Source organism: Streptomyces coeruleofuscus (assembly GCF_039532725.1).
Taxonomy (GTDB): Bacteria; Actinomycetota; Actinomycetes; order Streptomycetales; family Streptomycetaceae; genus Streptomyces; species Streptomyces coeruleofuscus.
The window spans coordinates 856,337-910,661 of sequence record NZ_BAAASE010000003.1 but is presented as its reverse complement, the minus strand read 5'-3'; the positions used below and the strand labels follow the sequence as shown (position 1 = coordinate 910,661).

The window sequence follows — 54,325 nt, the reverse complement described above, 5'->3', positions numbered from 1 at the left end:
AACCGGATCTACGGTCTGACCAAGGGCCAGTACTCCCCGACCTCCGAGGTCGGCAAGATCACCAAGTCGACGCCGATGGGCTCGCTGGACGCGCCCTTCAACCCCGTGTCGCTGGCGATCGGCGCGGGCGCCTCGTTCGTCGCCCGGACCGTCGACTCCGACCGGGCACACCTCACCGGCGTACTGCGTCAGGCCGCCGCCCATCCGGGCACCGCGCTGGTGGAGATCTACCAGAACTGCAACATCTTCAACGACGGCGCCTTCGCCGCTCTGAAGGACAAGCAGCAGGCCCAGGAGGCCGTGATCCGGCTGGAGCACGGCAAGCCGATCCGCCTGGGCGCGGACGGTGCCCAGGGCGTCGTACGGGATCCGCGGACCGGAGACCTGGACGTCGTCGCCGTCACCGAGGAGAACCAGTCGCGGATCCTGGTGCACGACGCGCACTCCGCGTCCCCGACGACCGCCTTCGCGCTGTCCCGTCTCGCCGACCCGGACACCCTGCACCACACCCCGATCGGTGTCTTCCGCGACATCGAACGGCCGGTCTACGACGTCCTCATGGCCGACCAGCTGGAGACCGCGATCGAGCGGTACGGCAAGGGCGACATGAGCGCACTGCTGACCGGCACCGACACCTGGACCGTGGAGCGTTCCTCATGACCTACGTCATCGCCCAGCCCTGCGTGGACCTCAAGGACAAGGCCTGCGTCGACGAGTGCCCCGTCGACTGCATCTACGAGGGCCCACGCAAGATGTACATCAACCCCGACGAGTGCGTGGACTGCGGCGCCTGCGAGCCGGTCTGCCCGGTCGAGGCGATCTTCTACGAGGACGCGCTGCCGGCGGAGTGGGCGGGGTACGGGAACGCCGACCGGGAGGTCTTCGCACTGGCCGGTGTGTCGGGGGGCGGGAGCGCGGCAGGGGTGATGACGGCCGACCACCCGGTCGTCGAGGAGGAGCCCGTGAAGACGAGCTAGCCGGCCGCATACGAGTCGAGCCCCTCCCGGGGTCATCCGGGAGGGGCTCGACTCGTCCGGTGCGTGCACCTGGTACTCCAGCTGTAGATCGTGATCTTCATGTCTGGGATGCGGCTTGTCGCCGGTAGTGACCGGTGCGTGATCGTGCCTGGTGGCGGCGGCGCCAGTCGGACCAGGCAAGCCGGTGCGCCGCGTCGCGGACGGGCCGGATGACGAGTGCGATGAACAGGCGGCAGATCTCGTTGCAGGACAGCGGGATCAGGTCGTCCGGCGTGGGTCGGTGTGCGTGTTCGTCGGCGCGGACGACGGCGAGGAAGGCGTGGGCCGGCATCGCGAGGGTGACCCAGCGGGCCCAGGAGGGGTAGCGGCGGACCTGGTGTTCATCCAGTCCGGCCAGTCCCTTCTCCGTTTGGAAGGTCTCCTCCACCCGCCATCTGGAACCCGCGACCCTGACCAGGGTGGCCAGGGATGCCGGCGTGGTGGAGTGGCAGCGGTAGTAGGCGAGTTCACCGGTGCTGCGGTTGCGGCGGATCAGCAGCTGGTGGTGACCCGAGGCCGGCTCGGCGAGGTCGATGACGGCCCAGTCGTAGAACCGCTGCCCCTTCGCGCCGCGCCCGGCCGAGAGCTTCTGCCAGGCCCGCTTCGGCACCTTCGCCGCCAGGGCATCGGCGCGGAACTTGCCTGCGCCGGTGGGTAGTCCGGCCGAGCAGGCCACCGCGAGGACATAGCCGAAGATTCCCAGGCGTCTTCCATGGCCTTTCAGGCGTCCAGGAAGTCCCCCACATTGGGCGCCACATACCCGACGCTGCGTCCCTCGCTGTCGAGCAGTCGGCCCATCTGATTCACGGTGTGCAGGCAGACGGCCCGGTCCACGATGGAGAGATCTCGAGAGCGCTCTGTGATCGTCGCCTCCAGTTGCGGCAGATTTCCGAGCGATCGCAGCCAGACCATCAGCAGGAGGTTCCGCTCTCCCGTAAGGGCGCAGCACAGGCGTACGTCAGGGAGCGCCGTAAGCGCGCGTGCCGTGGACTCCATGTGCTGCGGTGCCACGCTCGCCCACAGTACGGCCGAGTGCGGCCAGCCCGACAGGGACTGCGCCATCTCGCAGCGTAGCCGGAGCAACCGGTTGGTCAGCAGGCGCTTGACGCGGCGGCGCGCGGTGGGCTCGCTGATCCCGGCGCGGTCGGCGATCGCGGTGTAGGACATGCGGCCGTCCTCGTGCAGCAGCCGGAACAGCTTCTGGTCCACAGCGTCCATCCGGGCACCTCCCACCGTGGTGGACGGTGTACTGGCCAGTCCCAATGCGCGTCGCTGTGACAGTTCGAGGCTGCGCAGACGCCATCGGCTCGGCTCGCCGTAGCCCATGGTCCGTACCTCCGCCCGGTACGCCCGGACACCGGACAGCTGCCCTAGCGTGCCGCGCAGGTACGCCGACACCTCCGCGGATGTGCGCAACGTCGCCACCACCAGCAGCCCGTACATGCCTGTGAGGTGGTGGACGTAGCGCACGTGGGGCTCGGCACTCAACGCGGTGGCAATGTCGTCCAGCCGGCCGGGAACGCAATCGATCTCGATGTACACCATGCAGAACTCGCTGTGCAGGACCGTGCCGGCCACACAGGTGACCCACGCCAGTCCCGCCTCGGCCAGCCGCTCCCAGCGGCGTGCCACAGTCACCGGATCGAGCGCGAGCGCCCCGGCCAGCTGAGCCCAGGAGGCGCGCGGCGAGAGCTGGAGCGCATTGATCAGCTCCAGGTCTTTCTCATCGACGGAATCGTGCGGCATGCCTCTTCCTAGCACCGTGTACGAGCTGCGTATAGGCCCCCATTCGCCTGTCGTGACGGAATGCTGCGTATCGGGAGTCGTTCCAAGAAACCTGCCGATTCTGGTGGCCCAAACACTCTGGGGGCACCGAGGAGGTCCGAGATCGTGAGGATCGCACAAGTCGATCAAGACACTGACGGCCGTCGGCAGCAGCGTGACCGAGCTGTCCGCGAGGCGGTGCGGTCCGGTCTGATCGGCCCCGCCCATGTGGCGGCGGGATTCTTGGACGCCGACGGGATCCAGGAGTCCGTGCGCGACCTCCAACGAGCCTTTGGCGACGAGCCAGTGCTGCACACGTTCGCTGCCAAGGCCGCGCCTTTGGTCCCCGTGCTGCGCCTGCTCGCCCGGTCCGGCATGGGGTGCGAGGTCGCCAGCCCGGGCGAACTCGCCCAGGCCGTCGCTGCCGACTTCCCACCGGAACGCATCGTGCTGGACTCACCCGCGAAGACCCGTGCCGAGCTGGCCGACGCGCTCGCCTTGGGAGTGGCGGTGAACGCCGACAACTTTCCCGAGTTGGACCGCATCGGCGAACTACTCGCTGTGAGCGAGAGCACCTCGGTGCTCGGGCTGCGGATCAACCCACAGGTCGGCGCCGGAGCCATCGACGCGATGAGCACCGCCTCGCTCAGCTCGAAGTTCGGCGTGCCACTGCGAGATGCCGGAGCACGGAAGCGCATCCTCAAGGCTTTCGCCGAGCGGCCCTGGCTCACTCGGCTGCACGTGCACGTCGGTTCGCAAGGCTGCTCCCTGGAGCTCATCGGCCGGGGAGTGCGCGCCGCGTACGAACTCGCCGAGGAGATCAACGCGATGGCGGGCCGGCAGCAGGTGACCAGTCTGGATATCGGCGGCGGCCTGCCGGTCAACTTCGACGACGACGAGATCCGCCCGACCTACGCGGACTACGTTCGGCAGCTGCGCGCCTCCGTTCCCGAACTCCTGGGCGGGCGCTACGACCTGGTAACCGAGTTCGGTCGTTCACTGGTCGCCAAGAACGGCTTCACGGCCGCGGTCGTGGAGTACACCAAAGACGCCGGCGGCCGCCGCATAGCGCTGACACACGCGGGCGCGCACATCGCCACCCGCACCGTCTTCATGCCGGAGGCGTGGCCGCTGCGGATCGCGGTGTACGACTCCGACGGCAAGCCCAAGCTTGCTCCGGAGCGGGTCCAGGATGTCGCCGGCCCGTGCTGTTTCGCCGGGGACCTCGTAGCCCGCGGACGCAAGCTGCCCGAACTGGCACCTGGGGACGTCGTGGTGCTGCTGGACACCGGCGGCTACTACTTCTCCTCCCCCTGGTCGTACAACAGTCTCGCCCGGCCCGCCGTACACGGCTTCACCACACGCGAATCGGACATACGGTTCGCCGCGGTCCGCCCGGAACAGACCCTCGTCGAGATCCTGGCGGAAAGCGGCGTCGACCAGGCAGACGCACTCCTCTTCAGCGACGTGGACAGCACCCCGGCCCACGCGGGCACCCCGGCCCCCGCGCGATGTGTACAGACAGAAGCCCGATCGTGGCACTGACCGAGGTTGCGACGACACCCGCTCGCCGTTTGCCCGCGGCCAAGCAGGCGGCACCCTACGCCGTTGCCGTAGCGGGACTGATCGCCACACCGACACTCGGCTTCGTTGTCGGTACCCGAACCCAACTCCACTGCGAAGGAAGAAAGTTGAACGAATTCGATGTACTCGCCGTCGGCGGTACCGTCATCGACGGCACCCCCGGCCCGGTCCGACGGGCAGATGTCGGCATCCGGGACGACCGCATCGTCTTCCTCGGACGGGCCACGCCTCACGCCACCGCACGGGAGGTACTCGACTGCACTGGCCACGTCGTCGCGCCCGGCTTTGTCGACCTGCACTCGCACGCCGACTACACCGTGTGCGACGTGCCCAGCGCCGAAGCGTGCATCAGGCAGGGCGTCACCACCATCGTCACGGGCAACTGCGGCGCTTCCCCCTTCCCCATCACCCCCGAGCGGCGCCAAGCGTGGGACACCACGCTCGCACGCGGCAACCTCAGCACCGCCGACATGCCCTGGGAGGACTTCGACGGATTCGCACGCGCGGTGGAGGAAGCCGAACCGTGCGTCAATCTCGCCGCCCTCGTCGGCCACGCGGCCCTCCGTGTGGCCGCTGTCGGCACCGAACGGCGCCCCGCGACTGCTGACGAGACCGCCCTCATGCGCAAGCTCCTCGCCAGGGCTGCCGAACAGGGGGTGTTCGGTCTGTCCACCGGACTCATCTATGCCCCGGGGTCGTTCGCCGACACCGACGAGGTCGTGGCGCTGGCCACCGAGGCTCGGCAGGCCGGACTGCTCTACAGCACCCATGTGCGCGACGAGGGCGACCATCTCGTCGAGGCCGTGACCGAAGCTCTGGAAACCGCCCGACGCAGCGGCGTGCGCCTTCAGATCTCGCACCTCAAGGCCCTGGGCCCCGCCAACCACGGCAAGGTGCGCGAGGCGCTGACCCTCATCGACTCCGCTGTCGCGGAAGGAGTGGACGTGGCGTGCGATGTCTACCCCTACGCCGCCTCCTCCACCCGGCTCACCTCGCGCCTTCCCGACTGGGCGCTGGACGGCGGTCGCGACGCGCTCATCGCCCGACTGGAGAACCCGAAGACCCGCGAGGCGATCACTTCGGAGCTCCGGGCGAAGACCGGACACACCTTCCTTCCCGAAAGCACCGTCATCGCTTCGATGCCGCCGGGCCGCTACTCCTCGTGGGTGGGAAGCACGGTCCAGGACATCGCCGCCGCCACTGGCCGCGATCCGGCCGAGGCATCCCTCGACGTACTGCGCGCGCACAAGGCCCTGGTCTGGATCGTCAACCATGCAATGTCCGAGGCGGATGTGGAAACAGTGCTGCGCCACCACCGCAGCGCAGTCGCCAGTGACAGCTGGGTACTGGACACCGCCACCGACGGCAACCCCCACCCCCGTCACTTCGGTACGTTCGCCCGGGTCCTGTCCCGGTACACCCGCGACGGCCAGGTGCTCACGCTCCAGGAGGCCGTCCACAAGATGAGCGCGCTGCCCGCCGCCCGCCTCGGCCTCACCGACCGAGGCACCCTGAGCGAAGGAATGGTCGCCGACATCGCCGTTTTCGATCCCGAGACGGTCAGCGACACCGCCACCTTTGACGCGCCGCTGTCCTATGCCGTGGGCACTCGTCACGTCCTCGTCAACGGCCGCCCCGTACTGCGTGATGGCGACTTCACGACACACCGCCCTGGCACGGTGCTCCGCAAGACGGCCGTGCGCTCCCTCTCCCACCACACAAGGAGGTCCCCGTGAGTTCCACCCTCGTCCAGTCACAGCCGACTGAGCCCCAGTCGAGAGCCCCGCACACCGCGTTCCGGGAACTTCGTGACCTTTCCGCCGCCGGCCACCATCCTCATCGTCGGCTTCGGTATCGCCGTCAGCGAGGCGAGCCGGCTGTTCCCCGCGCCGCTGTGCCGCACATACCCGACCTTCGCGCTGTCGATGACGGTGATGGGACGGTCCGCTCGGAGTTCCACGCCTCCGATTCTTCCTTCGCGCCTGGTCAGGAGTGGTGATGGCCCTCTCGTCCCCTGTCTCTTTGGCTTCGAATGCTCTGGCCGACACGTTCTTCGACTGGGGCGTGATCGCCGAGACGTTTCCGCGGTTGATCTCCGAGGGCCTGCTGAACACGTTGACGATCGCCGCAGGGGCCATCGTGCTCGGTGTGGTCATCGCTCTGGCGGCCGCGATGCTGCTGCTGTCGAACCGATGGTGGGTGAGGCTGCCCGCCCGGCTCTACGTCGACGTCTTCCGCGGCCTTCCGGTGATCATCACGGTGATGCTGGTCGGTGTGGGCCTGCCCGCCGCCGGGATCCGCCCCTTCGGCACCGACCCCCTCGGCTACGCGGTCCTGGCGATCGGCATCATCTCCGGCGCGTACACCGCGGAGATCTTCCGCTCCGGCATCCAGAGCGTCGATTCCGGCCAGTTGCAGGCCGCCCGCAGCCTGGGTCTGAGCTATCTCAAGGCGATGCGCCTGGTCGTGGTGCCGCAGGGCATCCGCCGCGTGCTGCCCGCCATGACCGGCCAGTTCGTCAAGGACATCAAGGAAAGTTCCCTGGTCTATCTCCTCGGTCTGGCCGTCGGACAGCGCGAGCTCTACTTCATCGCCCAGGAGGAGGTCGCCCGTACCTACAACTCCTCACCCCTGATCGCCGCGGGCATCTGCTACCTCGCGCTGACCATCCCCATGACCTACTTCGTGAACTACCTGGACAGACGGCTGCGCGAAGGCCCCCGCCCCGACAAGACACCGGCCTCGGCCGATCCGGACCTGCCCACCACCCCGCTCCAGCCTGCCGGAGGAGAAGCCCGATGACCCCCGCCACCGCCGGTCCGAACCCAGTCGCCCCCCTGCCCGAAGCCAAGACCGAAGCCGCGCCCCGGACACCGGACGACCTGGCCGCCCTGCAGGTCAAAGGGCTCAGCAAGAGCTACGGCTCCAACACCGTGGTACGCGAGGTCACCCTCGATGTGCAGCGCGGAGAGACCCTCTGTGTGATCGGCCCGTCCGGCTCGGGCAAGTCCACCCTGCTGAAGTGCCTGAACCTGCTGGAGATCCCCGACTGTGGTGAGATCTGGCTCGGCGAGACCTGTCTGACCGCGCCGGACGCCGACGTCGACGCCGCCCGCTCCCGCGTCGGCATGGTCTTCCAGCACTTCAACCTCTTCCCGCACATGAGCGTCGAGCGCAACGTCAGCCTCGCCCTGACCTCGGTCAAGGGCATGGGCCGCGAACAGGCACGCGCCACCGCACGACGCCGCCTCGAGGAGGTCGGCCTCGCCGCCTTTGCCGAGCAGCGGCCCAGCCGGCTGTCCGGCGGGCAGCAGCAGCGCGTGGCCATCGCCCGCGCTCTGGCCATGGAGCCGGAGGTGATGCTCTTCGACGAGGCCACCTCCGCCCTCGACCCCGAACTGGTCAAGGACGTACTCGCCGTGATGCGGGATCTCGCATCGGGCGGCATGACCATGGCCGTCGTCACCCACGAAATGGGCTTCGCCCGGGAGGCCGCCGACCGCGTCGCCTTCATGTGCGACGGCCGCCTCGCCGAGATCGGCACCCCCGACCGGATCTTCGAAAGCGCCGAACACCCCCGGCTGCGCCAGTTCCTCTCCCAAATCCTCTGAACCGCCCTCCCAGCACAGAAAGTCCCAGCCATGCACATTTCCCGTAGAACACTGCTCGTCGGCGCCGTCACCACCGCGCTGCTGCTCCCCCTCACCGCCTGCGGCGGCAACAGCAATGCAGCGGACTCCGGAACAGCCAAGTACAAGGACCTGGTCAACCCCGGTGTGATCACCGCGAGCACTGTGTCCGAGCAGCCGCCCTTCGCGGTCACCGACGAGTCGGGCAAGCCCAGCGGATTCGCTATCGATCTGATGAACGAGGCAGCCAAGCGCCTCGGCGTGAAGGTCCAGTACAAGGCCACGAGCCTGCAGGGCGCGCTCACCGGCCTGACCGCCAACCAGTACGACATCGGGGTCGGCGGGTTCATCGCCGCCCCCGAGCGCAGGAAGCAGGTCGACTTCACCACCCCGTACTACTGGGGCTTCACCAAAATCCTGACCCGGAAGGGCGACAAGCAGACCAAGCTGTCGGACTTCGACGGCAAGCGGGTCGGGGTCGTCAGCGGCTCAGTGCAGGAGGACTATATGGACAAGCGCATGCCGGACGTGCGTAAGGTGAAGTTCAAGGACCACACAGCGCTCGTCACCCAGCTGCTCTCCAAAAGCATCGACGCTGCCATTCTCGGTGGTGGCGTCGCGGACACATACGCCGCGAAGTCGCCGGTACGCATCGCCGTCACACGGGAAGCCCCCCAGGGCACCGCCTTCCCCATGCGCAAGGACGGTGACCCGAAGCTGCTCAAGGACATCGACACCCAGATCAACGCGATGATCGACGACGGAACCTACATCAAGCTCTACAAGAAGTACTTCCGGGACCCGGTCAGCGCCGACCTGATCAAGGAACGACCCAAGCTCGCGAAGCAGGTCGAGAACACCAGCCTGGCCCCTTCCGAGAAGTGACGACTGGGCCGTCATCGACCTCGCCGAGCCGGCCTCGGATCACCACCAGCTGCTGATCCGCCGCAACCGCAGCACCGGTGAACTCGCCTACTACCGCTGCCACTCCACCACGCCGGCATCCCTGGCCACCCTGGTCAGGGTCGCGGGTTCCAGATGGCAGGTGGAGGAGACCTTCCAAACGGAGAAAGGACTGGCCGGACTTGATGAACACCAGGTCCGCCGCTACCCCTCCTGGGCCCGCTGGGTCACCCTCGCGATGCCGGCCCACGCCTTCCTCGCCGTCGTCCGCGCCGACGAACACGCACACCGACCCACGCCGGACGACCTGATCCCGCTGTCCTGCAACGAGATCTGCCGCCTGTTCATCGCACTCGTCATCCGGCCCGTCCGCGACGCGGCCCACCGGCTTGCCTGGTCCGACTGGCGCCGCCGCCACCAGGCACGATCACGCACCGGTCACTACCGGCGACAAGCCGCATCCCAGACATGAAGATCACGATCCACAGCTGGAGTACTAGGCGGGGCGCAGTGCCGGCGGGTCGTCCGTGGTCGCCCGTGCGGTTCCCCGGGACGCCGGGGGGCGTGGGCCCGGGGTGCGGTTGCGGAGCAGCCTGCGCCACTGTTCCGCGCTGTACGGGGCCGGTTCCGTCGTGGCGATGAAGTCGCGCAGGACGCGTTCGAAGCGCTGGGGGTCGGTGCGGAAGGGGAAGTGGCCGGCGTCCTCGAAGATCTCCAGGCGGCTGCCGGGCATCGCCACATGGCCGAGACCCGCGTGCGTGGCCGGCACCACCTGGTCCCGGCCGCCCCACACCAGCATCGTGGGCATGCCCTGGGCGAGGTAGCAGCGGTCGAGCATCGTGCCGACCTGGCCCCGCCAGTCGACCACGGCCCGCAGCGTGCGGATGAAAGCGCTGCGCGAGGTGCCGTCGGGCAGGGCGTCCACCACCCGCAGCAGGTCGGGGGCGTCCACGCCGAGGCCGGTGTCGAGGAACCGCAGCGCCTTGACGGCCAGGCCCAGCTGGGTGCGCATGGTGGGCAGGCGCAGGGCCATCAGGAGAAGCTCGGCGCCGGGCAGGGAGGCCGCGCGCAGCAGCGGGGTCACCTGGTGGCTGATCCCGCCGGTGCCGACGAGCACCAGTCGCTCGCACCGCTCGGGGAACTGGTACGCGAACTGCATCGCCACCGCGCCGCCCAGCGAATGCCCGACCAGCGTGACCCGTTCGACGCCGAGCACGCCGAGCAGGTCGCGCATGCCGTTGGCGTACGCGGGCAGCGAGTAGTCGGCGCGCGGCTTGTCGGAGGCGCCGTGGCCGAGGAGGTCCGGGGCGATGACGCGGTAGCTGCGGGCGAGGCCCGGCATGACGTCGCGCCAGGTGTCGGAGGAGTCCCCGATGCCGTGGATCAGCAGGATGGCCCGGCCCTTGCCGGCCATCCGGAAGGCACGTCGGTAGCCGTGCACCGTGCGGTGACGCAGCCGGATGGCGGAGCCACCGCCGCGCTGCCCGGTACCGCTGCTTGGCGGGGTCATGGTGGTCAGGCTCCCTCGGAGACGCGGTGGCGCCGTTCGCCCGGCCGCTCGCCGGGGCGCCGGAACGGTACGACGGGCCGGTGGTGGACGGTGGTCAGGTCCTTCTCGGTCACCCCGAGCGCGGCGAGGGTCAGCCAGGGCGTGACGTTGCCGGCCGCGCGCGAGGGCTTCGGTGAGTCAGTCATGACGTGGCCTCTCGTCGATGGGGTGGTCGGTGGAGCCGGTGGCGGGAACGCCCGGGATCACGGCGCCGGGTGCCGCCACGCCGCGCGTGCCGCGCAGCCGGAGCAGGAGCAGGGAGGAGAACAGCCAGCGCCGCATCGCGCCCAGGTGGGCGGGGGAGCCGTGCACGTCGTCGAAGACCTTGAAGCGCACGTCCGGCACCGAGCGGCGCAGCAGTGCCTGTTCGCGGGACGGGATGATCTCGTCCCGGCTGCTGGCCACGTACCGGACGGGCACGCGCACCCGGCGCAGTTCCTGCGGCGTGAGGGCGAACTCGGGGAGCAGGGAGCGCAGTTCGCCGACGGTGGCGGCGCCGGTGAGCCGGCGCAGCGTGTCCGCGGTGATGCCCGGTACCCGCGGCCACCAGCTCTCGTCGGCGAAGAAGTCGGTTACCGGCGCGCCCACGGTGAGGACCCGGGAGACGCGCGGGTCGTGCGCGGCGGCGCGCAGGGCGAGATGGCCGCTGAAGCTGAGCGCGAGCGTCGAGGTGTCGGTGACCTTCGCCCGGCCGGCCAGCCGGTCCATGAGGAAGGTGAGCATGCGCCAGGAGCCGGGCTCGTAGCGCAGGGTGTTCTCGCCGACGCCCGGCAGTTCGGTGACGACCGTGGCGAAGCCCAGCTTGCGCAGCTTCGGCAGCAGCGGGGCCCACTGCTCCTTGACGCTCACGATGCCGCCCATGACGATCAGCAGCGGCCGGGGGCGGGCCTCGTCCAGGCCGGACGCCCAGCAGGCGAACGAGCCGCCGGCGTGCTCGAACTCCAGGCGCTCGATGCCCTGCCGGCCCTGGCGCCAGCGGTCGAAGGTCTCCACGCCCAGCCGCTGCGCCAGGACCCGGTCGTCGTCCGCGTGGTAGGGGAAGCGGGCGAGCGCGTAGTGCCGGCAGGCGTCCAGGAGGTCGCCGCGGGCCGCGGCCACCTTGCCCTCCGCCGTCCACACGGCGGCCCAGGAGGCGGGGTCGCCGGGCGTGTCGTTGCCGATCCTGGCCAGGACCTCGGCGGCGTGCCGGGGTGACATGCCCTGGCCGCGGGCGTGCAGCCGGGCGAATTCCCCGAGCTCTTCCAGATGCTCCATGTCTTCACCGTCCAGGTCGGGTCAGTGGATGGCGCCGTCGGGGCGCCGTATGCCGTAGCCGAAGGCCCGGTCCACCGCGATGTGCGTGGTCCAGCCGAGACCCGCGAGGAGCAGCGGCCGGGATGCCGTGAGGACTCCCGCCGCGAGGAGGGAGGCGGCCAGGCGGGGGTCGTGCAGGGTGTTGTAGAGGGGGACGGTGTCGGGGGAGAGGCGGCCCGGGCCGGAGGGCGGTGTCCTGGGCCGGTGCAGGAGCGCGATGTCGGGCGCGACGAGGGAGGTCCAGAAGGCCCAGCCCACGGCACCGCCGAGGGCGATGCCCGTACCGAAGGCGGCGGCGCCGGCGGCGGCGCTCAGCACCCGCCCCGGGGTGCTGCGCCAGGTCCAGGCGTCCCGGGGGGCCGCCGGGGCGGGGGCCGGTTCGGGGGCGGTGGTGCGGACAGTGGGCGGCAGGGCCCGGAGATCTGCTTTCATACGGCGTCTCCTCTCGCGATCGAGCCGTACGACACGCGTCCGAGTGTTCTCGCGGGTGCTTGCGGCCCGCTTGTACGAACCGGAACTGCCCGGCCCCGTGCCGAGGGCCTGCCCGGCGGATTCCCGTCGTCCGCCCGGAGGGCGGGAATCCGTCGGACAGGCCCTCGGCGGTCGCCCGTCACCACCACTCGTCCGGCGCGCTCTCCTCGGTCTCGTCGTCGCCGAGTACCTCGGCGAGCGCGTCGACGATGCTCGCGTCGAGGGCCGTGCCGGCCGAGGTGTCGGCCGTGCCGCCGAAGCCGGCGTCGCTCACCGCCACGCTGACGACGTAGTCGGCGCCGACCTCGTAGGTGCGGAACGTCCACTCGCCCTCCGAGCCCGGCTCGCCGTCCGGTTGCAGCACGTCACTGGGGGTGCCGTCCGGGCGGAAGCCGAAGTCGGTGAAGCGGAACTGCATGCCGAGCCCGATCGCCTTGCTGTAGGCCTCCTTGAGCGTCCACAGCCGCACCAGCGCCGGATTGCGTTCCTCCTCCGGCATCGCCTCGATCCGCTCGACCTCGTGCGGTGTGCACATGTGACGGCCGAGGCCGGGCCCGTAGAGCCTGCGGTCGGCGCGCTCCGCGTCCACGCCGATCACGCCGCCCGTGGCCAGCCCCACCACGAGCAGTTCGTCGGTGTGGCTGAGGCTGATGTGCACACCGTCGTAGCCGCGCAGATACGGCCGTCCGGTGTGGGTGTAGCCCAGCTCCACGGACGGCGGCGGCACATCGAGCGCCGCCGCGGCCGCGAACTTCAGCAGCACCCGGGACGAGGCGAACCTGGTGCGCACATCGGGGTGCGTCAGCTCCAGGAACCGTGCCCAGTCGCGGCCCAGCAGGGCGCGCAGCCGCGGCCCTCCCGCCCGCTCCGGACGCCAGTCGTCCAGGCGGGCGTAGAGGATCGCGGCCGCGTGCCGGTCCAGGTCAGCGCGGACTGCGCTCCAGTCCCCGCCGGGGCCCGTGATCACGATCGGCTCCCCCAGGGTCCGGGGTGGTGACTTGCTCCCTGGAGCCGTCATCGAAGGCCTCCATGGTGTGGTGGAGATCGGTGAGCAGGTCGGCGGCGGCTCCGCCGTCGATCACCCGGTGGTCGAAGGTGAGGCCGAGCTGCATGACGGGGGCGGCGGCCACGGTGCCGTCCGCGCGGACCACGGCCCGCTGGGTGACCCGCCCCGCGCACAGGGTGACGGCGGTCCCGCCCGCCGAGTGGAACCCGTCGACCGCGCCGTGCCCGAGCGAGCTGACCGAGACGGTGCCGAAGACACCGGGCCGCTTGCGCGGGTCGCGCAGCGCCGCGGCGAACGCGGCCCGGCCCAGCGCCAGCGGCAGCCGCCCCAGCATCCGTACGCCCTTGAACTCGGGCAGGTCGGCCGCCTCCGGGCCGCGGTAGCGGTCGATCTGCTGCTGGATCTCGCGCAGTCCGGCCCGCTCCAGACCCGGCACGAGCGCGGACAGCACCGTGCGTTCGCCCTCGACGGGCCGGTCCAGGGCCAGCTTCGCGGTGACCGAGCCGAACCGGACGATCCGGGGCGCGCGCAGCAGCCCGGGCCAGCCGGGGGCCATCACCGCGTTGGCCTCGGGATGCCGGTCCAGGACCCGGCCCGCCGCGTGCAGCAGGTAGGTGACGTAGGAGTAGCGCAGGCCGCGCTCCCGGGCCGCGGCGCGGTGCTCCTGGATCCGCGTCATGTCGATGTCGGTGTCCAGGTGCACCGGGCGCTGTCCGGCGGCCCACTCCAGGAAGAACAGGGTGTGCCGTCGTCGCCGCTCGACCACGGTGCTCGCCCCGTCGGCCGCGGCCCCGCTCACGCCGGCACCGCCAGGTCGTAGATCCCCTTCAGGCTCCTGGCCTCCAGGACCTTGCCGACGGGCACCTTGTGACCGGTGGCCAGCTCCAGGGCGGTCACCAGTTTCAGGAGGTAGAGGGAGTCCCAGTCGGGGAGTTCGTCGAAGTCGGCCGCCACCTGCTCCGGCTCCAGGGGCATGCCGATCTCGTCCCGGACCAGGCGGACGAAGTCGTCGAGACCGAACGTGCTCGTGCTGCTGCTCATATCTTCTCCAGGGCGAAACCGGCCTTGATCCACTTGCTGGACTCCACGGCGACGGCGAGGGCCTTCTGACCGGCCGCCATCTCTTCGAGGAGCTTCTCGATCTGCAGGAACGGCAGGGCGTTGCCGTTGTTGCCGGTGTCGGCGACGCAGGACACCTCGCGCGCCGTCGGCACCCCGAGCTGCTCGGCGATCACCCGCGTCATCCGGCCGGACAGCTGGGGCGGCAGCAGGAAGTCCAGGTCGTCGGCGTCCCAGTCGAGTTCGCCGAGGAGCTCCCAGAGGATCTCCACGGCCATCACCGGGACGCCCTCCTCGATGGCCTTGTAGTCCTCGGTGAGCGCCTGCCGGTCGTCGTGCCGGTCGGCGAGCCCGAACCACTCGATGACCTGGCCGGGCTTGCGGCCCAGGCCTGTGAACCGGTTGAGGACGTGCCGCACCGCGACCCGCTGCCCGGCCGGCTCGGAGGTGAGCACGGCGGCACCGGCGCCGTCACCGAAGAGCACGAAGTTGACCAGGTCGCTGGGTGCCGCGCCGGACAGGTCGCGCTGGACGTCGAGGTGCTTGCTGCACACGTCGCCGCCGATGACCAGCCCGGTGCGGTACTGCCCGGAGGCGATCATGGTCTGGGCGACGCTGAGGGCCTGCACGGCGCCCGCGCACCCCGACTGGAGCTGGAAGGTGGGCACCTGGTCGAGGCCGAGCTGGTCGGCGACGTCGTTGACGGTGGCCGGCATCAGCGTGTCGGGGGTGGCCGTGCCGAGCACGATGAAGTCGATGCCGGAGGCGTCCACGCCGTCGGCGGCGAGGGCCTTCTCGGCGGCCTTCGCGCACAGGTCGGCCAGCGACCAGCGGACCTCGCCGGTGGCCAGGTCGCGTGCGAAGTGCCGGGTCTTGGTGCCGATGAAGACCTCGATCCACTCCTCGTTCACACCGAGCACCTTGGCGAGCGCGGCGTTGTCCACCGGGTCGCCGGGCAGGGCGGTGCCGATGGACGCGAGGTACGCGGTCGGGGCGGTCTGTTCCTGGGTCATGCCGTCCTCTCTTCCTGGCCGGGGGCGGCGGCGCCGATCTCGTGGAGGAAGCCGACGAGGTCTCCGACGGTGGAGAGCCTGGGCAGCAGGTCCTGGACGGTCAGCTCGCCGAGTCCGGTGAGCTGTTTCTCCAGGCGGTTCTTGAGTTCCATGACCATCACCGAGTCGAAGCCGAGGTCTTCGTAGAGCCGTAGCTCGGGGGTGAGTTCCTCCGGCTGGTAGCCGCCGACGGCGCCGACGACCTCGTATGCGGCCCGGGCCACCGGCCCCTCCGCCCGGCCGCGCGCGACCTCCAGCACGGCGACCGCGGTGGCCTGCGGCTCCGGCCGCTCGGACGCCGGCTCCCGGGCGGAGGCGACCGGGCGCAGCGCCGGCTCCGCGCGGGGGGCCGGTGCGCCGCCGAGGGCCGGGGTGTGGGCGGCCCAGTAGCGGTGCTGGTCGGAGAAGGCGTACGGGGCCAGCGGCAGCGGCACCCGGTCGCGCTCCTCGTACACCGCGTCCCAGCGCGGGTCGACGCCGCCGCGGTACAGCTCGGCGAGCGCGTCGGCCAGTTCGCGGCCGCCCGCCTCCTCGGCGGGCACCGGGTGGACGTGCGCGGGCCCGGACGCGGTGCGGGCACCGCCGAGGGTGCGCAGCATCCCGGAGAGCACGGGCCGCGGCCCGATCTCCACCACGTGGCTCGCGCCGTCGTCGAGGAGGGCGAGCGAGGCGTCGGCGAACAGCACCGGCGCGCTGATGTGCTCGGTCCAGTAGGCGGCGTCCATCGCCTCGCCCGCCTCCGCGTCGAGCAGGCGGCCGCGCACCGTCGAGTACACCGGGATGCGCGGCACCCCGCCGCCGGCCTCCCCGGCCAGCGCCGCGAAACGTTCCAGCATCGGTTCCATGAGCGGCGAGTGGAAGGCGTGCGAGACCTGAAGCCTGCGCGTGCGCACCCCCTGCGTAGCCAGTTCCTCCTCGATGCGCTCCAGCACAGCCAGGTCACCGGAGAGGACCGTGGCCAGCGGTCCGTTGACCGCCGCCACGCCCACGAGCGGCTCGCCGGCCACCCGCTCCTCGAGCGTCTCGCGCGCGGCCCGCACCGCCAGCATGCCGCCGCCGGCGGGCAGTTCCTGCATCAGCGCGCCCCGCGCCGCGATCAGCCGGGCCGCGGCGTCGAGCGGCAGCGCCTCGGCCAGCACGGCCGCCGCGTACTCGCCGACGCTGTGCCCCAGCAGCACGTCCGGGCGTACGCCCAGCTCGGCCAGGGTGCGGCCGAGGGCGTACTCGACGGCGAACAGGGCGGGCTGCGTCCACCGGGTCAGATGGACGTCCTCGTCCCCGCCGAGCACCAGGTCGCGCACGGAGCGGCCGGTGTGCGGCAGCAGCGCGGCGTCGGCCTCGTCGAGGAAGGACCGGTACAGCGCGGAGTCCCGGTACAGCCCCGCCGTCATCGCCGGGTACTGCGAACCCTGCCCGGTGTACAGGAACGCGGTGCGGGCACGGCCCGTGGGCGCCGCCGCGAGCCGCGCGAGCAGGTCCGGGTCGTCGGCGGCCGCCCGCAGCCGGGCCACCAGCTCGGCCGGCTCCGACGCGCCCACCGCGAACCGGTAACGGTGGCCGGTCTTGACCTGGTTGCTGTTCCATGCCAGCGCGCCCACGGGCACCCGGCGCCGCTCGGCCGCCTGGGCCTGGGCCAGCAGGTTGCGGCGCAGGGCGGGCACGGCGGGGGCGGTGAGCGTGAACAGGGCCGCGCCGATGCCGGCGGGCGCGGCCGACGGCTGCTCCTGGGGCCGGGCCTTGGGGCGGGCCGCCGCCGGGGGCGCGCTCTCCAGCACGGCGTGCGCGTTCGTGCCGCCCATGCCGAAGCTGCTGAGCCCGGCGACGACACCGTCGGCGGGCAGCCGCAGCGGCGCCTTCAGCAGACGTATGCCGTGCTCGCGCAGCTTCAGACCAGGGTTCTCCTTGGCCGCGAACCGGCTCGCCGGCACCACCCGGTTGTGCAGCGACAGCGCCACCTTGATCAGGCCCGCGATGCCCGCCGCACCCTCCGTGTGACCGAGGTTGCCCTTCACCGAGCCCAGCGCCAGCGGCTTGCCGGTGCGGGCCGCGTGATGGTGGCCCAGGGCCCTGATCTCCATCATGTCGCCGAGCGCGGTGCCCGTGCCGTGTCCCTCGGTGAAGGTCACCTCGGACGGCTCGATGCCCGCCCTGCGGTAGGCGGCGGCCAGCACGTCCTGCTGCGCCCAGCGGTTGGGCGCGGTGATGCCGTTGCTGCGCCCGTCCTGGTTGACGGCGGTGCCGCGGATCACCGCGTACACCCGCTGCCCGTCGGCCAGCGCGTCCTTCAGCCGGCGCAGCACCACCACACCGACGCCCTCTCCGCGCCCGATGCCGTCGGCCTCGGAACTGAACGGCTTGCAGCGGCCGTCGGGCGCCGACAGGCCCGCCTGCGTGTAGAAGATCGACAGGGCCGGGGTGAGGGCGACGTTGACGCCCCCCGCGAGCGCGACGTCGCACTCCTCGGACAACAGGGCGTTCGCCGCCAGGTGCACGGCGACCAGAGAGGACGAACAGGCCGTGTCGACCGCGAGGGACGGGCCCTTGAGGTCGAGGTGGTACGAGATCCGGTTGGCGGTCATGCAGTAGCCGTTGCCGGAGCCGATCTGCGCGGTGACGTTGTCGTAGTCCGTCAGGTGCAGCTGCGCCCACTCGTTGCCCATGATGCCGACGAAGACACCCGTGGACGAACCGGCCAGCCGCTGCGGGGCGAGGCCCGCGTCCTCCACGGCCCGCCAGGCGCACTGCAACAGCAGCCGCTGCTGCGGGTCCATGGCCGCGGCCTCGCGCGGCGAGATGGTGAAGAACTCGTTGTCGAAGGCGTCGGGGTCGGAGACGAAACCGCCCTCGGTGGTGTTCGTACGTCCCGGCGCCCCGGCCGGCGAGTGGAACTCCTTGGCGTCCCACCGCAGCCGGGGCACCTCCCCCACACCGTCCCCGGAGCGCATCAGCAGATCCCAGAAGGCGCGCGTGTCCGGCGCCCCCGGGAACCTGCAGTCGATGCCGACGATGGCGATGGGCTCCATCAGCGCGCGCCGCCTTCCACGGCGGCGAACTGCTCCAGAAGGTGGTCGGCGAGCGCCTGCACCGTCGGGTAGTCCCAGGCGGCGGTGGGCTCCAGGACGAAGTCGAAGTCCTCCTCGATGTCGCCGCACAGGCTGAACGCGGCCACCGAGTCCAGGCCGTACTCGGCGAGCGGGACGACCGGGTCGATCTCGGCCGGCTGCCGCTTGAGGTACAGGGCGATGCGCTCGGCCAGCCACGTGGTGAGCGACTCACGGGTGTGTCCGGTGGTCGAAGCGGGCATGGTGCACTCCTCGGCGAGGGTAGGGCGGCGGTGACGCCGGTGGTGAAATCGGCAGTGAGCGGCTCGTGACGGCGGTTTCAGTGGGGCCGGTCAGCCGGCCAGCGGTGTGTCGTAGAGGTCGAAGCTCCTGCGCTCGTGGAACCTGCGCAGCACTTCCTCGTGCACCCCGGCGTCGACGGACGCCGGGAGGTCCGGGGGCTGCTGGCCCAGGCGCCGCGCCAGGCGGTGCAGTACGGCGGCCAGCCAGCCGGGATCGGCCAGGAACGGGTCGTCGCCGCCGCGGGCCTGCTGCCACACGCCGATCACGGAGGCGGCGGCCAGCAGCACCGCGTAACGGTCGGCGAGCGCGAAGGTGCCCGGGCTCGCCAGGGCGGTGCGGTTCTCCGGCGTGAGCGCCAGCGAGGACTCCTGGAGCTGACGCAGCTCGTCCATCATCTTCAGCGCCATGGCGTGCACCGCGCGCTCCTCGGGCGACGAGCTGGGCAGTTCGTCCACCGAGGCGACGAGGGACGCGCTCAGACTGTCCTTGCCGCTGGCCAGGGTGAGCCGGCCGAAGGGCAGGGCGGGCAGGTCCTCGCGCGGCCGGAACAGCGCGTCGGGGGCCTTGTCCCCGGTGAACCAGGACCGCCGGGCCAGCCGGGCCAGCTGGGGGATGATCGTGGCCTGGCAGGCGGCCGAACCGGCGTGCCCGAGGCTGAGCACCGGCAGGTCCCTGATGTGCTTCTGGAAGATGCCGAACTCGCCCTCACGGACGTAGAAGCGGGCCCCCAGCACGATCGACAGGTCGTGCATGGTCTCCGTGAGCATCTTCGGCACCAGGTACTTGGTGGCCGCGGCGTAGACGCTCGTCTCCTCCGGCAGCAGGTGCACCGCCCGGGTCGCGGTGAGCGAGAGGCTGTCGCAGATGAGCAGGTCCAGGAAGGCACCCGACAGCGTGGCCTTCGCGTGCGGGATGTCCATCACGGACTTGCGGTACAGCTCGCGGCCGAGCGCGAACCTGACCACCGTGCGCAGACTGGTGTCGGCCGCGCCGAGCGCCATCCCGGGCACCGCGCTGCGGGTGATCTGGAAGGCCCGCAGGGCGAGTTCGACGCCCTGGCCGTTCGCGCCGACCAGCGCGTCGGCCGGCACCGGCGTGTTGTCGAAGTGCAGCCCCGACAGATGGCAGCCCCGCACACCGACCGCGTCGTACCGGGGCAGCACCCGGTAGGTGTCCGCGTCGAGACCGGCCCGCTCGGCGAACAGCACCGAGTGGCTGCGGCTGCCGGGCGCCGGGCTGGTGCGGCTGAACAGCACCCAGGCGTCGGCCCGGTCGGCGTTGTTGATGACCTGCTTCTCGCCGTTGAGGAGGTAACCGCCCTCCGGCGCGGGCCGGGCCTCGAACTCGTTGCGCACGAAGTCGTTGCCGTGCGCCAGTTCGTGGTAGGCGACCGAGACCTTGCCGCCGCCGAGCATGATGCGGGCGAGCCGCTCACGCTGCTCCGCCGAGCCGGCGGTCCACACGTTGACGCCCGCCATGAACGACGTCACGCCGTAGCCGAGCCCGAGGGCGACGTCCCGGCGGAACACCTGGCGCATCACCCGCACCAGGGAGTCGATCCGCTCCAGGCTGCCGCCGTGCTCGCGCGGCACGAAGTCGGCGTTGAGGACCACGTCGTCCAGGACGCGCTCACCGGCCGCCGACAGCTCACCGGCCTCGTCGGCCTGGAGCAGCCGGGTGTACGACAGGTCGTTGTCCTCGGCGGTCGGGTCGCCCAGACGCTTCTCCAGCTCGGCGACGCGCGCGGCGGCCTGAGCCTCCTGGTCGGTGGTGGGGGCTCCGTGCCCCTGGGGCGGGGAACCGGTCAGCATGACGTCCTCTCGTTCTCGCCGGCCGCGGTGGCGGCCCTGTCAGCGGTGGGCGTGGCCGCGTCCCGCTGCTCCAGCAGCGAGAACAGCCGTCCCTCGGCCCGTGCGGCCCGCACCTGGGCGAGCAGCTCCTCGTAGAACCCGGCGGGTTCGGCCCCCTGCGGAGCGTCCGGCTCGCCGAGGCGGGTCAGCACCCGGTCGAGCGCCCCGCGCAGCCACAGTCCGTCGCGCCACAGCGCGGCCGTGGCGCCCTCGCCGAGACGGTCCGCGCTCGCGGTCCACAGGCCGAGGCACACGGCGCCCGCGTAGCAGAGCGTGTAGCGGCGGGCCGTCTCGAAGGCCTGCGGCGGGACGTCCGTCAGGACGGCCTGGTGGGTCTCCATCTCGGCGTGCACCTTGTCGGTGACGGCGAGCAGCCGCTGGGCCGCCGCGAGCACGGGCCGCAGCTCGGGCCGGGTCTCGGCCCGCCGGGCCAGCGCCTCGACGGAGCCGGGCAGCGAGGCGAGGACGCCGCTGCCGCGCCGCGCCACGACGGACAGCCGGCCCGGGTCCAGCGGCGGCAGCGGCAGGCCCAGGTCGCAGGCCGCCGCGGCCCCCTCGGTGTCGCCGTTGCCCCGGCGGTAGCCGCGCACCAGCGAACGGAACTGGTTGACCAGGGAGTTGAGGTTCACCAGCGTGTTGCCGTCGAACAGGCCCACGATGCGGTGGTCCCGCTCCAGCTTCTGGAACCGGCCGTGCGCGAACACGTCCTTGAGGAAGGCGCGGGCTCCCAGCAGCCGGGTCAGCTCGGCGAGCACGTCCTCCGTCCCCGAAGGCAGCAGGTACTTGGTGACCGCGGCGGTCAGGCTCATCTCCGCGGTCTGCGTGTGCACGGCCCGTGAGGCGAACAGCGCCAGCGCCTCGTGCAGCAGCAGGTCGGCGGCGGCCGTGCCCAGGGTCGCCCGGGCCTTCGGCAGGTCGATCAGCCGCCGCCCGTACAGCTCCCGCCGCTCGGCGAAGTCCAGGCCGATGCGCAGCCCGTGGTCGCCCGCGCCGAGCGACAGCGCGGCACACAGGGTGCGGGTCAGCTGGAGGGCCTTGATGACGGTCTCGACGCCGCCGCCCTCCGCGCCGACCAGCGCGTGCCGGGGCACCCGCGCCCCGTCGAAGGCGATCCCGGAGATGTCCGCGCCCCGGATGCCGTGCGTGGGCACCTTGGGCAGGTGCCGGTACGTCTCCTCGTCCAGCTCGCGCTTGTCGACCAGCAGCACGCTGAAGCCGCGCGGGCCGCCCGCCGGGTCCGTGCGGGTGAGCAGGGACAGGACACTGCCGCGGGTCGCGTTGTTGATGAGCCACTTCTCGCCGCTCACCAGCCAGCCCCCGGCGGGCGCCCCGGACGCCGCGCCGCCGCTCACCTCGCCGGCCAGCAGGTCACTGCCGTGCGCCCGTTCGGTCAGGCCGAGGGAGACCGGCACCCCGGCCCGGATGTCAGCGCCGAGCCGCTCGGCCTGCTCCGCGCTGCCCGCCACCCAGACGCACACGCCGCCCAGGTAGGTCTTGCCGTGCCCGATCGCGGTCGTCAGGTCGCGCCGGGCGACGACCCGGATGAGCTGGAGCAGCTGCTCGTAGTCGTGGAGCCGTCCGCCGTGCTGAACCGGCACGTAGTAGTCGGCAAGGCCCCACTCCTCCAGGTGGCGGCAGATGTCCGCCGGGAACTCCTCCCTGTCGTCGAGCTCGACGCTGCGCGCGTAGGAGAAGGTCACCTGCGGGTCGTTCGGGTCCCCGAGGAAACTGTCCAGCTCCCCGGCCAGTCGGTACGGCGGATGCTCCATGTCAGACCACCGAATCCAGCGGACGCTCGATGGCGTCGGCGACCAGCTCGCGCACGGCGGGCTCCAGGACCTCGTACAGCGGGGTGATCTGGCCCTTGAGGAACAGCTGCTTCATCAGGGTCCGCTGGATCTTGCCGCTGGTGGTCTTGCGGATCGTGCCGGGGCGCACCAGCAGCACGTTGCCCGCCGGGATGTTGAACTCGCGGCCGATGAAGCTCTGCACGGAGGTGGCCAGCGTGCGCAGGTCGGTGCTGACGGAGCTGGTGCGCACTTCCTGCACGACGATCAGGTGCTCGCGGTCCGTCTCCACCGCGAAGACCGCGCCCGCGCCGATGCCCAGTGCCTTGTCGGTGCCCTGCACGGCCCGCTCGACGTCCTGCGGGTAGAGGTTGCGGCCCGCGAAGATGACCAGTTCCTTGAGCCGGCCCGTCACGTACAGCTGGCCGTCCTCCCACACACCGAGGTCGCCGGTGCGCAGCCAGCCGCCCCCGTCCTGGCCGCCCTTGCCGTCGGCGATCGCCGCGTCGAAGATCTCCTTGTTGGTCAGCGGCCGCTTCCAGTAGCCGGAGGCGATGCTCTCGCCCTTGGCCCAGATCTCGCCGACCGACCCCTCGGGCTGCTCCAGGAACGTCTCCGGGTCGACGATCCGTACGTCGAAGTCCTCCCGGCGCACGATGCCGCTGCTGACCAGGGTGCGGCTGGGCACGTCGTCGCGCGGGTCGGCCAGCCGGCCCGCTTCCAGCGACTGGGAGTCGACGGCGAGGACGACGGGGCGCGTGCCGCGCGGGGTGCCGGAGACCAGCAGCGTCGTCTCGGCCATGCCGTAGCAGGGGAAGAACGTCTCGGGTTTGAAGCCGACCGGCTCGAAGCGCTTGGTGAAGGCGCGGACCGTCTCGGCCCGGATCGGCTCGGCGCCGTTGCACGCCGCCTGCCAGCTCGACAGGTCGAGGGTGGCCATGTGCTCGTCGGTGACGCGGCGCAGGCACAGGTCGTAGGCGAAGTTGGGGCCGCCGCCGATGGTGACCTTGTAGTCGCTGATCATCTGGAGCCAGCGGTGCGGCCGCTTCAGGAACGACACCGGCGCCATCAGCGCGGCCGAGCCGCCGAGGAACAGCGGCTGGAGGATGTGCCCGATCAGGCCCATGTCGTGGTAGAAGGGCAGCCAGCCGCCGTAGCGCGTCTCGGAGTTGGAACCGACCGAGTTCTTGATGGCCTGCTCGTTGGCGAGCAGGTTGCGGTGGGAGACCATGACGCCCTTGGGGTCGCTGGTCGAGCCCGAGGTGTACTGGAGGAACGCCAGGTCGTCCGGGGTGAGCGACGGCGCGGTCCACGCGCCCGGGTCGCCGTAGCCCTCGCCGTCGGTGGCCAGGCAGTGCACGTCGGTCATGTTCTCGGCGGTGAGCCAGGCGGATATCTCCGGGGCGTTGGCCGCGTCGGTGAGCACCGAGTGCGCCTCGGCGTCCCGCAGGATGCCGGAGACGCGGGTGAAGTGGTTGCCCTGCTCGGTGGGCAGCGGCGCCGGCACGGCGACGGCGCCCGCGTACAGGCAGCCGGCGAAGGCCTTGATGAACTCCAGGCCCGACGGGTACAGCAGCAGCACCTGCCGCCCCGTCGCCCCCTTCTCCTGGAGCCACGACCCGATCCGCCGGGCGTCCTCGTCGAGCTGGCTGTACGACAGGTGCTGCGGGGCCGAACCCTTGGCGTTGTCCGGCAGGAAGATGAAGGCGTCCTTGGGGCCGAGCGCGTCGGTGCGCGCCAGAACCAGTTCGGTGAAAGTGCGGAAGGCTGTCAACGTCGTTCCCTGACCTCTCCACGATCCGCTGGCGCTCACGCCGGCGAGGAGGACTGTTCGGACACGGCGATGCTCCGACGAGGTGCTAAGGCGACGCTTGTGCGAAACCTCCGGATCCGGGAGGGACGGGTTCCGGACATGCCTGACGCCCGCCCCGGGGGTCGGGCGGGCGTCAGGGCCGGAGAGGTCCGGCTCACACAGTGGATTCGGTCGTCTCGCCGGAGAACGAGACGGTCAGGCTCAGGTGCTCGGGGACCGGCGGTACGTCGGTCAGGTCGTGCCGGAACTCCAGGGCCCCGTCCTCGGACTCGGCGGTGGTGGCGAAGCCGAGGGACGGCCAGAAGTCGCGCACCCGGTGGTTCTTGGCGGTGGGCCGGTACCCGGCGTGCACGGCCGCCGCCCCGCTGTCGCGGGCGTGTGCGAGCAGCGACGACACCGTGGCCTGCTCGATGCCGCGGGCGAAGACGCGGCAGCTCAGCAGCATGTTGTCGATCGTCCAGGTGTCACCGTCGCCGTGCGCGAAGACGGCGCCGATCACGCCGTTGTCGCCGAACCGGTCGCGGGCCCGCATGGCCAGCACCAACCGGCCGGGCTCCGCCCGCAGCCGCCGTACGTCGGCTTCCTGGAGCCGGCGCGTGGTGAGGTTGAACTGGTTGGTGCGCAGGGTGATCTGGGCGATGCGGGACACCTCGTGGTCGCGTACCGGGGACACCTCCAGGCGGATGTCCAGGGCCCGCAGGTAGTCCTCCATCGAGCCGGCGCTGTCCTGGAGGTCCTGCCGGGCCGCCTCCGAGCGGTACTGGCCCGCGCGCAGCCGGTCCTCCGCCGTCAGCGCCCGCACGTCGAACCAGCCGTCGGCGAGCAGCCGGTCCACGTGCAGTGCGGGCTCCTCGTCGAGCCGTACCACGGCCACCTGGGGCAGACTGGAGGCGACCAGACCGCACTCGAAGGGCGAGTCGTCGGCGAAGACGAAGCTGTCCACGCCCAGGTTGAGGCGGGCCGCGATGTCCCGCAGGTTGCCGTCCTTGGGGTCCCAGTTGGCGTTGACCCGGGTGAAGTCCGCCTCGCGCAGCGTCATGTCCGGGTGGTCGCGCAGCACGCCCAGGACCGGCTCGCGGTCGTTCTTGCTGCACACCGCGAGCAGCACGCCCTGCGCGCCGATCTGCTTGACCACGCGCTGGAACTTCCCGAAGGCCTCGCCGCGGTATGTCGTCGCCGCCGCGATGCCGTCCGGGCCGTCGTCGCCGAGGATGCCGTCCCACAGGGTGTTGTCGGCGTCCACCACGAGGACCTTCTTGGCGCGGCCGCGCAGCGTGCGCGCCAGATGCCCGATCTCGCGGGCGTACCGGCCGAGCAGCTCCTCGCCCAGGTGCACCTTGGCGTAGGCGGCGAGCCTGCTGTCGCGCACCGGGCCGCCCTCGGCGACCAGCGGGTCCAGGTCGACCACGTGCAGCCGCGGGTGCTCGGCCGCCAGCCGCAGCAGTCCGCAGTTGAACTCCCGCCAGCGCAGCGACAGTTCGGTGCGCGAGGCGTGGTCGACCAGCTGGTGGGTGTGCGCGGGCAGCAGCGGCAGGGTGTTGAGGACCAGGGTGCCCGGCCCGTGCTCGGTGTAGCGGGCCACCAGGGCGGTGATCTGCCGCAGCCGGGCCTCCAGCGCGGCGGCCAGGTCGGCGACCTGCCAGGGCAGCGGCAGCTCGTCGAAGACGACCTGGGCGTCCAGGACGCACAGCGCGAGCTCCGTGCCGGGCGCGTACAGCGGGCTCGTGGTGTCCTGGAGGTCGCGCAACCAGGAGTCGTACTCCGCGTCGAAGGTCCGCAGCGGGATGCCGTGCCGGGCGAACTGCCCGGTCAGCGCCGGGGTGAGCGCGTCCAGCATGCCGTGCCCGGTGACCGCCACGGTCGCGGGCTGAACGCCCGGGTGCCGTTCCCGCACGGCGTCCGGCGACACGCGGGCGAGGAGCCGTCCGGCTCGGGCCAGCGCGGCCAGGTCGCCGTCGGGGCCGATGAGTTCGGCGAGGAGCCCGGGCACCGACGGGTACTCCTCGGCCAGGCGCCCCTCCTGGTGCAGCGCGCGCAGCCGGTCCAGGGGACCGACCCGCTCCGTCTCCGTGGTCGTCACTGCTGTGGTCACGTTCGTCTTCTCCCGTCCGTGGCGAAGCAGCCACGCGAATACGGCCGTAGGACCTGTCCCTTGTGGTCAGCCACCGTTCACAGCGCTCCTAAAGGGGCGGTTGCACCGGAGCCCGCCGGCTCCCGGAAAGGGGCGCTTCAGCGAGCCGCAAGCGCCCGCGCGCACCCTGCCGTTCCGCGCTCACGGCGCCGTCGCACCAACGACCCACCCGGAACACCTAGTCGCCGCCGGCTCTCCGGCCCGGCATGCGAGGAGACCTCATGAAGACCGACTCGGCTCCCGAGCGGCGCACCGCTCAGGCGGAGGCGTCCGCAGATGCCGCCACCGCGCCGCCGGACCCCCGGCGCTGGTGGGTGCTCGGAGTCATCTCACTTGCCCAGTTCGTCATCGCCATCGACTCGTCCGTGGTCAACGTGATGGGGCCCCGGCTCAAGGAAGCCATCGGCCTGTCGACGACCGGCCTCCAGTGGGTCATGAACATCTACGTCCTCCTCTTCGGAGGGCTGCTGCTGCTCGGCGGCCGGCTGGCCGACGTGGTCGGCCGGCGCCTGGTGTTCATGGCCGGCCTGACGCTGTTCACGCTCGCCTCACTGGGCGCCGGGCTCGCCGAGTCCGAGGGCCAGCTGCTCGCCGCGCGTGCGCTCCAGGGCATCGGCGCCGCGGCCCTCTCGCCCGCCTCGCTGTCCATCCTGGTGACGGTGTTCCCCGACGCCAAGGAACGGGCGAAGGCGTTCGGTGTGTGGGGCGCGGTCATCGGCATCGGCGCCAGCATCGGCACCATCCTGGGCGGTGCCATCGTCAACGCCGACTGGCGCTGGGCGTTCTGGATCAACGTGCCCGTCGGCCTGGCCATCGGGGCCGCCGCCGTCGCCCTCATCAAGCTGCCCAAGCCGTCCGGTGAGCGCCCGCCCAAGGACCTGGCCGGCGCGGTCACGGCGACCGGCGGCCTGCTGCTGCTCGTCTACGGCATCGTCACCAGCAGCGACCACGGCTGGAGCGACTGGCGCACGCTGGGCTCCCTCGCCGCGGCCGTGGTCCTGCTCGTGGCGTTCGTGCTGGTGGAGGGGCGCAGCGCAGCGCCGCTCGTGCCGCTGCGCCTGTTCCGCTCGCGTTCCGTGGTCGCGGGCAGCCTCGGTGAGTTCCTGACGGCCGCCCTGATGATGCCGATCTTCTTCCTGCTGCCGCTGTGGATGCAGGGCGTGCTCGACTACAGCCCGCTGCAGACCGGCCTGGCGTACCTGCCCGTCAGCATCGCCCTGATGGTGCTGGCGCCGGCCGCCTCGCAGCTGATCGGGAAGACCGGGCCACGGAACATGTACCTGGCCGGCACGGTCGCGCTCGCCGCCACCGTCGTCATGCTGATCCGGATGCCGGTGCACAGCGGCTACTGGAGCTTCCTGCTGCCGGTCACCGCGCTGTTCGGCATCGGCCTCGTGTTCTGCCTCATCCCCACCCCCGTGGTGGGTACGTCCGAGGCGACCGACGAGGACGCCGGCACGACGTCCGCGCTGCTCAACGCCTCGACGCAGATCGGCGCCGCGTTCGGTATCGCCGTCTGCGTCACCGTGCTCAACAAGAAGGTCGCCTCGGAGGCGGCGGCAGGGGCGAGCGAGAACGTCGCCCTGGTGCACGGCCTCCAGGCCGCCTTCGCGGTCCTGCTGGTCTTCCTCGCCCTGTCCGTCCTGAACGGCGTCTTCGGCTTCCGCCGCGGGGTGATCGGCACACCGGCGACGCAGGAGCCCGCACCGAGCCCCACCACACCGCCGACCGCCACCCTCACGGAACCCGCCCCGGTGGCCCGGCCCGAACGAGTGGGCTGACGCCCGCGGTTCCCCACGGCGGCCCGCCGTCCGACTTGGTCGGACGGCGGGCCGCCGGTTTGCGGGGTGTGGGCTGGTGCACTGCCGCGTGCCGGCTGCCGCCGGGGTTGCGCGGTCTGGGCGGTGGCCGTGCCTGCGGAGGAGGGCCGAGGTTCGTGGTCGCCCGCGGTGGCCCGTCGTGCGCCCGCGGTGGATGGCGTGCAGCGGGGTCGCGGATGTGCGGTGACCGTGCCGTCGCCGGGTCGGGGCAGCTTTCCGCGGTGGCCCGGTACGAGACGGTGGGCTGAGGTCTTCGGCCCCTGCGGCTCCGGCCTCGGCTACCGCCGACGCCGTCTCCTCTGCCTACCGTGCCACCGGCGTGGCGAGGCCGGGCCGTGATGCCGGGCTCCGCGTCGACGCCCCACGCCCGGCCGCCGGAGGCCTACGCCCCCACGTCGTCGGGTTCGCCGAGCCGTCGTACGACCGACTCGGCGATCGCGTGGGGAGTGAGCGGGGTGCCGTCGGGCGGAGGGGAGAAACGCAGCAGGGGCAGGTGCGGCGACTGCCGGTCCAGGGCGCGGCTCAGCTCGGCCGCCACACCGGCGATGCCGCCGTCCTCCTCGACGGTGACCGACAGGCCGTGTCCGGCGGCGAGTTCGGTGAGGTGTGCGGGCAGCGGAGCGACCCAGCCGGGGTCGACGACCGTCACCGCGACACCCCGCGCGTCCAGCAGCCGGGCGGCGTCCAGGCACACCCGGGCCGTCGTACCGACGGCGACGACCAGGACGTCGCCGTGCGCGGCCGGCCCGCGGTGCAGGACGTCGACGCCCCGGTCGTGGGCGACGGCCTCGATGTCGGGCCCGGCGGGACCGTCGGGGACGTACACCACCGTGGGCGCGTCCTCCACGCCGAGCGCCGTGTCCAGCAGGGCGCGCAGCCGGGCACCGTCGCGCGGGGCCGCGCAGCGCAGTCCGGGGACGAGCCGGGCCAGTTCCGCCACGTCCGTGCCCCCGGTCCGGCCGAGCGCGAAGGTCACACCGCACCGCGGCGCGATCGGTACGAGGGCGCGCACCGGCGAGTCGTCGGGCACGGCCAGTACGGGGTGCAGCCCGCCGGCGGCCAGGCCCCCGGCGCAGGCGGTGGCGTGCGCGGCGGTGTGTCCGGTGCCGAGGACCCGGTCGGGGTAGGCGTCCGCGAAGGGGCCCAGCTCGGGGCCGGGCCGGTCCGCGGCGTGCACGGCGACCACCTCCGGCCGCTCCGCGCCGGCCCGGGCGAGCTCCTCGGCGAACACCGACGCCCACGTCCGGGGGAGCGGTCCGTCGTGCGGTGCGGCGCGGACCACCTCGGACGGCGGGACGGCCCGCCCGCGCGACCGGGTCACGCAGTGCACGAGCACGGGCCGCCCGACGTCCCGGGCCGCACGCAGCGCCGCCTCGACGTCCGCCACACTGCCCCCGTCGACCGGCCCGTCCCCGGCCATCCGCAACCCCGCCGCCCCACCGCGCACCGCGAGGAGACCCGGCAGCCCTCTGCCCGGGCTCCGCCCGGACGCGCCGTCGACGGGCCCACCTCCCGCCGCACGCGAGCCCGCCGACGTCCCCTGCGCCGCGAGGAGTTCCCGCAGCCCCCGGCCGACGGTGTGCCACGCGCCGCCGACGGGTCCACCGCCCGCCGGGTGGGATCCGGCCGACGGCCCCTGCGGCCCGGCGCCTCCGGGCACCAGCTCCCGCAGCCCCCTGCCCACGGCGTGCCACGCGCCGGTGAGCCCCGCGCCCGTCACCGGTTCCCGGCGCAGGGCCTCACGCGCGGGCACGCCCTCCTCCAGTACCACGACCACGATCCGCAGCTCCGGCGCCTGGGCGAGGGCGCCGAGCGCCTCCCAGCCGGCGCCGCCCGCCAGCGCCTCGCCGTCCACGACCACCACGACATGGCGGTCGGCGCACCCGCGCAGGCGGAAGGCCCGGGCGAGCCCGCCGGCGTAGGACAGGACCTGCGCGTGCGAGCGCTCCCGGGGCCGGTCGTCGGCGCCGGTGAACTCCCGTTTCCCGGTCAGCAGTTCGTAGGCGAGCGGTACGTCACGCAGGCGGCCCCCGCTCCACACCACGGCATCGCGGTGCGCGTCGAAGACGCGGTGCAGGGCGATGCCCAGCTCCACGTCCCCGGCCGCTCCGCCCCGCGTCCGCAGGAATTCCCTCGTCTCGGCGGCTAGTTGACCCAGCCTTCCGGGCTCCAGCGCGCGTACGTCATGAGGGCCGTGCACGTCGTCGAGCAGCGGTCTGCGCGTTCGGGGCAGCGACGTCAAGGCGCACCTCCTGCTGGGGCCGGGGATCTCGGCAGCGCGCCCCGGGCCGTGAGGTCCACACGGTGACACGCGCCCGGCACGGCGAAACAGGTACGGGGGCACGGCCGGACGGTGAGGATGCGAACGGCCGGGCCGTGACGAATTCACGGCCCGGCCGCCCGGGTCACGGTCGTGCGCCCACCGTCAGGCGGCGACCGGAACCAGCGCGTACTGGCGTGTCAGCGCGGCCAGTTCCCGCAGGAACGTGTCCTCGTGGGCCCGGACGAAGAAGTGCCCGCCCGGCATCGTGCGTACCTCGCAGCCCCGCCCCGCGTGCCGCCGCCACGAGACCACCTCGGACACCGACACCAGCCGGTCGCGACGCCCCGCGAACAGGTGCAGCGGCACCCGCAGCGGATCCGACGCGGTGGACATCGGCCGGCCCGTGCACAGCAGCAGGTCGTCACGGGCCACCGGCAGCAGCGCCGAGAGGAAGTCCGGGTGGTTCAGCAGCACCTGGGGAATGCCGCCGAGCGCGGCGAGGCTCTCGATCAGCTCCTCGTCGCTGGCCTCCGGGTGCGCGATCTGCGGTGCGGGCAGATGCGGGGCCCGGTAGGCGCTGAGCACGACCGCCAGCGGCAGCGGGGCGCCGCGCTGCTGGCGCCGCCAGGCCAGCGAGTAGGCGATCAGGGCGCCCATGCTGTGGCCGTAGAAGATGTGGGGGTACTCCAGCTCATCGTCGAGCTGGGCGTCCATGTCGTCGATGAGGGCGTGCAGGTCGGTGAAGCGCGGTTCGTCCATCCGGCCCTCGCGCCCGGGGAGCTGTATGGGCAGGACCCGGACCCGCGCGCCGTGGGCGTCCAGGTTGCGCTGCCAGCGCCCGTAGGCCGAGGCGCCGCCACCCGCGTACGGGAAGCAGAACAGCCGTACGTCCGTGCTCAGGCCCTCGTCGATGCTGCTCCGGGACAGGTATCGGGTCATCTTGCTCCGCCTCGGGTTCCGTCCAGCGTGGGTGTGTCGGCGGGATCCGCCGCGCGGCGTTTCACCGGCGGCCGAACGGACGGGCAGGCCCGGCCGGCGTGGCACGGACACACGCGGGCGGGGCGGACACCCGACCGGGAGGACGCCGTCTCCACTGCGAGGCGGACCCCGGCCGACACGTCGAGCAGAGTGCGGCCGGGGGCTAAAGGACAGCCAAACTCCCCTTCCGACGCGGCCCGTTCGCCGACACGCTCAAACCCCGCTTTAGCGCCCCCGCCCACGATGGAGCGCCCGTATGCCGTCCCTCCACGAGGAGATCCCATGACATCCCCCACTCTCCGGGGCGCCACCCGCAGTTCGACGTCGGGGCCCGTGCGCGTCGCCTGGGCGCTGCTCGGTGCGTTTCTCCTGGTCTGGGTCGTGTTCGAGATGATCAAGCACGCGGGCTGGGTGATCCCGCTGGGCGTGCTGGGCTTCATCGCCCCCGACCTGTCGTTCTTCGTCGGCGCCTCCGGCGCGCACCAGCACGGCCAGCTGCCGCGCGGCACGGTCGGCCCGTACAACCTCGTCCACCGGCCGATCGGCCCCCTCCTGTGGATGACGGTCACGGCCCTGCTCGCCGACGGGCCCGGCGACAACGCCGCGCCGTTCACCTTCGGCCTGGCCTGGCTGCTGCACATCGCGATGGACCGGGCACTGGGATACGGCCTGCGCACGGCCGACGGCTGGCAGCGCTGAACACCAGGGGGTGTCCGCAAGGTCCCGCCTGCCCCGCGCGATCCGGACAGACCGAGGCGCCCCCGCGGGGGCGCCTTTGCCGTGGCGCAAGGTCGCGTTGCGAGCATCCTGCGAGCCCCGACCCCCCCCCATTTCCGGAGGCAGCATCCATGGATACCGAACGGCAGACGGCCCACGACGTCCGCACCACGGCCGAGCCGTCCCTGAGCTATCCCTTCCCCCGCCCCTCGGCGGTCGAAATACCTCGCGTCTACAGCGAGTTGCGCGACAAGTGCCCGGTCGCGCACGTACGGCTGCCGAGCGGCGACGAAGGCTACGTGGTCACCCGCTACGACGACGTGCGCACCGTCCTGGCCGACGCCCGCTTCAGCCGCGCCGCCACCGTGGAGCCGGGCGCCCCCCAGCTCTCCAAGAGCCCGCCGCTGGCCGGCGGTCTGTTCACGATGGACCCGCCCGAGCACACCCGGCTGCGCAAACTGGTCCTGCGCGAGTTCACCAACCGCCGTGTCCAGCAGCTGCGCCCGCGCATCCAGGAGCTCACCGACGGACTGCTCGACTCCATGGAGCGGCTGTCGCCGCCCGTCGACCTCAACACCGAACTGGCCTTCCCGCTGCCGGTGATGGTCATCTGCGAACTGCTCGGCGTGCCCTTCGAGGACCGCGGCCGCTTCCGCGCCTGGTCGGACGCCTTCGTGTCGCTGACCTCGCACACCCCCGAGGAGACCGCCGCCCAGCGCACCTCGATGATCGGGTACCTGAAGGCGCTCATCGACAGCAAGCGCGAGGCGCCCGCCGACGACCTCATCAGCGCGCTCGTCACCGCGCACGACGAGGACGGCAGGCTCACCGAGCACGAGCTGATCACCATGTGCATCACCCTGCTCGTGGCCGGCCACGAGACCACCGTCTCCCAGATCGGCACCTGCGTGCTGACCCTGCTGCGCCACCCCGAGCACCTCGCCGCCCTGCGCGAGCGACCCGACATGATCGAGCACGCCGTCGAGGAACTCCTGCGGATCAATCCGATCGGCGACGGCGGCCCGCTGCGCATCACCTTGGACGACGTGGAGATCGGCGGCACGGTGATCCCCAAGGGCAGCGCCGTCCTCGCGGCGATCTGCTCGGCCAACCAGGACGCCGACCGCTTCCCCGAGGGCTCCCCGGCCGACTTCGACCCGGCCCGCCCCTCCGCGAACCAGCACGTCGCCTTCGGGCACGGCCCGCACCACTGCCTCGGCGCCGCCCTCGCCCGCGCCGAACTCCAGATCGTCATCGGCACACTGCTGCGCCGCTTCCCCGGCCTGAAGCTCGCCGAGGAGGTCGACGCGCTGCGCATGACGACCGGCATGATGGTGCACGGCCTGACCCGCCTGCCCGTCACCTGGTGACCTACGGCCGCTGAGACCAGCGCACGACGAAGGCCCTGCCCGCGGTCCGGGCAGGGCCTTCGTCATGGCGAGAACGCCGTGCCGTCACACACGCGACGGCGGCCGCTGCTGGCGCACCGCCACGTGCGGGCCGGGCTTCTGGAGCTGGAAGTACGCCCCCGCGAGCACCCGCTGCTTCAGCGACTGGCTGCGGTCCACCACCCGGTACAGGGTGCGGCGGAAGGCGCCGCCCGCACCGTGCAGCGCGAACAGCCGCTCCTGGCGCAGCTGGAGTCCGCGCGACTTGCTCACCGACGTCTCCCGCGCCCGCTGGAACTCCTCGCCCGCCCGCGCCAGTCGCGACGGCGTACCGCCGGCCTCGAAGGCTCGCTGCACCAGCGGCGCCAGCGTCACCGCGTCGATGATGGCGTGGTTGACGCCCTGCCCGAGGATCGGCGTCAGGGTGTGCGCCGCGTCGCCGGTCAGGATGAGACCGGGGCACGACCAGCGCGGCACCAGCGTGGTGAAGATGTCCAGCATGGACGTGTCCGACCAGCCGCGTATCTCGGAGCGCACGGCGTCCGACAGCTCCGGCGCGAGCCGGTCCAGCCGCTCGTAGAGGGCGGGCAGGCCCTTGGCGCGCAGGTCCTTCAGACCGCCCTTGGGGATGTTGAACCCCACCCGCACGCTGTCGGGGTGGGTGGGGATGAACAGGCCGTGCTGGTCGCCGTGGATGCGGATGCGGTACGTACGGTCGTCCCACTGCTCGGGGAAGGGAAGCTTCAGCCACACCACGTCCCGCTCCAGCGGGATCTTGGTGTACGGCAGCCCGGACATCTCCCGCACCTTGCTGAAGCGGCCGTCCGCCGCCACCGTCAGCGCGGCCCGTACGGTGATCTCGCCGTCCGGCGTCCGCGCCCGCACCCCCGTCACCGGGCCGTCGCCCTCGCGCACCAGGCCGGTCGCCGTCGCCCGGCGCACCAGCGTGAAGTGCTCCGGGGACTCCTCGCCCAGGTCCGCGAGGGCCGACAGCAGCGCGGGCTGCGGCATCTCCACGGGGTAGGGGTGCGGGTAGGGGAACCGGGTGAAGTCGGCGCGCAGCACGGTGCTGCCCGAGTCGACGATCTCCATGCGGTGCATCTGCTGGTAGGCGCCGTCGAGCCGGCCGAGGATCCCCAGCCGGTCGAGGAGCCACACGGAGTCGGGGGAGACCGACTCGCCCCGGAACGACCGGTCGAAGTGGCCACTCTGCTCCAGGACCACGACGGAGACCGAACGCTTGGCGAGCTCCACGGCCAGAGTGAGGCCCGCCGGACCCCCTCCGACCACGCACACCTGCGCGGTCAGCTCATCTGTCATCGTCATCGCTGCCTTTCCGGAGGAGACACGGTCGTCCGATGGTCCCGGCGCGGCCTAAAGCGGCCCTTGCAGAGCGGACGCCGGCCGCGCGCCGGTCCGGCCGCAAGCGGCCCTTTAGGGCGGCGCGTCAGAGTGGCGGCGGTGACGGAAAACGCCCGGAGCGATCCGGGCGCACCGGGATACGAGTCTGCCGCCGGCCCCACGTCCCCCGTCGGCCGGCGGCAGACCTCGTCCTCACGACCCGGCCGTGGCCTCCACCCGCTCCTTCAGGGCGTCGGTCAGCGAGCGGAACCCCACCTCGCTCTGGCGGATGATCGAGCCGGTGACGGGGACGAGCACGCCGGTGAACGTCTCGGCCTGCACGACGTGCGTGCCGCCCTCGCGCGGGGTCAGCTCGAAGCTGTGCAGCCCGTCGAAGACACCCGTGACACCCAGGCGCCCGCGCCACCGCAGCAGCCGGGGCGACTCGCTGACGAGCACCGTCGGCTTGAACACCATCTCGCGACCGCTGCCCGGCAGCCGGAACCGCAGGCTGAGCCGCTGCCCCGGCTCCGCCCGGCCCGCCGCCCCCACCAGGAACGGGTTCCACTCGTGGAACCGCTCGAAGTCGGTGAGAACGGCCCACACCTCCTCGGGCCGGGCACTGATCTGGACTTCGGACGCGATACGGCGCACGCTGCTGCGCTCCTTCCACGGCCCCGCGGGGAGCCGCTCACGGGCGGGACTTTATGGACACGCCCTAGCCACGCTAATGGCTCGACGCACCGCTCCACAGGTGGCTTTGGCGTCACGCAACCGTCCCTTTAGCGCCCTGTACTCGAATCCGGCCACCCACGGCCGGATGCCACCGCCGACGCCCTCGCGACCGGCCGCTCACTCACCCGCGAGATGCGCGGGAAGCAGCCACACGCCCGGGCGTACCTCCAGGGGCGCGGTCCCCAGCTCCGTCTCGCGGGCCGCGGCTCTCGCCTCGGTGACGGTCCTGGTGAGGCGTACGGCGTACTCCTGCCAGCGCCGACGCCCTCGCGACCGGCCGCTCACTCACCCGCGAGATGCGCGGGAAGCAGCCACACGCCCGGGCGTACCTCCAGGGGCGCGGTCCCCAGCTCCGTCTCGCGGGCCGCGGCTCTCGCCTCGGTGACGGTCCTGGTGAGGCGTACGGCGTACTCCTGCCAGCGCCGGTCGCCCGCGCGGCCGGCGGCCGCCTCGTACTCGGCGAGGCGGCTCAGCGCCTCCGTGGCGCGTCCTTCCCGCAGGGCCACCAGGGCCAGGCCACGCAGGGCGTTCGCGGCACCCCGCTCGTCGCCGGCGGCGCGGCCGGCCGACAGCGCCCGTACGTACCCGCGCTCGGCGCGCGCGACCCGGCCCTGACCGAGCATGACGTCCGCCTCGCCGGACACGCAGCGAGCGGCCGAGGCACGATCCCCCTCACGGGTGAACACGTGCCAGGCCAGCCGGTAACGGTCGACGGCCGCCGTCGGCTGCCGCCGCTGCCACGCCAGGTCGCCCAGCGAGCACAGCACCACGGCCTCCGCGCGCGTGTCGGCGGCCTGCCGTGCCGCGTCCAGGGCGAGTTCGTGACTGGACTCCCAGTCGTCCCACAGCGCGCCCGCCTCGTAGTACCCCGCCGCCGCCGAGGCCAGGGCGCAGCACAATCCCCACTGCCCCGTCGCGTGCGCCTGCCGCACCGCCTCCAGCAGCCCGGCCGACTCCTCCTGGAACCACTGCAGGGGCGCCACCCCCACCAGCTCCTCCGGGTGGATCCCGGCCGGTGGCGCCACCGGCTCCACCAGCTGGTCACGGCCGGGCGCGAGCCGTGCGTCGGCGTGCCGGGCAAGTGCCAGGAACGCCCGGCACAGCCGGCCGGTCGCCGCCGCCGAGCCCTGCCCGAGCAACTCCAGCGACAGGGCCCGCAGCAGCGGATGGAACCCGTAGCGCACCGGCGTCAGCCGCCCCGACCGGGGTCTGGCCTCCAGCAACTGGGCGCGCACCAGCTCCTCCGCGTACCGCTCGGCCTCGGCCGGCTCGCAGTCGAGCAGCGCGGCCGCGCTCCACAGCGCGAAGTCCGGCAGCGGAGCGAGCCCGAGCAGCCGGAACGCCTGACGCTCGGGCACGCCCACGTCCCGATAGGCCGTCAGCAGACTGCCCCGTACGTCGAGATCGCCGAGCGCGAGCGCGCCCAGCCGGGTCCGCTCGTCGGCCAGCCGCCGCGCCAGGTCGGCGGCCGTCCAGTGCGGCCGCGCCACCAGCCCGGCGGCCGCGACCCGCAGTGCCAGCGGCAGGTTGCCGCACAGCCGTGCCGTCTCCGCGACGGCGGCCGGGTCCTCGCGCATCGCGGGACCGCCGCAGCGCAGCAGCAGATCCCGGGCCTCGTCCGCGTCGAACACGTCCAGGACGAGATGCTGCACCCCTTCGAGGGCGCCCAGCGCATGACGGCTGGTCAGTACGACGGTGCTGTCGGGCAGCGCCGCGAGCAGCGGCCGCACCTGGGCCTCGGACACCGCGTCGTCCAGGACGACGAGCATCTTGCGGCCCCTGGTCCGCTCGTGCAGCAGCTCGCCGGGCTCAGCCGGTTCCGCCGCCGGCGGCCCGTCCGCACCGGGTTCCGGCTCCCCGCGCAGCCGCCGCAGCAGCGTCGCCACGGCGGCCTCGGCGGTCAGGGCCCGGCCGCCCGCGTCGCGCAGCAGCAGCAGGACGCGTCCGTCGGGGAAACGGTCCGCCGTCTCGTGCGCCAGCCGCGCGGCCAGCGTGGTCTTGCCGGCCCCGGCCGGACCGGACACGGCCAGCACGCGGCCCGGCACGGGCCCGTCCCCGTGCAGGAAGCGCCTTCCCAGCGCGAGCTGGGCCGCCCGGCCGGTGAAGTCGCCCACCGGCGCCGGCAGCCACACCACCGGCTCGTCGCGCACCGGCCGCGCCGCCGGCCGCCCGCTCCCGGTGCCGCCGCGCCACGACAGGGCGGGGTCGGAGGCGAGGATCCGCTCCAGGAGCCGGCTCATCACCGGCCCGGGCTCGACCCCCAGCTCGGAGACGAGCGCGCGCCGCGCCTGGTGGTACACCTGCAACGCGTCCGACTGCCGCCCCGACCGGTACAGCGCCACCATCAGATGGCAGTGCACGGTCTCCCGCAGCGGGTGGTCGTGGGCCAGAGCCATCAGTTCGCCCACCAGCTCCTGGTGGCGGCCCAGCCGCAGATCGGCCGCGATGCGCTGCTCGAGCACCTCGGCGCGCAGCTCGTCGAGTCGTATCGCCGACGTCTCCAGGGTCGGACCGTGCGGGATGCCGGACAGCGCCGGCCCGGTCCACAGCGCCAGCGCCCGCTCCAGCGTCCGGGACGCCTCGTCGTACTCCTGCCGCCCGTAGGCCGCCCGTCCCTGCTCGCGCAGCGCCTCGAACACCAGCAGGTCGAGGTCGTCCGGGGCGACCCGCAGCAGATAGCCGGGCGGCCTGGTGATCAGGGGCTGCTGCCGGTCCGCGGTGCCGTCGAGGAGCGCCTTGCGGAGCTGGGAGACGTAGACCTGAAGAGTGGTGGTGGCCGTGCGCGGCGGCTCGGTGTTCCACAGCTCGTCGATCAGCGTGTGCGTGGACACCACGTTGTTGCTCTGCACCAGCAGCGTGGCGAGTACCGCCCGGGGCTTGGCAGCGGACGGCGCGGCGGGCGCCATGCGGACCGGCCCGAGGACGCGGAAGCGCATGGCCGGCCTAACAGTCCTGCAGCACGGTCACGGACACCCGGGCCACTTCACGGTCACCCTGCCGGAACGTCAGCCCCAGCCGCGCCGACGGCCGCCCCGCCGCGTCGCGGTCCGCCGCCGGTGCCGGCCCCGTGCCGTCGGCGCCGCTCACCCCGCCCACGGCGCAGTACAGCGGCAGACCCGGCTCGGCGAAGCCGCGGAAAGCGGCCTGCCACCGGGTGAGCAGGGCGTGCGACGGCACGAAGCCGTGCAGCTCGGCGGCGGCCAGCAGCGCCGCCTGCCGCGATGCCTCCAGGAACAGCGCCGGGGGCACCTCGCCGGAGCCGTCCGCCAGCACCGCCTCCGCCGCCTGCCCGTCGACGGGGAACAGCAGCTCCTCGTCACCGTCCTCGCCCTCGGCCGACAGCGCGACGAGCACGTGGCGAGGGTCACGGTGCCCGACCTGTTCCGGCGCGGGAACACCGGCCGGCTCGACAAGCCACCCCGCGGCGATGCTCTGCTCGCTCTGCCGCCGCCCCGCCTCCCGGTGCCCCCGGTACACCCCGGGGCTCAGGAACACGAGCCGGGCGTCGGCCGCGCCGCAGCGCCGCCCGTCGATCGACACGGCCGCCTCGCACTCCAGGCCGCGGGGCACGCCGGTGACGACGTCGACCGGGGTGAGGGCGAGGTCCAGGGTGAGCCGCGAGCCCTCGCCGATGCGCCGCCACGGCGTCACGTCGGTGATCTCCACACCGGTGGCGGAGACGGCGGTGATCCGCTTCTCGGGCACCCGGAAGTACTGCCGCGCCGCGAACAGCGCGGCCTGGCGCAGCGCCTCGACGGGGAACAGCAGGTCGTGGAAGGGCGTCGTGGTGTCGCTGAACAGCGGGTGCCGGTCCGGCAGCTCGGTCGCGAAGCTGAAGCTCTGCCGCACGGGCGTGCCCGCGTCGAGCAGGAAGGCCTCGGGGCTGTCCGGCTTGTGCACCAAGTGCTGCGGGCCGAGGAAGAGGCGGGAGAGCGCGAGAACGGTGTCCATGCGATTCCTCCGCGACGTGTCCGGGGTCCCCTGGTGCGTTCGAGTCTCCGGCACCGTCCGTCCGCGGTGAATCCTCGCCGTCATGGCTTGGATATGACGATTTCATACGCGCGCACCGTCACGGGCACGCGAAGAGGCCCCCCGCTCGTGCGGAGGGCCTCTCACCGTCTGTGCGCCGCCAGGGACTCGAACCCCGGACCCGCTGATTAAGAGTCAGCTGCTCTAACCAACTGAGCTAGCGGCGCCTACTGACGTCGTAGACGTTAGCACCCTGATCGGAGGGAGGAAAAATCGATATCCGCACAGCCTCCCGAGCCGCCCGCACGGCCGCCCACAGCACCACCTCCGGCCCGGGCAGCCAGGGCTGCCGGCAGTCCGGCGCGACCAGCCACCGAGCCCGCGCCCGGCCGGACGCCCCGGAGGGCACAGCCGGCCCGGAGGGGGAATCCACCCCCGTGGGGGACTCGGTCGTGGCCGGGACGGTGACGGCGTCGCCCGTGCCGTGGCACAGCAGCGGGGGAACCGGCCTCGTACGACCGCCCGCGCCCCACTCCTCCCACTCCAGCAGCGCGGGCAGCCGCTGGGCCGTGCCGGGCGCGGCGAACAGCAGCATCCGGCCCCGGAACTCCGCGACCGGCCCGGAGCCGGGCCCGTCGTCCCACAGCCGGTCGAGCATCCGCCGCCCGAACATCGCGGGCGCGCTGACGACGTCGAAGACCGACCCGCAGGGCAGTACGACCGGTGCGCCCGGCCGCTCCTCCCAGAGGGCGAGCGTGCTCCGCGGATACGTTCCTGCCGAGGCGAGCCAGGCGGCCCCGTCCGGGGTGACATAGGAGGCGTTCCATGCGCTGCTCATGGCGTCAATGTCTACCGGCCGTGAACGCGCGGTTCCCGAGGGTTGCGGGAAATCGGGACAGCAGGGGGTGGGAGGCAGTATCTTGCCCGCCTGGCATATGCCACGGAGATCGGCAAGGCGGCGGAGACACCGGGTCTCACACCGGGTCGACGGGCCCCCGGCCCTCGCCGCCGCCCCGCAGCAGGTCCCGTCCGAACTCGACCATCTTCTTGGCGTAGTCCTCGGTCCAATCGGCCCGCTCGGCGATGTCCGCGGTCGTCAGCCGGTCGAACCGCCGCGGATCGGCCAGCTGTGCCGCCGCGATCGCCTGGAACTCCACCGCCCGGTCCGCCGCGGCCCGGAACGCCAGCGTCAGCTCCGTCGCGCGGGACAGCAGGGCGCGGGGATCGTCGATCGACTCGAGGTCGAAGAAGTGCTCAGGGTCCGAGGCCGCCTCCGCGGGCTCGAACAGCAGGGGCGCGGGGCGTAGCCGCGGTTCGTTCCGACGCGGCGTGGGCTCCGCCATGTCAACTCCTTCTCGTACGTCGCGCTGACCCGTCCCCGTATGCGGGGGCACCCCCAGGTGGAGTGGGCCACCGTCCATTGTCTCGCGGGCGCGCAAGTGGGCATCGCGGTAGTGGGTACGGCTGCGACACCCCCCGGCGTTCGTCACGCCCGCCAGGACACGCGATGTTCGGCCAGGCGCCGACAGGGCGTGATTCATGGCCGCCAGGCCACCCGGTGCTCCGCGAGATGCGCCAGCACCGCGTGATTCGCCTCCCACCCGTCCGGAAACTTCACCACCGTCCCCAGCTGCACCGGCTCCGTCGACGGATAGTCGTCCAGCAGGTCGCCGACCCCCGCCCGGCAGACCACGATGCACGCGTGCCGGTGGCGGGAGGCCAGGACGCACAGGCGGCCCGTCTCCAGGTGGAAGGCCGTGGCGTCGGGGCGGCCGGAGAGAGGGTGCAGCACCACCGTGACGTCGTACTCGCGGCCCTGGAGCCGGTTGGCCGTGTCCACGACCACGTCGGTGACGCCGAGGTCGGCCAGGGCGGCACGTACCGCGGCCGCCTGGTCCCGGTGCGCCGTGCCGACGGCGATCCGATCTGCAGTGAGGGGCGTCGGGTCCGGCGAGCGTTCCGACGTCGCCGCGCCGCCACGGTCCAGCAGCCGCCGTACGACCGTCGCCACGGCCCGCACCGCCTCCGGGTCCGTGCGCGGCGTGTGCCGCGCGGGCAGCTCCAGCAGGCCCCAGCCCGACTCGGCCGCCTCGTCGATCACCCGGTCGGGGCCCGAGCCGTCCGACGGCACGGTCAGGGACAACCGCCGGTCGCCGTGGCCGGTGCCGCTGCGGAAGGGCGTGTACGGGTAGAACGCGTCCGACACCAGCGGTGCCGCCGAGGCCGGGAGCCGCCAGGACACCGGCAGGCGGTGCTGCGGCAGGTCCGGGTTGTGCGCGAGCAGGGTCGTCACCGCCGAGGCCGACGGGTCGTACGTGAGGCCCGCCCACTGCTCGCTGCCCACGATCGCGAACGGGTCGAGCTGCCCCGGGTCGCCCACGAACAGCGCCCGCTCGAACAGCCCGGCCACCGCGAGCAGCGCGTCCGAGCGCATCTGGTACGCCTCGTCGACGATCGCGTGCCGCCACGGCTCGTCGGCCTTCACATGCGCCCACTTCGCCGCCGTCGAGATCACCACGGCCAGCCCGGCGAGGTCGGCGGCCTTCGCCGACTTGCGGACGTTCTCCAGGTCGTCGAGCGCCTTGTCGTACGGGTCGGCGTCGCTGCTGTGCAGCCGCCCCACCGGCAGCTCGGGGTTCTTCTCGGCGAGCCGCAGGACCAGGTCGTCGACCTGCGCGTTGGTCTGCGCCACCACCATCAGCGGATGGCCCGCCTCGGCCAGCTCCAGTGCCGCGCGGACGACGAGCGTGGACTTGCCCGCGCCGGGCGGGGAGTCGACGACGACACCGCGCGCGGTGCCGTGCAGCGTGTCGTGGAGGATCGCGTCCGTGGCCTGGGCAGCGGCGGCGGAGGGGTCGAGAAGCGTCGTCACAGCACGTCCTCCGCGGTCACCGGGTCGGCGGCCTCCAGGGTCGCCTCACCGGGCGGCCCACCGTGCGTCCAGGGAGTCTCCTCCGGGTCGGGCAGCTTCGCGCCGCCCCGCTGCTCGTGCTCGAAGAGCGTGAAGCAGACCCGGTCGCCCTTCTCCGGCACCGACCCCGGCTCGGGCTCCTTGCCGCGGCCCATCTTGTCGAGGACCCGCAGCACGACGTACGCGCCGTCCTCCTCGGCCCCGACGAACTCCGCCGACTGCGGCTTCCCGCCCAGCGACCGGTACACCTTCGTCCGCTCACCGAGATGCGGCCGGTCGTCCGTGCGCACCGTGACGAGGGGGCGCGGGCTGGGCCGCTTGCCCTCGCTGTACGCCATCACGACATCGGTGACCTCACCCGCGAACGCCTCGCCGGACAGCCGCCGCCCCGCCATGACCAGCGGGTCGTCGAGGGCCTCCTGCGCCTCCAGCCGGGCCTGCTCGCGCTCGCGTGTGGCGAGCTTGTTCGCCGCGGTGACCGCGTCGTCGCGGCGCGGCTGCGGGGGTTCGCCCGCCAGGACCCGGTCGCGGTGGCCGGTGAAGGACCAGCGGTCGCGGGTCCACCGCTCCTCGACATGCGCCCCCTCGGGCAGCTCCCGCAGCAGGTCCAGGCCCTGCCAGATCTTCTCCCAGGTGGGCAGGGTGCGGCTGAGCACCAGGTCCCGGATCTCCCGCTCGGCGGCGGTCAGCGCGCCGAGCCGGTCGTCGGCCTCCAGGCCGTCCTCGGCGGCGGCCAGGGCCGTGCGGGCCCGGTCGTAGCGCTCGATGGCCGGGGCGAGCAGCTTGTTGTCGAACGCCGGGTCGGTGGCGGGACCGGCCGGGGGACACGTGAGCTGGCCCTTCGCGTCCCGCTCCAGCTCGGCCCGCAGCGCCGCCTCGGCGCCGGTCAGGCCCTCCGGCGGGTCGATCCAGGCGAGCAGCGCCCCCAGGTGCTGGTCCTCCAGGGTGGACTGCCCGGTCGCCCAGTGCCGGCCCAGTACGTCGGTCATGGCCAGCAGCAGTGAGGAGCCGGGCACCCGGGCCCGCTCCCCGAAGTGCGTCAGCCACCGCCCGAGCAACGGCACCCGGGGCGGCGCCGGATGAGGGGTCTCCGGATCCTGTTCCGCCGTACGCCGGAAACGCATGGAGCGCCCGAGCAGCCGCACCAGGTCGATGCCCCCGCGGCTCGGCACGATCAGCTGCGGCGCGTCCGCGCACAGGTCGACCTCGACCTTGACCCGCTTGCCGGTCTCCGGGTCGGTCTCGGTGCGCTCGGCGGCCTCCACGACCTCGGCGTACGCGTCGACGTACGGCAGCACCACGTCGGCCAGGTCCGCCAGGAACGCGAACCTGAGGTCCCGGTCGCGGGGCTGCGGGACGACCAGCAGGCGCGGCGCGTCCCGGTCGGTGCCGACCAGCGCGCCGAGCGGGGCGCCGGCCTCACCGGCGGTGGTCAGCGGCACGAACACCAGCGGACGGTCGGACAGGTGCCGGTGCCGGACGGTCGCGGCGGGCTGGGCGCGGCCCGTGCTGACCGCTTCGAGCCGGGCCAGGGTGGAGATCAGCGACATGCCGCCTCCAGTGCCTCGGCGCGCAGGGCCGCCGCCCGCCTGAGGGCCGCCACCGCCGGATCGTCGGGGTCGCCCGCCTCGCCGCGGGCCGCCGCGAGGACGTCCTCCACGGTCGTCAGCCCGCCCAGCTCCGCCCGCACCGGCCGCCCGAGCGAGGTCACCGCGCCCGTCTCGCGTGACCGGCCCCGGCAGTGGAAGGCCAGCTCGCACGCGGACAGGCACTCCGGCGCGTACGTCGCCGGGACCGACTCCACGGCGGCCGTCAGCTCCTCGGCGGGCAGCTCCGGGGAGAAGCACGTGCCCTCGGGGAGCGTCCCGGCGATGTCCTCGATGCGGGTCAGCCGGGTCAGCTGGCGGGCCGTCACCGCACGCTGCTTGCGGATGTCGACGGCGGACGCGGCCGGCAGGTTGGAGAAGTCCCTGGGGCAGACGAGCAGGATCCGGTGCCGCACGCGCGGGGCCGGATCCAGACGGGCCGCGACCTCCTCCAGCGCCAGCACGTACACCGCCGCCTGCCGGGCCGCCGCCCCGACCTTCGCCGGGTCCGCCGAACCGTCCAGCAGCGGGAACGACTTGATCTCGACCACGGTCCAGCTGCCGTCCGGATGCACCACGACCGCGTCCGGTTCGAGGAACGCGGGGGAGCCGGCGACGTCGAGCGCGAGCATCGGGTGGTCGAGCAGCGTCCACGCGCCCGGGTGGGCGGTGGCCTCCCGCAGCTCCAGCGCCGTACGGGCCGTACGCCCCTGGGGGCCGGTCGCCGTCAGGTCGGGCACGCGCGCCTCGGCGGGCGGCTCGGCGGCCCGGTCCAGCTTCTCGTGCACCAGCCGCAGCAGCTCCGCGCCGCCGTCGGCCTTGACCTTCGCCTCGAACGCGTTGCCCCGCGTGAGCGCGAACTGGGACTGGCCGAAGGCCGACGGCGAGCCCAGCGCGCTCGCCAGCGCCGCCTTGTTCACCCCGGCGCCGTCGAGGATCGCGCGCCGCGCGCAACCGGGGTTGGCGGCCAGCGCCGCCAACGCGCGCGCGTCCAGGGCCTTCGCCGGTACGTCGGGACCGCGCAGCTCAGCGAGCCGGTGCCGGAGCGCCGTCCCCCGCGTCCTTGGGGGAGGCACTCGGCTCGGCTCCCGCTCCGAACCGCGACTCGCGCTGCCGTGGAATTCGCTCACCCGCGGAAGTCTGGCATCCGGCACTGACAATCGAGGAACCCGCGGCCGGAGATGCCGCCGTGACCGGTGCGACTCGCGGCACGAAACGCGCCCTGACCCGGTCCGCCGTGCGCATCACCACCGGCGCCAGCAGCAGCCCGGCGCCCATGACGGCCGCGCCCGCGAGCGCGTCGAGGAAGTAGTGGTTGGCGGTGCCCATGACCACGATCGTCGTGATCAGCGGGTAGGCGACTGCTGCGATCTTCGCCGTGCGCGTACCGCCGTAGCGCCACAGCATCACTCCGCACCACAGGGCCCAGCCCACGTGCAGACTCGGCATCGCCGCGTACTGGTTGGTCATCCCGCCCATGCCGCGCGGGGCGCTCGCCGCGCCGCCCCACCAGCCGTACGAGCTGTACTGGGCCATCGTGTCCACGAAGCCGTGGCTCGCGTTAAGGAGCCGGGGCGGGCAGGTCGGCATCAGTGTGAAACCGACCAGGCCTATGAGGGTGGACGTCATCAGCCACGTGCGCTCGGCGCGGTACCGCACCGAGCGGGAGCGGAAGAGCCACACGAGGATCGCCGGCGTGACCAGGTAGTGCAGCGACGCGTACCAGAAGTCCGCCGGTATGCCTATCCAGGCCTCGCGGGTGAAGAGGCGGTTGAGCGGGTGCTCGAAGTTGAGATACAGGGCCTTCTCGGCGCGCAGGAGCGCCAGGCCGTTGTCGACCGCACCGGAGACGTCGCCCCGGGCGAGGAGCCGGCCCGCCGTGTAGCACGCGTACACCAGCAGGATCAGCGGCAGTTCCGTCCACCAGCGCAGCCGGCGTGCAGGGGCCGCCTCGGTGCCCGGTGTCTCGGTGTGCGGCATCCGATCGCCCTCCCCCTTCGTCGTCACGCGGCACCCGGCCGGTGGGTCGTGCCACTTTACGGCGTACTCTCGCGCCCCGGTGGGCGCCCTCCGGACCTCAAAGACGCTGAGATCGCCCCCCGGGTTGCCCGCGACCAGCGTGCGCGATGATGGAGGAGTTCCGCTCGCGTTTTTCTTCCGGAAAGGTCCCCCATGGCTCCGCGCGTCCTGTTGGCCCGCCACGGACAGACCGAGTGGTCGCTGTCCGGCAAGCACACGGGCAGGACGGACGTGCCGCTCCTGGAGGAGGGCCGGCGCGGGGCCAAGCTGCTCGGCGAGCGCCTGCACCGGGCGCCGTACGACGGCCTGCCCGGCGTCGAGGTGCGCACCAGCCCGCTGGCACGCGCGCGTGAGACCTGCGAACTGGCCGGCTTCGGCGACCGCGCGCGTGCCTGGGACGCGCTGCTGGAGTGGGACTACGGGGCGTACGAGGGCATGACCCCGGCGGACATCCAGGCCGTCCGGCCCGGCTGGCTCATCTGGCGCGACGGTGTCCCCGAGGGGGAGACGCTCGCGGAGATGACGGCCCGGGCGGACGAGGTGGTCTCCTGGGCGCGAGCCGAGGACCGGGACGTCCTGGTCTTCGCCCATGGGCACATCCTGCGGTCCATCGGGGCGCGGTGGCTGGGTCTGCCGATCGACTTCGCGGCGCGGATACGGCTGAATCCGACCTCGCTGTCGGTGCTGGGGTGGGCGTACGGGGAGCCGGCCATAGAGAGCTGGAACGATCTCGGGCATCTGGTGTAGCAGAGGGCGTTCACACCATCCGCGGCAACGACGCGTGCCTCTCCAGGAACGCCGACACCCCGGACGCCCGCCGGTGCGGTGACAACACCCGCGCCGTGGCCGCCAGCATCGTCTGGACCCGGGACGACTGGACCTGCTCCAGCAGATCCAGCACCCGCATCCCCGCCACGGCGGCCTCGTCCGGCCGGCCGCCCCGCGCGAGGTCGTCCGCCAGCTCCGCCGTGTACAGCGCGATGTTCCGGGTGAAGTGCGGATCCTGGAGCTCCGCCGCCCGACGCGCGTGCCGTGCCGCGCGGGGCCAGTCGCCGAGCGTGGACCAGCACTGTGCCTCCAGGCCCTCCAGTTCGGCCTCTCCGTAGAAGCTCATCCACTCGGGGTCGTCGTCCGAGGGGCCCCGGTCGAAGAGGGCCTGCGCCCGGGCCAGTGCCTGCTCGCAGCCGACGCGGTCGGCGAGGCCCGCCCAGCCGCCCGCCTCGCGCAGCGCGAGCAGCGACATCAGCCGGGCCGAGCCCACGGGCCGGGCGACGCGCTGTGCGGCCTGGGCGGCCCGGACCGCCTCGCGTGGCCGGCCCGCGTCGCGCGCCAGGAAGGCCGTGTTGCAGAAGGCGTGCGCCTCCAGGCCCGGGTCCTCGGTCATCCGGGCGGTCGCCAGGGCCTCCGCGTAGTGGGAGCGGGCGTCGTCGAAGCGTCCCGAGTCGTGGGCCAGCCAGCCGACGGAGATGGCCAGTTCACCGGCGCCCGAGTAGAGCCGGTCCGCCGTCGTCTGCCGGGTCGTACCGGCGTCCAGCAGGGCGTAGGCGGCACGCAGCGGGGCCGCCGCACGGCGGTAGAGGCCGTCGGCCCCGTGCCGGTCGTCGAGCAGCCGGATGCGGCGGACGGCTTCTTCCAGGGCACCCGCGTCACTCGCTCCGGCGCGGCGCACCGGGCGCTGTGCCGCCGCGGCGTCGAGGGCGAGGCCGACGGGCCCCAGCGAGGCGGCGGCCACCGTGGCGCCCCCGCCGGTCATGAATGCGCGACGTAGCACGTCGCTCTCCTCGTAGGTGTCGTGCGGGTGGTACGGGTCGTACGGGTTCTGCATTTCATACGGCTCGCACGCCCCGCTGCTCTCATTCGTGGCGTTCGCCGGGTTCGTGGTGCACGTCGGGGGCGCGTCCTCGGTGTCGCGCGCCCGGCGTCCGCGTACCGCTGAGCGGGGCGCGAACCCCAGGTCGGTGAGCGTGCGGCCAGGGAACATGTGCAGGAACACCCGTTCGTACGCGTAGTTGGGGCAGCGGATCTCGCCCGCCTCGACCCGGCCGATGTACCGCGCGTCACAGCTCACCTGCTCGCCGATCTCCAGGGCCGCCCGCCGGATCGCCGCGGCGAACTCGGCCGGCGAACGCTGGCCGCGCAGACGCCGGAAGGCGAGGTTGGGCCGCGGTGGCCGGTCGGGTTGAGATGAGGTCACCAGTGACGACGCCATGGCCGGGTCCTCTCGTGCGAACCGTCGAACCATGCCGGGCTCGGGGCGAGTTGTACGAGTTGTCCCGTATGTTCTTCCCCGTGTCCGGCGGGCAAGAACGTACCTGCTGTGTCGGAGCCCTCACGCTGGGTTTGACTACAAACCGGATATCTCATCCGTGATCTGCCATGAACTGCCATCCTTTGCGGCTGACTTCCGCCGTAGCCGTTGACGGTCTGCCGCGTTGAACCCTGCGGACCGGGAGGCCCCCGACTCCCGACCGCTCGTCCAAGCAGGGGTTCTGTGGTGGAGGCCGGGATGGAGACCAGCCGGATCAACGATCCTCGAACACCGCCGAGTACACCGCCGGCCGGCTGCGATGTCGTGACGGTGCCGGCGCGGCAGGGGCTGGAGGCGGTCGACATCCTGCGGCGCGGGACCGGTGAGGCGGTCGGGCCCGTACTGCACGACGACGGCGGTGGCACGCTGGGCTTCCTGGTGCCGCCGGGGACGGCCGCGGCGTGGGACGTGCCGGGGAGCACGTGCACGGAGACCGACGGACGCGGACTGCCCCTGGCCCCCGAACCTCCCATGGAAGGCTCGGACTGGCTGCTGCCGCCCGGGGAGGCGGACCTCGCGACGGACCCCGCGATGCTGCGCGAGGCCCTCGGCGAGGCCGCCCGGACGATCGAGGCGGCGGACAGCTGCCGCTGAGGCGCTGACGCGCGGTCGGGTGCTCGCGTCTGGCGGGGTGCTCGAGTCCGGCGGGGGCTGATGCGCGGCGAGGGACTGCGTCCGGCCGGGCGCTCACGCCCGGCGGGGTGCTCACGCCCGGCGGGGTGCTCACGCCCGGCGGGGTGCTCGCGTCTGGCGGGGTGCTCGAGTCCGGCGGGGGCTGATGCGCGGCGAGGGACTGCGTCCGGCCGGGCGCTCACGCCCGGCGGGGTGCTCGCGTCTGGCGTGGCACGGACGCGCGGCGAGGGACTCCGTCTGGCGGGGCGCTCACGTCTGGCGTGGCACGGACGCACGGCGAGGCACTACGTCTGGCGAGGCGCTCCCGCCGGGCGGGGCTGAGGACGTGGCGGGGTGACTGACGCCCGGCGAGTTGCTGACGCCCGGCGGGGGACTGGCACCCGGCGGGGGACTGATGCCCGGCGCGGCGCTCGCGCCCGACAGGGGCGTACGCCCCGCTTAACAGCCCGACCCCGATAATGGCCCCATGGGAAAGTCCAGGAGCGGTCGGCGCAGGCAGGCCGGTGACGCAGCCGTCGTCGAGAGTGTCGACGGCGGGCTCGCCGAGCTGATCCCCGACCGCGAGCGGGCCCGGGCGTGGACCCTGGTGGTCGACGGGGCCCCGCAGTCGCACGTCGACCTGGACGACCCGGCGTACCTGTCCTTCGAGTACCAGCGACGGCTCGGGCATGTCATCGACCTCGTCGCCCCGCAGGGCCGGCCCGTGCACGCCGTGCACCTCGGCGGTGGCGCCTTCACTCTCGCCCGCTACGTCGCCGCCACCCGGCCCCGCTCCACGCAACAGGTCGTCGAACGGGACGCCGGTCTCGTACAACTGGTGCGCCGCGAACTGCCGTTGGACCCGAACGCGCGCATCAGGGTGCGGTCCGTCGACGCCCGCGAGGGGCTCGCCAAGGTGCCCGACGGCTGGGCCGACCTGGTCATCACCGATGTGTTCAGCGGGGCCCGGACACCGGCCCACCTGACCTCGACCGAGTTCCTCGACGACGTACGCAGGGCGCTGAAGCCCGGCGGTGTCTACGCCGCCAACCTCGCCGACGGGCCGCCGCTCGCGCACCTGCGCGGCCAGATCGCCACCGCCGCCGCCCGTTTCGGGCAGCTCGCGCTGGTCGCCGACCCGACGGTGCTGCGCGGCAAACGCTTCGGGAACGCCGTGCTGGTCGCCTCCGACCAGCCGCTGCCCGTGGCCGAACTGACCCGCCGCGCCGCCTCCGACCCGCATCCGGGCCGGGTCGAGCACGGACGGACACTGACCGACTTCACCGGCGGGGCCGTACCCGTGACGGATCTCGCGGCGGTGGCGTCGCCCGCGCCGCCCGCGTCGGTGTTCAGGTGAGCCCGTACGGCACGCGGTGGTTCCCGGGCGCTCAGTAGGTCCCGATCTCCACGCGCGGCGGTCCGTCGTGCCAGGTGCAGAACACCGACACCCGGTCCGCGCCCGAGGAGAACTCCACGCGGATCCATGACTCCGTCTTCCACACCTGCATCGACCAGCCCGCGCCGGGAGTGGCCGAGACGAGGGAGGCGGAGGTCCTGCCGAGGTCGAAGACCGCCCGGCCGCCGTCGGTGTCGTAGCTCTTGACCTGGCCGGTGACGGTGGTGGTGGGGGCGGGGGAGGGGCTGGGTGGTCTTGTTGGGGCCGGGGCCGGGGTCGGTTTGTCGGTCCTCGGTGGTGCGCTCGGAGCGCGCCGCTTCGGCGGAGGCGTCCGTTCCGACGGTGTGGCCGGCGGCTTCGGCTCCTTGGCCGTCACGTCGGCGGCCTTGATGGGCAGGGCGCGCGGCGGGTCGTAGGCCGTGCCCGCCATCACCGTGTGGACACCCCACCACGACAGCGTGACCGCCGCGCCCGTGGCGAGCAGCCAGGCCAGTACGTGTACGAGTCCTCTGCGCATCGCGGGCCATCCTGCCTCACATGTCCCACGCGTTGTGCACGAACGAGGGTCGCGCGGGGGCCGGTTGTCCCCATGCGGGGAGTTGTCCACAGGCCCGCGCCCGGCTGTTCGAGATGGCGTACGGTGCGGCGCATGGCAAGTGTGCTCGTGGTCGAGGACGACCAGTTCGTACGCTCGGCGCTCATCCGGCACCTGACCGACGCCTCGCACACCGTACGCAGCGTCGGGACGGCACTGGAGGCGCTGCGCGAGGTCGCCCATTTCCGCTTCGACGTGGTCATCCTGGACCTCGGACTGCCCGATCTCGACGGGTCCGAGGCCTTGAAGATGCTGCGCGGCATCACCGACGTGCCGGTGATCGTCGCCACGGCCCGGGACGACGAGACGGAGATCGTCCGGCTGCTGAACGCCGGAGCGGACGACTACCTGACCAAGCCCTTCTCCGTCGAGCACCTGTCGGCCCGCATGGCGGCCGTGCTGCGCCGCGCCCGCTCCGGCTCGGGGGACGGGGAGTCGTCCCCCGCGATCAGGGTCGGTGGCCTGACCGTCGACCCGCTGCGCCGCCAGGCCGAGCTGGACGGCACGCGGCTCGACCTCACCCGCCGCGAGTTCGACCTGCTCGCCTTCCTGGCCCGTCGGCCCGGTGTCGTCGTCCACCGCAAGGAACTGCTCGCCGAGGTGTGGCAGCAGTCGTACGGCGACGACCAGACCATCGACGTCCATCTGTCCTGGCTGCGCAGGAAACTGGGTGAAACAGCCGCGAATCCTCGCTATCTGCACACCCTTCGGGGCGTCGGTGTGAAGCTGGAACCGCCGGGGGCGGAGACGCCGCGATGAGGTGGGCCCTGGTCAAGGTGTCGCTGGCGGTGACCACCATGGTCGTGCTCGCCTTCGCGGTGCCGCTCGGACTCGTCATCCGCGAGATGGCCCGGGACCGGGCCTTCTCCAACGCCGAGCGCGAGGCCGCGGCCGTCGCCCCGGCGCTGTCCATCACCACCGACCGCGACCAGCTCGAACGGGTCGTGGCCTCCGCCGGCTCCGACGCCGGGATGGCCGTGCACATACCGGCGGGCGACGGTCAGGAGACCCTGGAGCTCGGGCGGCAGCGCGCCGCCGAGGAGGACATCGCCGCCGTGCGGAAACTGGGCCGCGCCTCCACCACCGGCGTCGCCGGCGGCTCGACGCTGCTCCAGCCGGTCGCGCTCAGCACCGGCGAGATCGCGGTCGTCGAGGTGTACGTGCCGGAGGCCGAGGTCACCAACGGTGTGGGAACGGCCTGGGCCGTGCTCGCCGGGGTCGGTGTCGCGCTGGTCCTCGGCTCGGTCGCGGTCGCCGACCGGCTCGGCGTGCGGATGGTCCGGCCCGCCAAGCGCCTGGTCGAGGGGGCGCGCGAACTGGGGGAGGGCAGGCTGGGCGCCCGCGTGCCCGAGGAGGGCCCCACCGAACTGCGGCTCGCCGCGGTCGCGTTCAACTCGATGGCGGACCAGGTCGTCCAACTGCTGGCGAACGAACGGGAGCTGGCGGCCGACCTGTCCCACCGGCTGCGCACACCCCTCACCGTGCTGCGGCTCAACACCGCCTCGCTCGGCGAGGGACCGGCCGCCGAGCAGACCCGGACCGCGGTCGAGCAGCTGGAGCGCGAGGTCGACACCATCATCCGTACGGCCCGGGAGTCCAAGCCGCAGACGGCCCCGGCCGGTCCGGGCGCCGGGTGCGACGCGGCCGAGGTCGTGCGGGAGCGCATGGCGTTCTGGTCGGCGCTCGCGGAGGACGAGGGCCGCACATGGCGGGTGGCCGGGGCCGACCGGCCGGTGCGCATACCCGTGGCCCGCGCCGACCTGGCCGCCGCGCTCGACGCGCTGCTCGGCAACGTCTTCCGGCACACCCCGGAGGGCACCGCCTTCGCGGTCGACGTGCACAACGGCGAGGACGCGGTGATCGTCCTCGTGTCCGACGCGGGCCCCGGCATACCCGACCCGGAGGCCGCGTTGGCGCGGGGCCGCGGCTCCGGGAGCGACGGCTCGACCGGGCTCGGCCTGGACATCGTGCGCCGGCTCGCGGAGTCGACCGGCGGGGACGTGCGGATCGGCTCCTCGGTGCTCGGCGGGGCGGAGGTGCGGATCTGGATCCAGCCGGCCGGGCGGGCGCCGGCGAGCAGGGGAAGACGCGGGCCGGTGCGGCGGCGGCGTCCGGGCAGGCTGGTCGCTGCATACAACCGCTCCCGCTCCGACTGACGGCTTCCGCTCGCTCCGGCCGGCCCTGGCCCCTCCGGGGCGCGTGAACGCTCACGGGTCGGTCACGTTTCGACAAATCGAAGCGGTGACCCTTGACGCATGACCGGACATACGGCTGTTATTGCGCCACCGTGTTCGGTCAAGTTGATTTCTGGTCGATTAAGACCGGATTTCGCGCCACACCCTCGGTGGCCGAACCCTGCCCTCAGGAGCCGTTCATGCGCGACCTCTCCCCCTCCGGACCCTCCTTCCCCGCTCCCAGCCGCCGCACCCTGCTGCGCGGCATAGGCGGCGCGACCCTGCTCGGCGCGGGAATACCCCTGCTGAGTGCCTGCGGCGGGAGTGGCACGGCCGCCGACCCGAAGACGGTCAGCCTCGGCTCCAACTCCTCGGACGCGGTGCCGAAGAAGGCGTTCGCCGAGATCTACGCGGCCTTCACGAAGAAGTCCGGCGTCAAGGTCGACGTGAACACCAAGGACCACAACACGTTCCAGGAGCAGATCAACTCCTACCTCCAGGGCACGCCCGACGACGTGTTCACGTGGTTCGCCGGGTACCGCATGCAGTTCTTCGCGTCGAAGAAGCTCGCCACCCCGATCGACGACGTGTGGCAGAAGATCGGCGGGAACTTCCCCGAGGCGATGAAGAAGCTCAGCAAGGGCGAGGACGGCAAGTACTACTTCGTGCCGCTGTACACCTACCCGTGGGCGGTGTTCTACCGCAAGAGCGTCTTCGCCCAGCACGGCTACGAGGTCCCCACCACCTGGGACGCCTTCGTGGCCCTGTGCAAGCGGATGCAGAAGGACGGGCTGGTCCCGATCGCCTTCGGCGACAAGGACGCCTGGCCCGCGATGGGCACCTTCGACCAGATCAACTTCCGTACCAACGGCTACGACTTCCACGTCGAACTGATGGCGGGCAAGGCCTCCTGGACCGACGCCAAGGTGCGCAAGGTCTTCGACCACTGGACGGAGATCCTGCCCTTCCACCAGGAGGGCGCGGTGGGCCGCACCTGGCAGGACGCGGCGCAGACGCTGGTGGCGAAGAAGGCCGGCATGTATGTGCTGGGCACCTTCGTGGGCCAGCAGTTCACCAACAAGGCCGACCTGGACGACCTGGACTTCTTCGCCTTCCCGGAGATCGACCCGGCCTTCGGTCAGGACACCGTCGAGGCGCCCACCGACGGCTTCATGCTCTCCAAGGCCCCGAAGAACAAGGCGGGCGCCGTCGAGCTGCTGGAGTACCTGGGCACGCCGGAAGCCGAGCAGATCTACCTCAAG

At 72.6% G+C, this 54,325-nt stretch carries 47 protein-coding genes, 1 tRNA gene and 2 pseudogenes (1 of these 50 only partly in view); 17 read left to right on the top strand and 33 right to left on the bottom strand.

The genetic code is table 11. The annotated features are described in order from the left end of the window. The coding region (locus ABFX81_RS15315; protein ID WP_346138188.1) for a thiamine pyrophosphate-dependent enzyme at positions 1-660 on the top strand (660 nt) is incomplete at its 5' end. Next, the gene (fdxA, locus tag ABFX81_RS15310; RefSeq protein ID WP_346138187.1) at positions 657-977 is read left to right on the top strand and encodes a ferredoxin; all 321 of its coding nucleotides are present in this window, start codon (positions 657-659) and stop codon (positions 975-977) included. The genes ABFX81_RS15315 and fdxA, both read left to right, overlap by 4 nt. Before the next feature lie 97 nt (positions 978-1,074). On the opposite strand, the pseudogene ABFX81_RS15305 reads toward fdxA, so the two are convergent. Then, a pseudogene (locus ABFX81_RS15305) lies at positions 1,075-1,707 on the bottom strand (transposase family protein); the annotation flags it as partial. Positions 1,708-1,736: 29 nt separating this feature from the next. Continuing rightward, positions 1,737-2,762, bottom strand: a complete 1,026-nt coding sequence (locus ABFX81_RS15300) for an AsnC family transcriptional regulator (RefSeq protein WP_086855126.1) — start codon at positions 2,760-2,762, stop codon at positions 1,737-1,739. A 144-nt stretch (positions 2,763-2,906) separates the two neighbouring features. Here ABFX81_RS15300 and ABFX81_RS15295 point away from each other — a divergent pair, with 144 nt between their 5' ends. Then, on the top strand, positions 2,907-4,325 hold the full coding sequence (locus tag ABFX81_RS15295) for a type III PLP-dependent enzyme domain-containing protein (RefSeq protein WP_346138186.1): 1,419 nt from the start codon (positions 2,907-2,909) through the stop codon (positions 4,323-4,325). Between the two features lie 146 nt (positions 4,326-4,471). Beyond that, positions 4,472-6,100: an N-acyl-D-amino-acid deacylase family protein gene (locus ABFX81_RS15290; protein WP_346138185.1), complete on the top strand. Its 1,629-nt coding sequence runs from the start codon at positions 4,472-4,474 to the stop codon at positions 6,098-6,100. A 17-nt stretch (positions 6,101-6,117) separates the two neighbouring features. On the opposite strand, the gene ABFX81_RS15285 is transcribed toward ABFX81_RS15290, so the two are convergent. Then, positions 6,118-6,324: a hypothetical protein gene (locus ABFX81_RS15285; protein ID WP_346138184.1), complete on the bottom strand. Its 207-nt coding sequence runs from the start codon at positions 6,322-6,324 to the stop codon at positions 6,118-6,120. A 62-nt stretch (positions 6,325-6,386) separates the two neighbouring features. On the opposite strand from ABFX81_RS15285, the gene ABFX81_RS15280 reads away from it, so the two are divergent. From ABFX81_RS15280 to ABFX81_RS15265, 4 genes and pseudogenes are all read left to right on the top strand, one after another. Beyond that, positions 6,387-7,166, top strand: a complete 780-nt coding sequence (locus tag ABFX81_RS15280) for an amino acid ABC transporter permease (protein WP_346138183.1) — start codon at positions 6,387-6,389, stop codon at positions 7,164-7,166. Beyond that, complete coding sequence (locus tag ABFX81_RS15275; protein WP_119104714.1) at positions 7,163-7,975, top strand: amino acid ABC transporter ATP-binding protein; 813 nt, start codon at positions 7,163-7,165, stop codon at positions 7,973-7,975. The genes ABFX81_RS15280 and ABFX81_RS15275 overlap by 4 nt, the downstream gene beginning before the upstream one ends. Positions 7,976-8,005: 30 nt before the next feature. Next, complete coding sequence (locus ABFX81_RS15270; protein ID WP_086855012.1) at positions 8,006-8,878, top strand: transporter substrate-binding domain-containing protein; 873 nt, start codon at positions 8,006-8,008, stop codon at positions 8,876-8,878. 1 nt (position 8,879) lies between these two features. Next, positions 8,880-9,368, top strand: a pseudogene (locus ABFX81_RS15265) (IS701 family transposase); the annotation flags it as partial. Between the two features lie 24 nt (positions 9,369-9,392). Here ABFX81_RS15265 and ABFX81_RS15260 read toward each other — a convergent pair. The 14 genes from ABFX81_RS15260 to ABFX81_RS15195 form a co-directional block, all read right to left on the bottom strand. Next, the gene (locus tag ABFX81_RS15260) at positions 9,393-10,406 is read right to left on the bottom strand and encodes an alpha/beta fold hydrolase (protein WP_086855013.1); all 1,014 of its coding nucleotides are present in this window, start codon (positions 10,404-10,406) and stop codon (positions 9,393-9,395) included. 5 nt (positions 10,407-10,411) lie between these two features. After that, positions 10,412-10,591 carry a hypothetical protein gene (locus tag ABFX81_RS15255; RefSeq protein WP_086855014.1) on the bottom strand — a complete coding sequence of 60 codons (180 nt, stop codon included), beginning with the start codon at positions 10,589-10,591 and terminating at the stop codon, positions 10,412-10,414. Beyond that, positions 10,584-11,699, bottom strand: a complete 1,116-nt coding sequence (locus ABFX81_RS15250) for an alpha/beta hydrolase (protein WP_346138182.1) — start codon at positions 11,697-11,699, stop codon at positions 10,584-10,586. The genes ABFX81_RS15255 and ABFX81_RS15250 overlap by 8 nt, the downstream gene beginning before the upstream one ends. Positions 11,700-11,720: 21 nt before the next feature. Further along, positions 11,721-12,170, bottom strand: coding sequence for a DUF4260 family protein (locus tag ABFX81_RS15245; protein ID WP_346138181.1), 450 nt, complete (start codon positions 12,168-12,170; stop codon positions 11,721-11,723). A 178-nt stretch (positions 12,171-12,348) separates the two neighbouring features. After that, positions 12,349-13,227, bottom strand: a complete 879-nt coding sequence (locus tag ABFX81_RS15240) for a 4'-phosphopantetheinyl transferase family protein (RefSeq protein ID WP_428837176.1) — start codon at positions 13,225-13,227, stop codon at positions 12,349-12,351. Further along, a complete protein-coding gene (locus ABFX81_RS15235; RefSeq protein ID WP_346138180.1) occupies positions 13,133-14,014 on the bottom strand; it encodes a 2-oxo acid dehydrogenase subunit E2 in 882 nt (293 codons plus the stop codon). Before ABFX81_RS15235 ends, ABFX81_RS15240 begins: the two co-directional genes overlap by 95 nt. Further along, positions 14,011-14,256 (bottom strand): phosphopantetheine-binding protein, encoded by a 246-nt coding sequence (locus tag ABFX81_RS15230; RefSeq protein ID WP_086851943.1) that lies wholly within the window; start codon positions 14,254-14,256, stop codon positions 14,011-14,013. Before ABFX81_RS15230 ends, ABFX81_RS15235 begins: the two co-directional genes overlap by 4 nt. Continuing rightward, a complete protein-coding gene (locus ABFX81_RS15225) occupies positions 14,253-15,287 on the bottom strand; it encodes a thiolase family protein (protein ID WP_086851942.1) in 1,035 nt (344 codons plus the stop codon). The genes ABFX81_RS15230 and ABFX81_RS15225 overlap by 4 nt, the downstream gene beginning before the upstream one ends. Beyond that, the gene (locus tag ABFX81_RS15220) at positions 15,284-18,349 is read right to left on the bottom strand and encodes a type I polyketide synthase (protein ID WP_346138179.1); all 3,066 of its coding nucleotides are present in this window, start codon (positions 18,347-18,349) and stop codon (positions 15,284-15,286) included. Before ABFX81_RS15220 ends, ABFX81_RS15225 begins: the two co-directional genes overlap by 4 nt. Next, the gene (locus ABFX81_RS15215; RefSeq protein WP_086845001.1) at positions 18,349-18,630 is read right to left on the bottom strand and encodes a phosphopantetheine-binding protein; all 282 of its coding nucleotides are present in this window, start codon (positions 18,628-18,630) and stop codon (positions 18,349-18,351) included. The genes ABFX81_RS15220 and ABFX81_RS15215 overlap by 1 nt, the downstream gene beginning before the upstream one ends. A 90-nt stretch (positions 18,631-18,720) precedes the next feature. Next, on the bottom strand, positions 18,721-20,481 hold the full coding sequence (locus ABFX81_RS15210) for an acyl-CoA dehydrogenase family protein (RefSeq protein WP_086845003.1): 1,761 nt from the start codon (positions 20,479-20,481) through the stop codon (positions 18,721-18,723). Then, positions 20,475-22,289 (bottom strand): acyl-CoA dehydrogenase family protein, encoded by a 1,815-nt coding sequence (locus tag ABFX81_RS15205; protein ID WP_086845006.1) that lies wholly within the window; start codon positions 22,287-22,289, stop codon positions 20,475-20,477. Before ABFX81_RS15205 ends, ABFX81_RS15210 begins: the two co-directional genes overlap by 7 nt. A 1-nt stretch (position 22,290) precedes the next feature. Further along, positions 22,291-24,081, bottom strand: coding sequence for an AMP-binding protein (locus ABFX81_RS15200; RefSeq protein WP_086845008.1), 1,791 nt, complete (start codon positions 24,079-24,081; stop codon positions 22,291-22,293). Positions 24,082-24,274: 193 nt separating this feature from the next. After that, complete coding sequence (locus tag ABFX81_RS15195; RefSeq protein ID WP_086845011.1) at positions 24,275-26,212, bottom strand: HAD-IIIC family phosphatase; 1,938 nt, start codon at positions 26,210-26,212, stop codon at positions 24,275-24,277. Positions 26,213-26,472: 260 nt separating this feature from the next. Here ABFX81_RS15195 and ABFX81_RS15190 point away from each other — a divergent pair, with 260 nt between their 5' ends. Next, positions 26,473-28,032: an MFS transporter gene (locus ABFX81_RS15190; protein WP_346138177.1), complete on the top strand. Its 1,560-nt coding sequence runs from the start codon at positions 26,473-26,475 to the stop codon at positions 28,030-28,032. A 421-nt stretch (positions 28,033-28,453) separates the two neighbouring features. Here ABFX81_RS15190 and ABFX81_RS15185 read toward each other — a convergent pair whose 3' ends face one another. Continuing rightward, on the bottom strand, positions 28,454-30,313 hold the full coding sequence (locus ABFX81_RS15185; protein ID WP_346138176.1) for a 1-deoxy-D-xylulose-5-phosphate synthase N-terminal domain-containing protein: 1,860 nt from the start codon (positions 30,311-30,313) through the stop codon (positions 28,454-28,456). 183 nt (positions 30,314-30,496) lie between these two features. Further along, on the bottom strand, positions 30,497-31,273 hold the full coding sequence (locus ABFX81_RS15180) for a thioesterase II family protein (RefSeq protein ID WP_346138175.1): 777 nt from the start codon (positions 31,271-31,273) through the stop codon (positions 30,497-30,499). 321 nt (positions 31,274-31,594) lie between these two features. Between ABFX81_RS15180 and ABFX81_RS15175 the strand changes: the two genes are divergently transcribed. Beyond that, positions 31,595-32,011, top strand: coding sequence for a DUF4260 family protein (locus ABFX81_RS15175; RefSeq protein WP_086845017.1), 417 nt, complete (start codon positions 31,595-31,597; stop codon positions 32,009-32,011). 149 nt (positions 32,012-32,160) lie between these two features. Then, complete coding sequence (locus tag ABFX81_RS15170; RefSeq protein WP_086853327.1) at positions 32,161-33,399, top strand: cytochrome P450; 1,239 nt, start codon at positions 32,161-32,163, stop codon at positions 33,397-33,399. An 84-nt stretch (positions 33,400-33,483) separates the two neighbouring features. Here ABFX81_RS15170 and ABFX81_RS15165 read toward each other — a convergent pair whose 3' ends face one another. The 12 genes from ABFX81_RS15165 to ABFX81_RS15110 form a co-directional block, all read right to left on the bottom strand. Beyond that, positions 33,484-34,743, bottom strand: coding sequence for an FAD-dependent oxidoreductase (locus ABFX81_RS15165; protein ID WP_346138174.1), 1,260 nt, complete (start codon positions 34,741-34,743; stop codon positions 33,484-33,486). Between the two features lie 228 nt (positions 34,744-34,971). Continuing rightward, complete coding sequence (locus tag ABFX81_RS15160; protein WP_086853329.1) at positions 34,972-35,412, bottom strand: SRPBCC family protein; 441 nt, start codon at positions 35,410-35,412, stop codon at positions 34,972-34,974. A 198-nt stretch (positions 35,413-35,610) separates the two neighbouring features. After that, on the bottom strand, positions 35,611-35,778 hold the full coding sequence (locus ABFX81_RS15155; RefSeq protein WP_346138173.1) for a hypothetical protein: 168 nt from the start codon (positions 35,776-35,778) through the stop codon (positions 35,611-35,613). Further along, positions 35,775-38,429 carry a BTAD domain-containing putative transcriptional regulator gene (locus tag ABFX81_RS15150; protein ID WP_086853332.1) on the bottom strand — a complete coding sequence of 885 codons (2,655 nt, stop codon included), beginning with the start codon at positions 38,427-38,429 and terminating at the stop codon, positions 35,775-35,777. Before ABFX81_RS15150 ends, ABFX81_RS15155 begins: the two co-directional genes overlap by 4 nt. Positions 38,430-38,436: 7 nt before the next feature. Next, positions 38,437-39,444, bottom strand: coding sequence for an AfsA-related hotdog domain-containing protein (locus ABFX81_RS15145; RefSeq protein WP_346138172.1), 1,008 nt, complete (start codon positions 39,442-39,444; stop codon positions 38,437-38,439). 171 nt (positions 39,445-39,615) lie between these two features. Continuing rightward, positions 39,616-39,689, bottom strand: a tRNA-Lys gene (locus ABFX81_RS15140). Then, positions 39,680-40,300 carry a bifunctional DNA primase/polymerase gene (locus tag ABFX81_RS15135; RefSeq protein WP_086854293.1) on the bottom strand — a complete coding sequence of 207 codons (621 nt, stop codon included), beginning with the start codon at positions 40,298-40,300 and terminating at the stop codon, positions 39,680-39,682. The genes ABFX81_RS15140 and ABFX81_RS15135 overlap by 10 nt, the downstream gene beginning before the upstream one ends. 136 nt (positions 40,301-40,436) lie before the next feature. Further along, entirely contained in the window at positions 40,437-40,805 is a 369-nt protein-coding gene (locus ABFX81_RS15130; RefSeq protein WP_086854292.1) for a hypothetical protein, read from the bottom strand. 194 nt (positions 40,806-40,999) lie between these two features. After that, positions 41,000-42,334 carry an AAA domain-containing protein gene (locus ABFX81_RS15125; protein ID WP_086854291.1) on the bottom strand — a complete coding sequence of 445 codons (1,335 nt, stop codon included), beginning with the start codon at positions 42,332-42,334 and terminating at the stop codon, positions 41,000-41,002. Then, positions 42,331-43,923, bottom strand: a complete 1,593-nt coding sequence (locus ABFX81_RS15120; protein ID WP_086854290.1) for a hypothetical protein — start codon at positions 43,921-43,923, stop codon at positions 42,331-42,333. Before ABFX81_RS15120 ends, ABFX81_RS15125 begins: the two co-directional genes overlap by 4 nt. Then, a complete protein-coding gene (locus tag ABFX81_RS15115) occupies positions 43,914-45,035 on the bottom strand; it encodes a hypothetical protein (RefSeq protein WP_086854289.1) in 1,122 nt (373 codons plus the stop codon). Before ABFX81_RS15115 ends, ABFX81_RS15120 begins: the two co-directional genes overlap by 10 nt. Then, positions 44,986-45,939 (bottom strand): phosphatase PAP2 family protein, encoded by a 954-nt coding sequence (locus ABFX81_RS15110; protein WP_086854288.1) that lies wholly within the window; start codon positions 45,937-45,939, stop codon positions 44,986-44,988. The genes ABFX81_RS15115 and ABFX81_RS15110 overlap by 50 nt, the downstream gene beginning before the upstream one ends. Before the next feature lie 192 nt (positions 45,940-46,131). On the opposite strand from ABFX81_RS15110, the gene ABFX81_RS15105 reads away from it, so the two are divergent. Further along, positions 46,132-46,725 carry a histidine phosphatase family protein gene (locus ABFX81_RS15105; protein ID WP_086854287.1) on the top strand — a complete coding sequence of 198 codons (594 nt, stop codon included), beginning with the start codon at positions 46,132-46,134 and terminating at the stop codon, positions 46,723-46,725. A 10-nt stretch (positions 46,726-46,735) separates the two neighbouring features. On the opposite strand, the gene ABFX81_RS15100 is transcribed toward ABFX81_RS15105, so the two are convergent. Continuing rightward, a complete protein-coding gene (locus ABFX81_RS15100; protein WP_086854286.1) occupies positions 46,736-48,187 on the bottom strand; it encodes an NsdA family TPR-like regulatory protein in 1,452 nt (483 codons plus the stop codon). A gap of 297 nt (positions 48,188-48,484) precedes the next feature. Between ABFX81_RS15100 and ABFX81_RS15095 the strand changes: the two genes are divergently transcribed. Further along, positions 48,485-48,880 (top strand): hypothetical protein, encoded by a 396-nt coding sequence (locus tag ABFX81_RS15095; protein ID WP_086854285.1) that lies wholly within the window; start codon positions 48,485-48,487, stop codon positions 48,878-48,880. 505 nt (positions 48,881-49,385) lie between these two features. Then, positions 49,386-50,255 carry a fused MFS/spermidine synthase gene (locus tag ABFX81_RS15090; protein ID WP_086854284.1) on the top strand — a complete coding sequence of 290 codons (870 nt, stop codon included), beginning with the start codon at positions 49,386-49,388 and terminating at the stop codon, positions 50,253-50,255. A 31-nt stretch (positions 50,256-50,286) separates the two neighbouring features. Here the strand turns inward: ABFX81_RS15090 and ABFX81_RS15085 are convergent, their stop codons facing one another. Next, complete coding sequence (locus ABFX81_RS15085) at positions 50,287-50,811, bottom strand: hypothetical protein (RefSeq protein ID WP_346138171.1); 525 nt, start codon at positions 50,809-50,811, stop codon at positions 50,287-50,289. Positions 50,812-50,943: 132 nt separating this feature from the next. Here ABFX81_RS15085 and ABFX81_RS15080 point away from each other — a divergent pair, with 132 nt between their 5' ends. From ABFX81_RS15080 to ABFX81_RS15070, 3 genes are all read left to right on the top strand, one after another. After that, positions 50,944-51,648 carry a response regulator transcription factor gene (locus tag ABFX81_RS15080; protein WP_346138170.1) on the top strand — a complete coding sequence of 235 codons (705 nt, stop codon included), beginning with the start codon at positions 50,944-50,946 and terminating at the stop codon, positions 51,646-51,648. Further along, the gene (locus ABFX81_RS15075; protein ID WP_086855532.1) at positions 51,645-53,045 is read left to right on the top strand and encodes an ATP-binding protein; all 1,401 of its coding nucleotides are present in this window, start codon (positions 51,645-51,647) and stop codon (positions 53,043-53,045) included. Before ABFX81_RS15080 ends, ABFX81_RS15075 begins: the two co-directional genes overlap by 4 nt. 218 nt (positions 53,046-53,263) lie before the next feature. Then, a protein-coding gene (locus ABFX81_RS15070; protein ID WP_086855531.1) for an extracellular solute-binding protein crosses the window boundary here: on the top strand, positions 53,264-54,325 show its 5' portion. 252 nt of this gene lie beyond the right edge of the window; the window shows 1,062 of its 1,314 coding nt (coding positions 1-1,062); it begins with the start codon at positions 53,264-53,266; the stop codon falls past the right edge of the window.

Bases quoted from the DNA above. Each gene is read 5' to 3' on its own strand.
- fdxA (WP_346138187.1), top strand. From the start codon at position 657: ATGACCTACGTCATCGCCCAGCCCTGCGTGGACCTCAAGGACAAGGCC.
- ABFX81_RS15300 (WP_086855126.1), bottom strand. From the start codon at position 2,762: ATGCCGCACGATTCCGTCGATGAGAAAGACCTGGAGCTGATCAATGCG.
- ABFX81_RS15275 (WP_119104714.1), top strand. From the start codon at position 7,163: ATGACCCCCGCCACCGCCGGTCCGAACCCAGTCGCCCCCCTGCCCGAA.
- ABFX81_RS15270 (WP_086855012.1), top strand. From the start codon at position 8,006: ATGCACATTTCCCGTAGAACACTGCTCGTCGGCGCCGTCACCACCGCG.
- ABFX81_RS15260 (WP_086855013.1), bottom strand. From the start codon at position 10,406: ATGACCCCGCCAAGCAGCGGTACCGGGCAGCGCGGCGGTGGCTCCGCC.
- ABFX81_RS15255 (WP_086855014.1), bottom strand. From the start codon at position 10,591: ATGACTGACTCACCGAAGCCCTCGCGCGCGGCCGGCAACGTCACGCCC.
- ABFX81_RS15250 (WP_346138182.1), bottom strand. From the start codon at position 11,699: ATGGAGCATCTGGAAGAGCTCGGGGAATTCGCCCGGCTGCACGCCCGC.
- ABFX81_RS15245 (WP_346138181.1), bottom strand. From the start codon at position 12,170: ATGAAAGCAGATCTCCGGGCCCTGCCGCCCACTGTCCGCACCACCGCC.
- ABFX81_RS15240 (WP_428837176.1), bottom strand. From the start codon at position 13,227: ATGACGGCTCCAGGGAGCAAGTCACCACCCCGGACCCTGGGGGAGCCG.
- ABFX81_RS15230 (WP_086851943.1), bottom strand. From the start codon at position 14,256: ATGAGCAGCAGCACGAGCACGTTCGGTCTCGACGACTTCGTCCGCCTG.
- ABFX81_RS15225 (WP_086851942.1), bottom strand. From the start codon at position 15,287: ATGACCCAGGAACAGACCGCCCCGACCGCGTACCTCGCGTCCATCGGC.
- ABFX81_RS15220 (WP_346138179.1), bottom strand. From the start codon at position 18,349: ATGGAGCCCATCGCCATCGTCGGCATCGACTGCAGGTTCCCGGGGGCG.
- ABFX81_RS15215 (WP_086845001.1), bottom strand. From the start codon at position 18,630: ATGCCCGCTTCGACCACCGGACACACCCGTGAGTCGCTCACCACGTGG.
- ABFX81_RS15210 (WP_086845003.1), bottom strand. From the start codon at position 20,481: ATGCTGACCGGTTCCCCGCCCCAGGGGCACGGAGCCCCCACCACCGAC.
- ABFX81_RS15205 (WP_086845006.1), bottom strand. From the start codon at position 22,289: ATGGAGCATCCGCCGTACCGACTGGCCGGGGAGCTGGACAGTTTCCTC.
- ABFX81_RS15190 (WP_346138177.1), top strand. From the start codon at position 26,473: ATGAAGACCGACTCGGCTCCCGAGCGGCGCACCGCTCAGGCGGAGGCG.
- ABFX81_RS15180 (WP_346138175.1), bottom strand. From the start codon at position 31,273: ATGACCCGATACCTGTCCCGGAGCAGCATCGACGAGGGCCTGAGCACG.
- ABFX81_RS15175 (WP_086845017.1), top strand. From the start codon at position 31,595: ATGACATCCCCCACTCTCCGGGGCGCCACCCGCAGTTCGACGTCGGGG.
- ABFX81_RS15170 (WP_086853327.1), top strand. From the start codon at position 32,161: ATGGATACCGAACGGCAGACGGCCCACGACGTCCGCACCACGGCCGAG.
- ABFX81_RS15165 (WP_346138174.1), bottom strand. From the start codon at position 34,743: ATGACGATGACAGATGAGCTGACCGCGCAGGTGTGCGTGGTCGGAGGG.
- ABFX81_RS15150 (WP_086853332.1), bottom strand. From the start codon at position 38,429: ATGCGCTTCCGCGTCCTCGGGCCGGTCCGCATGGCGCCCGCCGCGCCG.
- ABFX81_RS15145 (WP_346138172.1), bottom strand. From the start codon at position 39,444: ATGGACACCGTTCTCGCGCTCTCCCGCCTCTTCCTCGGCCCGCAGCAC.
- ABFX81_RS15135 (WP_086854293.1), bottom strand. From the start codon at position 40,300: ATGAGCAGCGCATGGAACGCCTCCTATGTCACCCCGGACGGGGCCGCC.
- ABFX81_RS15130 (WP_086854292.1), bottom strand. From the start codon at position 40,805: ATGGCGGAGCCCACGCCGCGTCGGAACGAACCGCGGCTACGCCCCGCG.
- ABFX81_RS15120 (WP_086854290.1), bottom strand. From the start codon at position 43,923: ATGTCGCTGATCTCCACCCTGGCCCGGCTCGAAGCGGTCAGCACGGGC.
- ABFX81_RS15110 (WP_086854288.1), bottom strand. From the start codon at position 45,939: ATGCCGCACACCGAGACACCGGGCACCGAGGCGGCCCCTGCACGCCGG.
- ABFX81_RS15105 (WP_086854287.1), top strand. From the start codon at position 46,132: ATGGCTCCGCGCGTCCTGTTGGCCCGCCACGGACAGACCGAGTGGTCG.
- ABFX81_RS15100 (WP_086854286.1), bottom strand. From the start codon at position 48,187: ATGGCGTCGTCACTGGTGACCTCATCTCAACCCGACCGGCCACCGCGG.
- ABFX81_RS15095 (WP_086854285.1), top strand. From the start codon at position 48,485: ATGGAGACCAGCCGGATCAACGATCCTCGAACACCGCCGAGTACACCG.
- ABFX81_RS15090 (WP_086854284.1), top strand. From the start codon at position 49,386: ATGGGAAAGTCCAGGAGCGGTCGGCGCAGGCAGGCCGGTGACGCAGCC.
- ABFX81_RS15085 (WP_346138171.1), bottom strand. From the start codon at position 50,811: ATGCGCAGAGGACTCGTACACGTACTGGCCTGGCTGCTCGCCACGGGC.
- ABFX81_RS15080 (WP_346138170.1), top strand. From the start codon at position 50,944: ATGGCAAGTGTGCTCGTGGTCGAGGACGACCAGTTCGTACGCTCGGCG.
- ABFX81_RS15075 (WP_086855532.1), top strand. From the start codon at position 51,645: ATGAGGTGGGCCCTGGTCAAGGTGTCGCTGGCGGTGACCACCATGGTC.